This window comes from Actinomycetota bacterium (assembly GCA_019347675.1).
In the GTDB taxonomy this organism is placed as follows: Bacteria; Actinomycetota; Nitriliruptoria; order Nitriliruptorales; family JAHWKO01; genus JAHWKW01.
The window spans coordinates 1-57,671 of the sequence record JAHWKW010000009.1 but is presented as its reverse complement, the minus strand read 5'-3'; the positions used below and the strand labels follow the sequence as shown (position 1 = coordinate 57,671).

General features: G+C 71.3%; 51 protein-coding genes, 5 tRNA genes and 1 pseudogene. 38 read left to right on the top strand and 19 right to left on the bottom strand.

The window, feature by feature from the left end:
• The first annotated feature begins 10 nt into the window (after positions 1–10).
• The 3 genes from KY462_07550 to KY462_07540 are packed head-to-tail and all read left to right on the top strand — an operon-like array spanning position 11 to position 2,525.
• Positions 11–802, top strand: coding sequence for an ATP-binding cassette domain-containing protein (locus KY462_07550; protein MBW3577576.1), 792 nt, complete (start codon positions 11–13; stop codon positions 800–802).
• Positions 799–1,629 (top strand): ABC transporter permease subunit, encoded by an 831-nt coding sequence (locus KY462_07545; protein MBW3577575.1) that lies wholly within the window; start codon positions 799–801, stop codon positions 1,627–1,629. Before KY462_07550 ends, KY462_07545 begins: the two co-directional genes overlap by 4 nt.
• The gene (locus KY462_07540) at positions 1,626–2,525 is read left to right on the top strand and encodes an ABC transporter permease subunit (protein MBW3577574.1); all 900 of its coding nucleotides are present in this window, start codon (positions 1,626–1,628) and stop codon (positions 2,523–2,525) included. The genes KY462_07545 and KY462_07540 overlap by 4 nt, the downstream gene beginning before the upstream one ends.
• A 28-nt stretch (positions 2,526–2,553) precedes the next feature.
• Here the strand turns inward: KY462_07540 and KY462_07535 are convergent, their stop codons facing one another.
• On the bottom strand, positions 2,554–3,891 hold the full coding sequence (locus KY462_07535; protein ID MBW3577573.1) for an SUMF1/EgtB/PvdO family nonheme iron enzyme: 1,338 nt from the start codon (positions 3,889–3,891) through the stop codon (positions 2,554–2,556).
• A 173-nt stretch (positions 3,892–4,064) separates the two neighbouring features.
• Here KY462_07535 and nadD point away from each other — a divergent pair, with 173 nt between their 5' ends.
• The 3 genes from nadD to rsfS all read left to right on the top strand — a co-directional run bounded on the left by nadD (position 4,065) and on the right by rsfS (position 6,504).
• Positions 4,065–4,670, top strand: coding sequence for a nicotinate-nucleotide adenylyltransferase (gene nadD, locus KY462_07530; protein ID MBW3577572.1), 606 nt, complete (start codon positions 4,065–4,067; stop codon positions 4,668–4,670).
• Positions 4,667–5,989: an LCP family protein gene (locus tag KY462_07525; GenBank protein ID MBW3577571.1), complete on the top strand. Its 1,323-nt coding sequence runs from the start codon at positions 4,667–4,669 to the stop codon at positions 5,987–5,989. The genes nadD and KY462_07525 overlap by 4 nt, the downstream gene beginning before the upstream one ends.
• Positions 5,990–6,096: 107 nt before the next feature.
• Positions 6,097–6,504 carry a ribosome silencing factor gene (gene rsfS / locus KY462_07520; protein MBW3577570.1) on the top strand — a complete coding sequence of 136 codons (408 nt, stop codon included), beginning with the start codon at positions 6,097–6,099 and terminating at the stop codon, positions 6,502–6,504.
• 43 nt (positions 6,505–6,547) lie between these two features.
• On the opposite strand, the gene KY462_07515 is transcribed toward rsfS, so the two are convergent.
• Entirely contained in the window at positions 6,548–7,528 is a 981-nt protein-coding gene (locus KY462_07515; GenBank protein MBW3577569.1) for a YihY/virulence factor BrkB family protein, read from the bottom strand.
• Positions 7,529–7,596: 68 nt separating this feature from the next.
• Here KY462_07515 and KY462_07510 point away from each other — a divergent pair, with 68 nt between their 5' ends.
• From KY462_07510 to KY462_07500, 3 genes are all read left to right on the top strand, one after another.
• Positions 7,597–8,970, top strand: coding sequence for a beta-ketoacyl-[acyl-carrier-protein] synthase family protein (locus KY462_07510; protein MBW3577568.1), 1,374 nt, complete (start codon positions 7,597–7,599; stop codon positions 8,968–8,970).
• 69 nt (positions 8,971–9,039) lie between these two features.
• A complete protein-coding gene (locus KY462_07505) occupies positions 9,040–9,426 on the top strand; it encodes a holo-ACP synthase (GenBank protein MBW3577567.1) in 387 nt (128 codons plus the stop codon).
• Positions 9,427–9,537: 111 nt separating this feature from the next.
• Positions 9,538–10,230 (top strand): hypothetical protein, encoded by a 693-nt coding sequence (locus KY462_07500; protein MBW3577566.1) that lies wholly within the window; start codon positions 9,538–9,540, stop codon positions 10,228–10,230.
• A gap of 54 nt (positions 10,231–10,284) precedes the next feature.
• Here the strand turns inward: KY462_07500 and KY462_07495 are convergent, their stop codons facing one another.
• Positions 10,285–10,869, bottom strand: a complete 585-nt coding sequence (locus tag KY462_07495) for a hypothetical protein (protein ID MBW3577565.1) — start codon at positions 10,867–10,869, stop codon at positions 10,285–10,287.
• 191 nt (positions 10,870–11,060) lie between these two features.
• A complete protein-coding gene (locus KY462_07490; protein MBW3577564.1) occupies positions 11,061–11,510 on the bottom strand; it encodes a TIGR03618 family F420-dependent PPOX class oxidoreductase in 450 nt (149 codons plus the stop codon).
• Here KY462_07490 and KY462_07485 point away from each other — a divergent pair.
• A complete protein-coding gene (locus KY462_07485; protein MBW3577563.1) occupies positions 11,509–11,709 on the top strand; it encodes a hypothetical protein in 201 nt (66 codons plus the stop codon). The two genes, KY462_07490 and KY462_07485, sit on opposite strands and share 2 nt — an antisense overlap.
• A 574-nt stretch (positions 11,710–12,283) precedes the next feature.
• Here KY462_07485 and KY462_07480 read toward each other — a convergent pair.
• Complete coding sequence (locus KY462_07480) at positions 12,284–12,694, bottom strand: transcriptional repressor (protein MBW3577562.1); 411 nt, start codon at positions 12,692–12,694, stop codon at positions 12,284–12,286.
• Positions 12,695–12,878: 184 nt separating this feature from the next.
• On the opposite strand from KY462_07480, the gene katG reads away from it, so the two are divergent.
• Positions 12,879–15,062, top strand: a complete 2,184-nt coding sequence (katG, locus tag KY462_07475) for a catalase/peroxidase HPI (protein ID MBW3577561.1) — start codon at positions 12,879–12,881, stop codon at positions 15,060–15,062.
• 296 nt (positions 15,063–15,358) lie between these two features.
• Here the strand turns inward: katG and KY462_07470 are convergent.
• Positions 15,359–15,431: transfer RNA gene (locus tag KY462_07470), tRNA-Ala, on the bottom strand.
• A gap of 137 nt (positions 15,432–15,568) precedes the next feature.
• On the opposite strand from KY462_07470, the gene leuS reads away from it, so the two are divergent.
• From leuS to KY462_07450, 4 genes are all read left to right on the top strand, one after another.
• Entirely contained in the window at positions 15,569–18,064 is a 2,496-nt protein-coding gene (leuS, locus tag KY462_07465; protein ID MBW3577560.1) for a leucine--tRNA ligase, read from the top strand.
• A 50-nt stretch (positions 18,065–18,114) separates the two neighbouring features.
• On the top strand, positions 18,115–18,765 hold the full coding sequence (locus KY462_07460) for a helix-hairpin-helix domain-containing protein (protein ID MBW3577559.1): 651 nt from the start codon (positions 18,115–18,117) through the stop codon (positions 18,763–18,765).
• 70 nt (positions 18,766–18,835) lie between these two features.
• On the top strand, positions 18,836–21,778 hold the full coding sequence (locus KY462_07455) for a ComEC/Rec2 family competence protein (protein MBW3577558.1): 2,943 nt from the start codon (positions 18,836–18,838) through the stop codon (positions 21,776–21,778).
• Positions 21,735–22,112, top strand: a complete 378-nt coding sequence (locus KY462_07450) for a hypothetical protein (GenBank protein ID MBW3577557.1) — start codon at positions 21,735–21,737, stop codon at positions 22,110–22,112. The genes KY462_07455 and KY462_07450 overlap by 44 nt, the downstream gene beginning before the upstream one ends.
• Here KY462_07450 and KY462_07445 read toward each other — a convergent pair.
• Positions 22,081–23,028: a mechanosensitive ion channel family protein gene (locus KY462_07445; GenBank protein ID MBW3577556.1), complete on the bottom strand. Its 948-nt coding sequence runs from the start codon at positions 23,026–23,028 to the stop codon at positions 22,081–22,083. The genes KY462_07450 and KY462_07445 overlap by 32 nt on opposite strands.
• An 80-nt stretch (positions 23,029–23,108) precedes the next feature.
• On the opposite strand from KY462_07445, the gene KY462_07440 reads away from it, so the two are divergent.
• Complete coding sequence (locus tag KY462_07440) at positions 23,109–24,968, top strand: cation:proton antiporter (protein ID MBW3577555.1); 1,860 nt, start codon at positions 23,109–23,111, stop codon at positions 24,966–24,968.
• Between the two features lie 61 nt (positions 24,969–25,029).
• Here the strand turns inward: KY462_07440 and KY462_07435 are convergent, their stop codons facing one another.
• On the bottom strand, positions 25,030–29,826 hold the full coding sequence (locus KY462_07435) for an NAD-glutamate dehydrogenase (protein MBW3577554.1): 4,797 nt from the start codon (positions 29,824–29,826) through the stop codon (positions 25,030–25,032).
• Positions 29,827–29,978: 152 nt separating this feature from the next.
• Between KY462_07435 and fabA the strand changes: the two genes are divergently transcribed.
• The 3 genes and pseudogenes from fabA to KY462_07420 all read left to right on the top strand — a co-directional run bounded on the left by fabA (position 29,979) and on the right by KY462_07420 (position 31,826).
• Positions 29,979–30,494: a bifunctional 3-hydroxydecanoyl-ACP dehydratase/trans-2-decenoyl-ACP isomerase gene (fabA, locus tag KY462_07430; GenBank protein MBW3577553.1), complete on the top strand. Its 516-nt coding sequence runs from the start codon at positions 29,979–29,981 to the stop codon at positions 30,492–30,494.
• A gap of 29 nt (positions 30,495–30,523) precedes the next feature.
• Complete coding sequence (locus tag KY462_07425) at positions 30,524–31,393, top strand: glycosyltransferase (GenBank protein MBW3577552.1); 870 nt, start codon at positions 30,524–30,526, stop codon at positions 31,391–31,393.
• A gap of 146 nt (positions 31,394–31,539) precedes the next feature.
• Positions 31,540–31,826: pseudogene (locus tag KY462_07420) on the top strand (hypothetical protein).
• 3 nt (positions 31,827–31,829) lie between these two features.
• Here the strand turns inward: KY462_07420 and KY462_07415 are convergent.
• Positions 31,830–32,705, bottom strand: a complete 876-nt coding sequence (locus KY462_07415) for a glycosyltransferase (protein MBW3577551.1) — start codon at positions 32,703–32,705, stop codon at positions 31,830–31,832.
• 237 nt (positions 32,706–32,942) lie between these two features.
• On the opposite strand from KY462_07415, the gene KY462_07410 reads away from it, so the two are divergent.
• The 10 genes from KY462_07410 (at position 32,943) to KY462_07365 (ending at position 43,464) form a co-directional block, all read left to right on the top strand.
• A complete protein-coding gene (locus KY462_07410) occupies positions 32,943–34,613 on the top strand; it encodes a carbamoyltransferase (protein MBW3577550.1) in 1,671 nt (556 codons plus the stop codon).
• Complete coding sequence (locus KY462_07405; protein ID MBW3577549.1) at positions 34,613–36,151, top strand: HAD-IIIA family hydrolase; 1,539 nt, start codon at positions 34,613–34,615, stop codon at positions 36,149–36,151. Before KY462_07410 ends, KY462_07405 begins: the two co-directional genes overlap by 1 nt.
• On the top strand, positions 36,148–37,317 hold the full coding sequence (locus KY462_07400; GenBank protein ID MBW3577548.1) for a glycosyltransferase family 9 protein: 1,170 nt from the start codon (positions 36,148–36,150) through the stop codon (positions 37,315–37,317). Before KY462_07405 ends, KY462_07400 begins: the two co-directional genes overlap by 4 nt.
• Positions 37,314–38,285 carry a glycosyltransferase gene (locus KY462_07395; GenBank protein MBW3577547.1) on the top strand — a complete coding sequence of 324 codons (972 nt, stop codon included), beginning with the start codon at positions 37,314–37,316 and terminating at the stop codon, positions 38,283–38,285. The genes KY462_07400 and KY462_07395 overlap by 4 nt, the downstream gene beginning before the upstream one ends.
• A complete protein-coding gene (locus KY462_07390) occupies positions 38,282–39,502 on the top strand; it encodes a glycosyltransferase (protein ID MBW3577546.1) in 1,221 nt (406 codons plus the stop codon). Before KY462_07395 ends, KY462_07390 begins: the two co-directional genes overlap by 4 nt.
• 61 nt (positions 39,503–39,563) lie before the next feature.
• Positions 39,564–40,133 (top strand): SIS domain-containing protein, encoded by a 570-nt coding sequence (locus tag KY462_07385; GenBank protein ID MBW3577545.1) that lies wholly within the window; start codon positions 39,564–39,566, stop codon positions 40,131–40,133.
• Positions 40,130–41,506, top strand: coding sequence for a D-glycero-beta-D-manno-heptose 1-phosphate adenylyltransferase (gene rfaE2 / locus KY462_07380; GenBank protein MBW3577544.1), 1,377 nt, complete (start codon positions 40,130–40,132; stop codon positions 41,504–41,506). Before KY462_07385 ends, rfaE2 begins: the two co-directional genes overlap by 4 nt.
• Positions 41,499–42,200, top strand: a complete 702-nt coding sequence (locus tag KY462_07375; protein MBW3577543.1) for an SDR family oxidoreductase — start codon at positions 41,499–41,501, stop codon at positions 42,198–42,200. The genes rfaE2 and KY462_07375 overlap by 8 nt, the downstream gene beginning before the upstream one ends.
• A gap of 29 nt (positions 42,201–42,229) precedes the next feature.
• On the top strand, positions 42,230–43,177 hold the full coding sequence (locus KY462_07370) for a polysaccharide pyruvyl transferase family protein (GenBank protein ID MBW3577542.1): 948 nt from the start codon (positions 42,230–42,232) through the stop codon (positions 43,175–43,177).
• A 74-nt stretch (positions 43,178–43,251) separates the two neighbouring features.
• On the top strand, positions 43,252–43,464 hold the full coding sequence (locus KY462_07365; GenBank protein MBW3577541.1) for a Rho termination factor N-terminal domain-containing protein: 213 nt from the start codon (positions 43,252–43,254) through the stop codon (positions 43,462–43,464).
• A 4-nt stretch (positions 43,465–43,468) separates the two neighbouring features.
• Here the strand turns inward: KY462_07365 and KY462_07360 are convergent, their stop codons facing one another.
• Positions 43,469–43,858, bottom strand: a complete 390-nt coding sequence (locus KY462_07360) for a DUF4383 domain-containing protein (protein MBW3577540.1) — start codon at positions 43,856–43,858, stop codon at positions 43,469–43,471.
• 223 nt (positions 43,859–44,081) lie between these two features.
• Between KY462_07360 and KY462_07355 the strand changes: the two genes are divergently transcribed.
• Genes KY462_07355 through KY462_07345 form a run of 3 tightly spaced genes read left to right on the top strand, consistent with a single transcriptional unit; the run spans position 44,082 to position 47,112 of the window.
• A complete protein-coding gene (locus KY462_07355; GenBank protein ID MBW3577539.1) occupies positions 44,082–44,828 on the top strand; it encodes a c-type cytochrome in 747 nt (248 codons plus the stop codon).
• A complete protein-coding gene (locus KY462_07350; protein ID MBW3577538.1) occupies positions 44,825–45,724 on the top strand; it encodes a Rieske 2Fe-2S domain-containing protein in 900 nt (299 codons plus the stop codon). The genes KY462_07355 and KY462_07350 overlap by 4 nt, the downstream gene beginning before the upstream one ends.
• Entirely contained in the window at positions 45,721–47,112 is a 1,392-nt protein-coding gene (locus tag KY462_07345) for a ubiquinol-cytochrome c reductase cytochrome b subunit (protein MBW3577537.1), read from the top strand. Before KY462_07350 ends, KY462_07345 begins: the two co-directional genes overlap by 4 nt.
• Positions 47,113–47,194: 82 nt before the next feature.
• On the opposite strand, the gene KY462_07340 is transcribed toward KY462_07345, so the two are convergent.
• The 7 genes from KY462_07340 to KY462_07310 all read right to left on the bottom strand — a co-directional run bounded on the left by KY462_07340 (position 47,195) and on the right by KY462_07310 (position 53,834).
• Positions 47,195–47,575: a cytochrome c gene (locus KY462_07340; GenBank protein ID MBW3577536.1), complete on the bottom strand. Its 381-nt coding sequence runs from the start codon at positions 47,573–47,575 to the stop codon at positions 47,195–47,197.
• A 9-nt stretch (positions 47,576–47,584) separates the two neighbouring features.
• Entirely contained in the window at positions 47,585–48,448 is an 864-nt protein-coding gene (locus KY462_07335) for a cytochrome c oxidase assembly protein (protein MBW3577535.1), read from the bottom strand.
• Positions 48,448–48,783 carry a hypothetical protein gene (locus KY462_07330; protein MBW3577534.1) on the bottom strand — a complete coding sequence of 112 codons (336 nt, stop codon included), beginning with the start codon at positions 48,781–48,783 and terminating at the stop codon, positions 48,448–48,450. Before KY462_07330 ends, KY462_07335 begins: the two co-directional genes overlap by 1 nt.
• 10 nt (positions 48,784–48,793) lie before the next feature.
• Positions 48,794–49,411 carry a cytochrome c oxidase subunit 3 gene (locus KY462_07325; GenBank protein ID MBW3577533.1) on the bottom strand — a complete coding sequence of 206 codons (618 nt, stop codon included), beginning with the start codon at positions 49,409–49,411 and terminating at the stop codon, positions 48,794–48,796.
• A gap of 28 nt (positions 49,412–49,439) precedes the next feature.
• Complete coding sequence (ctaD, locus tag KY462_07320; protein MBW3577532.1) at positions 49,440–51,506, bottom strand: cytochrome c oxidase subunit I; 2,067 nt, start codon at positions 51,504–51,506, stop codon at positions 49,440–49,442.
• Positions 51,395–52,450: a cytochrome c oxidase subunit II gene (gene coxB / locus KY462_07315; protein MBW3577531.1), complete on the bottom strand. Its 1,056-nt coding sequence runs from the start codon at positions 52,448–52,450 to the stop codon at positions 51,395–51,397. Before coxB ends, ctaD begins: the two co-directional genes overlap by 112 nt.
• A 103-nt stretch (positions 52,451–52,553) precedes the next feature.
• Positions 52,554–53,834 carry a hypothetical protein gene (locus tag KY462_07310; protein ID MBW3577530.1) on the bottom strand — a complete coding sequence of 427 codons (1,281 nt, stop codon included), beginning with the start codon at positions 53,832–53,834 and terminating at the stop codon, positions 52,554–52,556.
• Positions 53,835–53,995: 161 nt separating this feature from the next.
• Between KY462_07310 and KY462_07305 the strand changes: the two genes are divergently transcribed.
• Positions 53,996–54,631, top strand: a complete 636-nt coding sequence (locus tag KY462_07305) for a DUF4191 domain-containing protein (protein MBW3577529.1) — start codon at positions 53,996–53,998, stop codon at positions 54,629–54,631.
• A gap of 16 nt (positions 54,632–54,647) precedes the next feature.
• Here KY462_07305 and KY462_07300 read toward each other — a convergent pair.
• A tRNA-Arg gene (locus tag KY462_07300) sits at positions 54,648–54,723 on the bottom strand.
• 274 nt (positions 54,724–54,997) lie between these two features.
• Here KY462_07300 and KY462_07295 point away from each other — a divergent pair.
• The 3 genes from KY462_07295 (at position 54,998) to KY462_07285 (ending at position 56,232) form a co-directional block, all read left to right on the top strand.
• Positions 54,998–55,957: a threonine/serine dehydratase gene (locus KY462_07295; protein MBW3577528.1), complete on the top strand. Its 960-nt coding sequence runs from the start codon at positions 54,998–55,000 to the stop codon at positions 55,955–55,957.
• A 91-nt stretch (positions 55,958–56,048) separates the two neighbouring features.
• Positions 56,049–56,126: transfer RNA gene (locus tag KY462_07290), tRNA-His, on the top strand.
• Positions 56,127–56,159: 33 nt separating this feature from the next.
• Positions 56,160–56,232: transfer RNA gene (locus KY462_07285), tRNA-Lys, on the top strand.
• Positions 56,233–56,269: 37 nt separating this feature from the next.
• On the opposite strand, the gene KY462_07280 is transcribed toward KY462_07285, so the two are convergent.
• Entirely contained in the window at positions 56,270–56,788 is a 519-nt protein-coding gene (locus KY462_07280) for a hypothetical protein (GenBank protein ID MBW3577527.1), read from the bottom strand.
• A gap of 76 nt (positions 56,789–56,864) precedes the next feature.
• Between KY462_07280 and KY462_07275 the strand changes: the two genes are divergently transcribed.
• Together KY462_07275 and KY462_07270 are read left to right on the top strand one after the other, a co-directional pair.
• Positions 56,865–56,948 (top strand) — tRNA-Leu (locus KY462_07275).
• 147 nt (positions 56,949–57,095) lie between these two features.
• Entirely contained in the window at positions 57,096–57,326 is a 231-nt protein-coding gene (locus tag KY462_07270) for a hypothetical protein (GenBank protein MBW3577526.1), read from the top strand.
• Positions 57,327–57,671: the final 345 nt, after the last annotated feature.

Here is a 57,671-nt window from a genome sequence, read left to right as displayed (position 1 = left end):
GGCCGTCGTCCTGGACGCCGTCACCCACCGCTACGGGGATGTCCACGCGGTGCGCGACGTCAATCTGTCGATCGCCGCCGGCGAGACCGTGGCACTGGTCGGACCCAGCGGCGCCGGCAAGACCACGGTGCTGCGCCTCGTCGCCGGGATGCTGCGACCCACGGCCGGCCGGGTGTTGCTGCACGGGCAGCACTTGGAGGGCCTGCAGCCGGGCCGGGACCTGACCGGGCTGGTCGGCATGGTCCAACAGCGTCTCGACCTCGTGCCGCAGCTGTCGGTCAAGCACAACGTCCACGCCGGCTCGCTCGGCCGGTGGAGCCTGGCCAGGGCACTGGCCGCGCTGCTGTTGCCCCTCGAGCAGCCAGCGGCCCGCGCCGCCGTGCGCCGCGTCGGGATCGACCACAAGTTCCACCAGCGCGTGTCGCGACTGTCGGGCGGGGAGCAGCAACGGGTGGCCCTGGCGCGGTTGCTGGTGCAGGAACCGCGGATCGTGCTCGCCGACGAGCCGGTCGCGTCGCTCGATCCCGCCCGCGCCGACGACCTGCTGGCCCTGTTGGCGCGGCTGGCACGCGAGTCGGGCAACACGCTCGTGGCGAGCCTTCACGCCCCCCAGCTGGCACGGCGCCACTTCGGCCGCATGGTCGGCTTGCGCGACGGGCGTGTGGTGTTCGACCGCGCAGCCGCCGCGGTGACCGCCGAGCTCCTCGATGACGTGTACCGCCTCGGGGACGCAGCCGAGGCTGGTTCTCTGCCACCACCCACGGCCATCGCAGCGGATGAGGCGACGGCCGCCGGTCGATGAGCGCGCCCATCGCCACCGACGCCAGCACGCTGGTGCTGGGCAGACCCCGCCCCGGGCGGCGGATCGTGCTCACGGCCGTGCTGGTCGCGGCGGTCGCGGCGAGCATCGCCGCCGTCGACGTGTCGGGGGGCGTGCTGCATCCCGGTGGGGCGGCAGCGCTCGGAGCGCTGCTGCAAGCGGCTGTCACCCCGGAGGTGTCTGCCGCGTTCCTGAGCCGGACGGTCCTTCCCGCGACCGCGCTGACCGTCGCCTACGCGGTCGCGGCCCTCACCGTGGCGGTCGCGGTGGGGATCCCGGGGGCGCTCGTCGCCAGCGGTGTGCTGGCCCACCGGCGGCTGTGGCGCGGGGTCACGGCGGGCCCGGTCCGGGCGGCCCTGGGGTTCCTGCGCTCGATCGACGAGCTGATCTGGGCGCTGCTGTTCGTGAACGTCTTGGGGCTGCATCCGCTTGCGGGGGTGCTGGGTATCGGGTTGCCGTACGGCGCCACCATCGGGCGGGTCCTGGCGGAGCGGTTCCAGGACGTGCCCGAAGAGCCGCTCGCGGCGCTGCGGGGCGCCGGGGCCTCCGAGGCACAGGTCCTGCTGTACGGCCGTCTGCCCTCGGCGTTGGCGGACATGACCAGCTACGTCCTGTACCGCTTCGAGTGCGCCGTCCGTGCCGCAGCGGTCCTGTCGTTCGTCGGGCTGGGGGGCGTCGGCCTCGAGCTGACCGTGCTCCTGGCCGACCTCGAGTTCCGGCGCGTCTGGACCTTGCTGTACGCGCTGGTGGTGGTGATCGTCGCGGTCGACGCCCTCGGTGGCCGCCTGCGGGCCAGGCTGCTGCGATGACGGTCGGGGCAGACACCCGACATCCCCCCACGGACACCGCGGAGGTCGAGGCGGCCCACGCCCTGCACCCGGTCCGCGCGGCCGCGTCCACCCGGATCCCGGCGTGGTGGGGGCTGGTCCTGACCGCGGCCGTCGTGGCGAGCTGGTGGGTGGTGATGTCCCGGGGCGGACCTGCCCGCCTCGACCTGCTGGGTGCCGCAGCCGGGTTCGTCCGTGACCTGTTGGGCGTCGACGGTGTCGACCCGCCGGTGTGGGCGACCGGCGGTGCGTGGCGGGCCGCGATGGGTCCTGCGGTCGACACGGTGGTGATGAGCCTGCTCGGCGCGGCGACCGCCGGTGTCGTGGCCCTGGCGACGGTGATCTTCGCCTCCCGTCCGCTCCGTGACGCTCCGCACAGCCGGGTGGGCACTGCGGGGCGGCTCGGGTTGGTCGCGAGCCGCGGGATGCACGTCCTGACGCGGGCGGTCCCCGACTACATCTGGGCGCTGCTGCTGGTGTTCGTCCTGCGGCCGGGGGTGCTGGCCGCAGCCCTCGCCCTGGCGTTGCACAACATCGGCGTGATGGGTCGTCTCGGCTCCGACGTGGTGGAGGACCTCGATCCGGGGCCGCTCGAGGCCCTGCGTTCCGCCGGCGCCGGCCGCCTGCAGGTCCTCGCCTACGGCGTGCTCCCGCAGGTCCTCCCCCAGTTCCTCACGTTCCTGCTGTACCGGTGGGAGGTGATGATGCGCGCCGCGGCCGTGGTCGGCTTCGTGGCGCTTGCGGGGGTCGGGTACCAGCTGCGGCTCGCCATGAGCTTGTTGCGCTGGTCGGAGGTCGGGCTGTGGCTCGCGGTGTACGTGGCGCTGGTCCTGCTGGCCGACCTGACGTCGTCGGCTCTGCGACGCCTGGCGCGGTAACGGGTTCGCGGCGACCGCGGATCGAGCCTCAGCCCCCCGACACGCAGGTCCGGAACCCGGCGTACACGTCCCGCCGGTCGGGCGTGAAGTAGTTGCGGTAGGTGTTGCGGACGTAGCGGCCGCGGGTGGCCCACGCCCCGCCGCGCAGCCCCTTGCGGCTCCCGAACCACGGCCACGAGTTGTCCCGGTAGGTGTCCTGCTCGAAGTTGGGGTACGGCGCGAACGTCGAGCCGGTCCACTCCCAGACGTTCCCGATCATCTGGCGGCACCCGTAGACGCTGTCCCCGGCGGGGTACGCCGCGACGTCGACGGTGTCCATGGCGCGCCAGTCGAGGTTGGCGTGCTGGGCTGCGGGGTCCTCGTCACCCCACGGGTAGCGCCGCTTGGTCGTGCCCAGCCCGCCACCGCCGTCGGTGGCGCCTGCCGCGCCGGTCGCGGCCAGCTCCCACTGGGCTTCGGTTGGCAGGCGCCGGCCGGCCCAGCCGCAGAACGCCTCGGCCTCGTACCAGCAGACGTGGACCACCGGGCGGTCCGGCTCGAGAGGTCGCCACGCATCGAACACTCGCCGCTCCCAGCCGCTGTCCGACCGTCGCCAGTACACCGGGTGATCGGCGCGCGTGCGGGTCCGCCACGACCAGCCGGGGCGGCTCCACAGCAGCGGACGCTGGTAGCCGCCATCCTCGACGAACTCGGCGAACTGCGCCTGGGTCACCGGCGCCTTCGCGATCGAGAACGGCTGTACCTCGACGCGATGGCACCACTTCTCGTTGTCGTAGACGAACGGCTCGGCTCCGGTCGCGCCCAGCAGGAAGGTCCCACCGTCGATGTCGACGTCGCCCCGGTGCGCCCCGGCGTCGACCACCGTGTCAGGAGCGGTGTCCGACAGCTGCGCGATGGTCGGGGCGGGGTACTGCAGCGTCTGGCGGGTGTAGGTCAACGCCTCGGTGTGGGTGTCCTCGTGGAACACCGTGTACAGCGCGAGACGGTGCCAGGCAGGAGGCAGACCCGCGGCGACCGCCTCGGCGACGCGGTCGCGCACCTGGCCCATGTACGCCAGCGTGTCGTCGCGGGACGGCAGGTCCAGGAACCAACGGGTGTCGTGAGGGACGGCACCCGAGTCCCACAACGCGTCGCAGTGGGCGATGATCGGTTCGCGCTGCAGCGCGTCGCGCAGGAAGAACTTCTCCTGGAACCACGTGAGGTGACCGATCTCCCAGATCAGCGGGTTGATCGTCGCGATCAGCGGGCCGACGAGCTGTTCGTCGGACAGGTCCTCCACCAGCTCCTCGACCCGGCGGCGACTGTCGTGTACCCACTGCGTCAGCCGATCCGCATCTACCCACGTCGACAGGGCGTCGCCGGTCATGCGCTGCGCTCCTCGAAGACGACCGTCGCGCCACCCTACAGCCGCGGTCGCCGCTGTTCCTTGCCGGCTGCTGCCGGACGCGACCGCTGCGCAAGCCACTGCGATCGGTTCACCGGCCCGCGTGGTTCACCAGCTCCGGGGCCCCCATCCACCCGACGGATACGCTGCCGCGCATGGCGCCCAACCCGGACGGTCCCCGCCGCATCGGCCTTCTGGGCGGCACCTTCGATCCACCGCATCTGGGCCACCTGGTGATCGCCGAGGTGGCCCGTGTCGAGCTGGACCTGGATCAGGTGCAGTTCGTGGTGGCGGGACAGCCGTGGATGAAGCAGCGATGCTCTCCTTCCGAGGACCGGGTCCGGATGGTGGAGCTCGCGGTCGCCGACGACCCGGCGTTCCAGGTCAACCGCAGCGAGATCGACCGCGGACGCCTGACGTACACGGTCGACACGCTGCAGGAGCTGCAGGCCGCCATCAGCGACGCGGAGCTGTTCTTCCTGGTGGGCGAGGACGCGGCGGCGAACATGCCGGAGTGGCGCGAGGTGGACAAAGCGTTGGAGCTCGCGACGTTCGTGATGCTCACCCGCCCCGGGTACGACGTCGAGCTTGACGGCCCGATCCTGGGACGGTTGGAGCGGCTGACGACTCCGGAGATCGGGATCTCGTCCACCGATCTCCGTGCCCGTTTCCGCCAGCGCCGCGCGGTCCGCCACCAGCTCCCCGACGCGGTGGTCGAGCACATCCGCGCACAGCGCCTGTACCGGGAGGACGAGGGATGAGCGACACGCTCGACGAGCTCTCGGATCGCAGGTTGACCTTCGACCGGCTCATCCCGCCGGGACGGTCGCGTCCACCCCGACCGCGACGCAGCGCCGGGGAGCGGCAACGGCGTCGCCGCGCCGAACGACGCCGGCGGATCCTCCGCCTGGGTGCAGCCGTCGTCGCGCTCGCTGCCCTGGCGGCCGCCACGGTGTGGGCCACGACGCTGATCCCGGCGCTCGACCGCAGCCGATCCGGGCTGACCAGCGGCGGCGAGGGCGCTGCGGCGTCCGGCGGGCAACGCGCGGTCCTGTTCGTGACGTTCGACGAGCGCGATCCGACCCGTGGCGCCACACTGGCGTTCGTGCTCGCGCACGACCCGCGGACTGACGAGTCGACGCTGCTGTTCGTCCCCACCGCGACGGTGGCGGACATCCCCGGGCACGGTCTGGACCGGGTCGAGCGGGCGTACGCCTTCGGACAGGGAGCGTTGGTGGGCTCCACGGTCGAGAACCTCCTGGGCCTGGACCTCGACGGGGTGGTGGATGTGAGCCAACAGGGGTGGGCCTCGCTGTTCGGCCGGGCGGGTCGTTTGACGGTCGAGGTCTCCGAACGCCTGGTGGCCACCGAGCCCGACGGCGAACGCCGGGTGCGGTTCGAGCCGGGACCGCAGCCGCTCGACGGGCCCAGGCTGGCGGAGCTGTTGACCTTCGACAGCGAGGGCGGGAGCGACCTGGATCGCCTGCCCAGGGTGCGGCGTGTCCTGAACGCGCTCCTCGAGGCACTCGCGGCCCAACCGGGGATCCTCGAGGCGGTGTTCGCCGACGGGGCGCCGATGCTGGACACGACCGTTCCCGCCGAGGAGCTCCAGTCGCTGTTGCAGGCAGCGGCGACCGCGCACGTCGCGGATCGACTCGCCGTCTTCACCCTCCCGGTGTCCCCGATCGGATCGGGCGGCGAGGGTTCGCTGCGGATCGACCGCGAACGGGCCGCTCAGCTCGTCGCCGACCGGTTCGCGGACTCGATCCCGGTCGCGCACGGCAGCGGCGGCCGACGCGTGCAGATCCTCAACGGCAACGGTGAGCCCGGCATCGGCCAGCAGGTGGCTGAGCGGCTGCTCCCGGCCGGGTTCCGCATCGTGCTGACCAAGAACGCCGACCGTTTCGACCACGACGAGACCCGGATCCTCGTGTACGACGACCGCCCCGAGCAGCTGCAGCTCGCCGATCAGATCCGCGACCTGCTCGGCGTCGGCCGCGTCGAGGTCAGTCGCACGCCGCAGTCGGTCGTGGACATCACGATCGTCGTCGGTCGCGATTTCACGGGGGCGTCCGGGTGACCCCCGGCGGGGACGGGACCCGCCGAACAGCTGACCGATGTGCGCCCGGCACAACGGTGTGGTTGCCTTCACCTCGTCGACCGACGACCACGAGCGGATAGGAGACCGTGCCCGCCACGCCAGAAGCGATCGCGACCGCGGTCAGTGCATGCCGCGCCGCGGACGACAAGCAGGCTGGGGATCTGGTGGTGCTCGACGTCGCCGACCTGCTCACGCTCGTGGACGTGTTCGTGATCGCGACGGCCCGCACGGACCGTCAACTGAAAGCCGTCGCCGAAGGCGTCGAGGAGCGGCTCCGGGGCGACCACGGCGTCCGGCCCCTGCGCCGGGAGGGCCCGGTCGAGTCCGGCTGGGTGCTGCTGGACTTCGGTGACGTGGTGTGCCACCTGTTCGACCAGGAGCGACGGGAGTTCTACGCCCTCGAACGGCTGTGGGCGGACGTCCCCCACCTCGACCCGTTCACCGGCGAGCCACTGATGGCCGGTCATCTTCACGCCGTGCGCTCGAGCCCCTAACGGCCCTCCCCCGCCACGCGGCAACCGCTGGCTGGCGTCGGCCTCAACGACGGAGTCGTTGCGGCATCGCCTGTGAAGGGCCGCTGTCATCCGCCGGGTCGCCGCTGTCGTCGCGGAACTCGTCTGGCGTTCCGGCGTGCGGCCACATCTTCTCGATCTCCGCGTTCAACTCCGCCCCGAGGAGGACCGCGAACGCGGTGACGAACAGCCACAGCATCACGGCCAGCGGCGCGGCGAAGGAGCTGTAGAGGTTGTCGCCGCCGAACGAGAAGGCGATGTAGGTCCGCAGGGCCCCGGCCCCCAGCAGCCACAGCACCATCCCCACCACTGCGCCGGGGAGGTCACGCAGCCAGGGAGTGCGCCACGGGACGGCGATGTGGTAGAAGGTCGCGATCAGCGCCACGGTCACCACCGCCAGCGCGAGGTAGAAGCCGACGGTCGCCACCCACCCCGGGACGACGACCACCACTGGGCCGGGGATCAGCCACCGCAACAGCCGGGGTCCGAGCACCAGCGCCGGAACGACGAGCGCCCCCAGAACGGCCCCGGCCACGGTGATGCTCAGCGCGAGGAGGCGGCGTCGCCACGCCGAGCGCGGGCGCTCCAGGTCGTAGGCGATGTTGATCGCTTCCAGGAAGGCGTTCACCGCCCGCGAGCCGCCCCACAGCGCGACCAGGAAGCCCACCGAGACGACGCTGCCGCGCCCGCCCCCCAGGATCTCGTTGGCGATCTGGCGGTAGGCATCGAACGTGCGGTCGGACAGGAACGTCCGCGGCAAACCGTAGACCAACCGGTTGATCTCGGCCGTCGTCTCGGTGCCGAGCAGTTCGAGCACCCACCCCACCGCACCGAGTAGGGCCAGCAGCAGCGGCACGAACGACAGGAGGGCGAAGAACGCCGCCTCGGCCGCCAAGCCGGTCACCCGGTCGTCGACGGTCTCACCCGCGGTGCGGACGGCCAGGCGCCACACCGGACGCAACCCGACCGGCAGGCGGTGCTCGAGCCTCTCCGTGATCGTCGGCATCCGCTGCACCTTACGAGCGGGGCGGCGAGATCAACGGGAGCGTCCCCGGCCAACCCGACGCGACCCCGATGGTCGCACGTGCGGGTGAGCCGCGCTGGCTGCGCCGTACAGTCTGTCGCGACGTCTGCGCGAGGAGGCGACGTGTCAGCGTCCACGGCGCAGTGCTGCATGCCCTTGGGGACCTGCCCGCCGTGACCCCGCCCGGCGCGACCAGCACGTCGCAGGCCGTGACGGGCCTGGGGTTGGTCACACCCGCTGGACGCGGAACCCAGGCATCGTGGGAAGCTGTCCTCGCCGGCACGCCAACCGCGGAGCCCGACCCGGACCTCGCCGACGCCGCGGGGATCCCCATGATCGTCACGTGCCGCGTCCGCGACCCGGACCTCGATCAGGACCGCGACGGCGACGTCGAGGCCGCGGGACCCGAGCCTCCACACCGGGCCGCCAGGCTGGCGTTGATGGCCGCGCGTGAGGCCGTGGCCGGTCTCGACGGCGCGCTGGACAACGCCCGTGACCGCACCGCGGTCGTCCTCGGCAGCTGTTTCGCCGACATTGCGGACCGCGAACGCCAGCACCGGCGGCTCGTCGAGGACGGCGACGTCGACCCGCACGTGGCCGGGATCGTGTCCCGATCGCCGGCGAGCAGGCTGGCAGCCGCTCTCGGACTGAGCGGCCCGGCGATCACCGTCAACACCTCGTTCGCCTCTGGAGCCAGCGCCGTGTACGTCGCGCGCCAACTGCTGCGTGCCGGGGCGGTCGACGTGGTGCTGGCCGGGGGAACCGACGTGGCCATCACACCCTGCTGCGTCGCGGCGTTCGGGGAGATGGGTGCCCTGTCCAGCCGCTGCGACGCCACCGCGTCGCGGCCGTTCGACGCCGATCGCGATGGTTTCGTGATCGGCGAGGGCGCCGGGATCCTCTTACTGGAGCGGCTCGAGGACGTCGCTGCACGCGGCGGGACGCCGCTGGCCGTCCTGGCCGGGGCGGGCGCCTCTGCCGACGCCCACCACGCCACAGCACCGCCCGACGACGGCGCCGGGGCCGTCCTGGCGATGCGGCGGGCGCTGCACGACGCCGGTGTGGCGCCCAGCGAGGTCGACCTCGTCAACGCGCATGGCACATCCACGCCGCTCAACGACCGTGTCGAGGCGGCAGCGATCCGCACGGTCCTCGGCGACGGGGGCGGCGGGGCTGCGGTCACCTCGACCAAGGGTGTCACCGGCCATCTCCTGGGGGCCGCGGGCGCCGTGGAGGCGGCGTTCGCGGTGCTCGCCATCCGCGATGGCGTCGTCCCGCCCACGGCGAACCTCGAGCAGGTCGACGCCGAGATCGACCTCGACGTGGTCAAGGGGACGCCCCGCCACGGACCTGTCCGTGTGGCACTCACGAACTCGTTCGGGTTCGGCGGCCAGAACGTCGCGCTGCTGTTCGTGTCGCCGTGACGATGTGGTTCCCACCCTGCCGGCCGGGTGAACGCTGTTAGCGTCGCCTCGTACGAGCAGGAGGAGCCGGTGAGGCCGGGTGTGGACGTCGTCGAGATCGACCGCATCGCCACGGTCGTCGCCCGCTGTCCCCGGTTCGTCACACGCGTCTACACCCATGGGGAGCTCGAAGAGTGCACCCGCGACGGAGTGGACCTGACCTCGCCCGCCGGCGCGGCGCGACTCGCGGGGCGGTGGGCGGCCAAGGAGGCCGCGCGCAAGGCTCTCGGCGTGCGCCTGTCCTGGCGGGACATCGAGGTCCGCAACGGCCCCCACGGCGTCCCCGCACTGTGGGTTGCCGGGGCGCCAGCGCCGGCCACCTTGTCGTTCGCGCACGATGGCGGGGTGGCGGTCGCGTTCGTGATCGCTGACGAGGCGATCGCCACCCACTCAGCGGTCGAAGGGCTGACCCCATGACCCTGGCTCCCCGATCGTCGGTGTCGCAGGTTGTTCCCGTGGGCGGGAAGCAGTGGCGACGTCAACCCGTCGGTGGGGCACCCTGGACGCAGACCACGGACAGGAGCGCCGATGACCGCCGACCTGGAGTTCTTCTTCGACCCGGTTTGTCCCTTCTGCTGGGCCACATCACGCTGGGTGCGGGAAGTGCAGCGCTTGCGACCGTTGCAGGTCGAGTGGCGGTTCATCTCGTTGAGGCTGCTCAACGAGGACGGCTACGAGGACAAGCCGCCGCAGTACCCCGACGTCCACCAACGCGGCCTGGAGATGCTGCGGGTGTGCGCCGCCGTCCGCGAGGACGAAGGCCCCGGCGTGATCGGCGAGCTGTACCGAGCGATGGGCGAAGCGGTGTGGGAGTCTGAACCGGCCGGTCCCCAGTTCGAAGACGTCCTCGAAGACGTCGCCCACGGCCCGGACGTGGGTGCGATCCTCGCCAGCGTCGGGCTCCCGCCCGCCTACGCCGATGCGGCCGACGACGACCGCTGGGACTCCCTGCTGCGGGCGGAACGCGACGAAGCACTCGACCGCGCCGGCGGCGACGTGGGCACGCCGATCCTGTCGTTCGACCCACCCGACGGGCCGGCGTTCTTCGGGCCGGTGATCAGCGAGCCCCCAACCGGAGACGAGGCCGCCGAGCTGTGGGAAGCGATCGAGACGCTGGCCCACTGGGACGGGTTCGCGGAGCTCAAGCGGTCGCTCCGCGACTTCCCGAAGACGGGGACCGCCGCGCTCCTACGCGATCCCGCAGCACGCACGGCCAGCTGACTCGCGTGAACGCCGGATCTGGCGACTGCGAGCACACCCATACACGCCGTTGTCTCAGCCGGTCTCGTCTTCGTCGCTGGGGACGAACAGGCCGACCCGCAACGAATGGTGGCAGCCTCGCGTCGACAAGCGCTCATCCAGACGTCTGATGCGCCCGCTCGTTGGTGCGAGCGCAGCGAAACCGGCGAGGGCAACCAGCATGCCCACCAGGTAGGGCCACAGCGCCTCCGCGAGGAACGTCGCGACGAATGCGAACAGGGCGGCGGACTCAACATAGGCGATGCTGAGGAACACGCTCGTCGCGTCGGCCCCGGCGAGCTCCGATGGCGTTCCACAGAAGTCCAACAGCCGGCGACGCGCCCACGGGATCGCCGTGAGGGTCAGTGGTCCGACCGCGACCAGCGCGTACACCACCGCATCGACCGGCCCGGTCGAGGTCAGTGGGAACATCACCAACAGGACCATGAGGAACCCGAACAGCGCTGCGACGAAGGCGAGGAAAATGGCCCGCAGCACAAGGATCCGTGGCTCGTCCGACGACGACTTCTTCGTGACGACAACCGGCATCAGCATCAACGGCACCAAGTGGCGTACCGCCTGACGCCAGCCCGGATCCTCCGCAGCCGCCCCGTCAGCCACCCTGGCCCCCGCTCCACGCCACCACGGTAGCCAGCCGCCAGACCCGCGCCGTCGATCGCGACCGGCCAGGCTTGCTGTTGCGCGATCCACGACGACAGCCTGGCCGCTGGCGGCTGCGTCCGGCGAGCGCACCACGGCCACCGGCCGCCGTCGATCGACCGGGGCGTTGGTCGGATCCAGCCCTGGGTGCACTATCCGCCGTGGGAGGAGTACACGCGCCGCGGGCTGACCAGGACCGCCAGGCGACGCTCTGCAGCCATCACCCGGTCGTACTCCTGCCAGTCGTCGTGCGTGCCACCGGCAGCACGGAAGATGTCACGCAGCAGCAGGCGCAACCGGTCGGGGTCGACGTCGTCGGCGGGATCGTCGGGTCCGATCAGTTCCGCGTCTCCTTCGACCGTGGCCCATCGCCACCCGCGCCGGAACGTGACCGTGCAGAACGACCGGGCCCGCAGATGGTGGTGCTTCCGGGTCCCCCCGCGGGTGACGAACCCCACGACCTGCTCGGCCGAGATCGGATGCGCGAGGATGCCGGCGTTGACGACGGTGGCCTGGATCGTGCCGTTGGCGCGGGTGGTCGATACGACTGCCAGACCCGTCTCCTGATCGACGAGCGGCTGGACGGCACGCAGGTCGGACATGACCGCGAGCCTACGCGACCGAGGTCGCCCGCACGGCAGCGGCTGGGCCGAGGCGGCTCAGTTCCTGGCACCCGAGTCGCGGCGGATGCAACGCCAAGCCCGAAACCTCGTCGACGTGGTCGCTGGCATCCCCGGCAGCGAAGCGCTGCTGGTCTGGGCGGCGGCAGTCACGGTTCCAAAGTCCCCATCGGGCATGTGACCCCGATGGGAGTGGTGTTCATCGAGCTCACCGGGACCAGTGTTTTTCATCGACCAGACCGTCACGATCCAACCGCGGGCGTCCACGGACCACAACCAGACTCGCGGAACGCCTGCGGCCCGCTCTGCGCTCGCGGGGTGGCACGGCCGGTTCACTCCGGGAACACGCCGGACCCCTAGCCGGCGTCGTGACGCTGATGCGTTCATCTTCTCGCTCGACAACGACCTCGAATAGACCACCGCTTCAAGAGTGCGAACCGACGGAGTCGCTCGCCGCAGCCTGTGCAGCAATGAACCAGACCGCGCCCGTCCGGGGTCGGCGTTGAACGGTGCGTTCCCCTCGGGTAGGCCATGCGGCTTGCGGGAAACCCCATGAGCGACTCCGAAGCCGAATCGCAGTGGTTCTGCGTGGGGCTCTGTCCTCCCGAACCGCTCCTCAGGCCTGTGGGGTCCTTAGGTCGCTTGACGCCGCCGTCACGCCAACCGTGATCGCTCCACGAAGGAGCGCTCCGGCCAGGACCGTGTCCGCGTGGCAGCGCGGTCGGCGCTCGTCTCGGTCTCCAGCGCGGCCCCGCTCAGGCGGCGCTGGTGCACTCCGGGCAGCGCGCACGGAAGGTGACCTCGACACCGAGGACCTCGAACCCGTGTTCCTGGTCGGCTGGCAGGTTCGGGGCGTCGGCCTGGACGTCGAGCATCCGCCCGCATGCCACGCACACGAGGTGGTGATGGCGCTCGGTGACGTTGGGGTCGTAGCGCTTGCGGCCGTCTGCGTGAGTGATCTCGAGCAGCTCGCCGATGCTGACCAGTTCGTTGAGGGTGTTGTAGACGGTGGCCAAGCTGACCTCGGGCAGGGCCTCGCGGGCACGTTCGAGCACCTCGTCGGCGGCCAGGTGCACGTGCTCGCCCGCCATCGCCTCTGCGATGACGCGTCGCTGCGCCGTCATCCGCCACCCACGGTGGCGCAGACGGTCGATCAGCGGTGTCACCTGCTCGTTGCCTCCTGTGCGCCGTGCGGAGAATACCAAGGAGCGGTTTGCTCCAAGTTTTGAACTCTTCTAGCCTGCCGCCGCGCAGTGTCCGACCCCCGTTGGAGCGACGGGTCCACCCGCGACAGACCTCGCCCTGACACCAGGCGGCACCGCCCCCAGCCTGCAACATGAGGAGCATGATTTGTCACAGCGCGCGAGCCAGTGCCCGTACTCGGGAGCCCACACGTCCAGCACCGCAGGGCCCTCGAACGAGACCTGGTGGCCGAACCAGCTGAGCCTGCGGATCCTCCACCCGGACTACCCCAAGGCCGATCCCATGGGGGAGGAATTCGACTACGCCGAGGAGTTCGCCAGGCTGGACCTCGATGTGCTCACGAGGGACCTCGACGCCCTCATGACGGAGTCGCAGGACTGGTGGCCGGCCGACTACGGCCACTACGGGCCGCTGTTCATCCGGATGTCGTGGCACGCCGCGGGCACCTACCGGGTCGGCGACGGTCGCGGCGGCGGTGCGTCCGGCTCGCAGCGGTTCGCCCCGCTCAACAGCTGGCCCGACAACGCGAACCTCGACAAGGCGCGTCGGCTGCTGTGGCCGATCAAGAAGAAGTACGGTCGGCAGATCTCGTGGGCCGACCTGCTGATCTTCGCGGGCAACCGCGCCCTGGAGACGATGGGCTTCAAGACGTTCGGCTTCGGCTTCGGTCGCAAGGACATCTGGGCACCCGAGGAGGACGTCTTCTGGGGGCCGGAGGCCGAGTGGCTCGGCGACGAGCGCTACAGCGGCGACCGTGAGCTCTTCGGAACGCTCGCGGCGACGCAGATGGGTCTGATCTACGTCAACCCGGAGGGGCCGAACGGCGAGCCGGACCCACTCAAGGCGGCCCACGACATCCGTGTCACGTTCGGTCGCATGGCCATGAACGACGACGAGACCGTCGCGCTGATCGCCGGTGGTCACACGTTCGGCAAGACCCACGGTGCGACGCCCGCCACCGTCGGTGCCGCGCCCGAGGCCGCCGGCCTGGAGGAGCAGGGTCTCGGCTGGAAGGGCGGCAAGGGCGCCGAGGCGGTCACCAGCGGGCTCGAAGGTGCCTGGACGCCGCAGCCGACCAGGTGGGACAACGGCTTCTTCGACATCCTGTTCAAGTACGAGGACGAGTTCGAGCTGACCGAGAGCCCCGCCGGCGCGAAGCAGTGGACGCCCAGGAACGTCGAGGAGCAGGACCTCGTCCCGGACGCTCACGACCCGTCGAAGAAGCACGGGCCCGTCATGCTGACGACGGACCTCTCGCTCATCAAGGATCCGGCGTACCGGCCGATCTCCGAGCGGTTCCACGAGAACCCCGACGAGCTCGCCGACGCCTTCGCCCGGGCCTGGTACAAGCTGATCCACCGTGACATGGGTCCGAGCATCCGCTACCTCGGCCCGCTCGTCCCCGACGAGGAGCTGCTCTGGCAGGACCCGGTCCCGGCGGTCGACCACGAGCTGATCGACGACGCCGACATCGCGTCGCTCAAGACCGAGGTCCTCGACTCGGGCCTGACGATCCAGCAGCTGGTCAACACGGCCTGGTCGGCGGCGTCGACCTACCGCGACACCGACAAGCGCGGTGGCGCCAACGGTGCGCGCATCCGCCTGTCGCCGCAGGCGGAGTGGGACGTCAACGTGCGGTCCGGCGTGTCGACGGTGATCTCGAAGCTGGGGGAGATCCAGCAGGAGTTCAACGACGCGCAGACCGGCGGGAAGGAGGTCTCGCTCGCGGACCTGATCGTCCTGGGTGGTTGCGCTGCCGTCGAGGCAGCCGCCGAGGACGGCGGCTACGACGTGGCGGTGCCGTTCACGCCGGGGCGGACCGACGCCACGCAGGAGCAGACCGACGTCGAGTCGTTCGGCTACCTCGAGCCGATGGCCGACGGGTTCCGGAACTACCTCCAGAAGGGCGGCCCCATCCCGACGGAGCATCTGCTGCTCGACAAGGCGTTCATGCTGACGCTGTCGGGACCGGAGATGACGGCGCTCCTCGGCGGGATGCGCGTCCTGGACGCCAACGTCGGGGACTCCACGCACGGGGTCTTCACCGACCGGCCCGGGACCCTGTCCAACGACTTCTTCGTCAACCTGCTCGACATGGGCACGGAGTGGCAGCCCGTCGGTGAGGGGGAGGAGCTGTTCGAGGGGCGCGACCGCGAGACCGGTGAGGTCAAGTGGACCGCCACCCGCGTCGACCTCGTCTTCGGCGCGAACTCCCAGCTCCGCGCGATCGCGGAGGTCTACGGCAGCGACGACGCGAAGGAGCGGTTCGTCCAGAACTTCGTCGCCGCATGGGACAAGGTCATGAACCTCGACCGGTTCGAGCTCGCCTGATCCAACGGTCCGACGCCCGGGAGGTCGATCGACCTCCCGCGTGTCGTACGTCCGGGGGTCGGTCCGTCGCGGGGCGACCGTGCACGATCCCCCGCCTGCTCGGGCGGACCGTGCCGAGCCCAGCGGCATGACGGCCGACCAAACCACGCGAAGACGCTCGCGATCGAGCGGGTGTGGCTCGGCGGCGGCACGGTGCGGCGCTACGGCAAGAACCGGCACGCTCTTCGCAACGTGCCTTGCCCAGAGCAGCGACGGCCGAGCCTGGACTGACGCCGATGGGGCTCTACGGCGCGGGGTGGACCCGATCGGGATCGAACCGACGACCTCTGCCATGCCATGGCAGCGCTCTTCCAACTGAGCTACGGGCCCGGGAGCGGCGACCAACGGCCGCCGCGCCGAAGCGTACCGCCCCGCAGTTGCCCCCGCACGCCTGCCTGGGCTCTTTGGGACTGCGCACGGTCGAGCGGCACCATACGGTCGCATCCACCGTCAGGAGACCGTCCCGGATGGCACAGCACGCCGCGAACGCCCCGGCCGGGGAGCCGGAGCGCTACGAGCCGCTGACGCTCGAGCCCCCGATCGCGCAGCGCTGGTACGAGGAACGCACCTACTCGCTGACGGAAGACCCCACGGGCGAGCGTTTCTACGCGCTGACGATGTTCCCGTACCCGTCGGGTGATCTACACATGGGCCATGCCGAGATCTTCTCGATCCACGACGCGCTGGTCCGCCACGCGCGCATGACCGGGAAGGCGGTCCTGAACCCGATCGGCTGGGACTCCTTCGGCCTCCCGGCGGAGAACGCGGCGATGAAGCGGGGGCTGCACCCCCGGGGCTGGACGTACACCAACATCGACCAGCAGAAGCAGTCGATCATCCGGCTGGGGTACTCGTTCGACTGGCACCGCGTCGTCCACACCTCCGACCCCGAGTACTACCGCTGGACGCAGTGGATCTTCCTCCGCCTGTACGAAGCCGACCTGGCCTACCGCGCCGAGGCACCCGTCAACTGGTGTCCGAAAGACGCCACGGTCCTGGCCAACGAACAGGTGATCGACGGCCGCTGCGAGCGCTGCGGCGCGCAGGTGGTCCGGCGCCCGCTCACCCAGTGGTTCTTCCGCATCACCCGGTACGCGCAAGAACTGCTGGACGACCTCGACCGTCTCGAAGGCCACTGGCCCGAGCGGGTCCGCGTGATGCAGCGCAACTGGATCGGCCGCTCTGAGGGGGCCGACGTGACCTTCACGGTCGCAGACAGCGGGGAGGAGGTGGTGGTCTTCACCACCCGACCCGACACGCTGTACGGCGCCACATACTTCGTGTTCGCTCCGGAGCACCCGCTGGTCGCCGAGAAGATGGGCGACGATCCCGACTACCGGGCGTTCGTGGACGAGGTCGCGACACGCTCGGAGCTCGAGCGCCTGTCGACCGAGACGCGCGGCAAGCGGGGAATCCGCCTGTCGTTCGACATGGTCAACCCGGTCAACGGCGAACGCATCCCGGCGTTCGCCGCGGACTACGTCCTGATGGAGTACGGAACCGGCGCGATCATGGCGGTACCCGCCCACGACCAACGCGACCTGGACTTCGCGCGCGAACACGGTCTGCCCGTGCGGGTGGTGGTCGCCGAGGACGGCGCGAGGGACGGTGATCCCGACTTCTCGACGATCACCGAGGCGCACGTCGGCGAGGGTGTCACGGTGAACTCCGGACCCTACGACGGGTTGCCGTGGCCGGAGACGAAACGGCGGATCACGGCCGATCTGGACGAACGTGGACTGGGACGGCCGCAGGTCAACTACCGGCTCCGCGACTGGCTGGTGTCGCGCCAGCGGTACTGGGGTGCCCCGATCCCGATCATCCACTGCGCCTCGTGCGGCCAGGTCCCCGTCGCCGACGACGACCTGCCGGTGCTGCTCCCCGACGACGTCGAGTTCTCCCCCGAGGGAGGATCGCCGCTCCCGCGTCACGACGGGTTCGTGAACACCCACTGCCCGCGCTGTGGGGAACCCGCCGAGCGCGAGACCGACACGATGGACACGTTCGTCGACTCGTCGTGGTACTTCCTGCGCTACCTGTCACCCGACGACACCGAGCGGCCCTGGGCCCCTGAACCGGTCGACCGCTGGCTGCCGGTGGACCAGTACACCGGCGGCGTCGAGCACGCCATCCTCCACCTGCTGTACAGCCGGTTCCTGGTCAAGGCTCTGCGCGACCTGGGCCACCTGTCGTTCGACGAACCCTTCGTGAGGCTGCTCAACCAGGGCCAGGTGATCATGGAGGGCGCCGCGATGAGCAAGTCCCGCGGCAACCTGGTGGTCCCCGGCGAGGTGTACGAGCAGTACGGCGCCGACACGCTGCGGGCCACCATGCTGTTCTCGGGCCCGCCCGAGGCGGACATCGACTGGGCGGACGTCTCACCGGAGGGCGTGTACCGGTGGCTGTCGCGGGTCTGGCGCCTCACGCGGGACCATCTCGACGACCACGCCGACGCTGGCAGCGCCGAACGGGTCGAGGCGCTGCGCAAAGCCACGCACCGCACCATCGCCGGTGTGTCCGACGACTACGACGCGTTCAAGTACAACACGGCGATCGCCAAGCTGATGGAGTTGTCCAACACCATCATCGCCGCACGTCGTGATGGGGTCCGCGGGACCCCCGTCCGGGAGGCAATCGAAGCGCTGCTGACGCTCCTGGCCCCGGTAGCCTGCTTCGTCACCGACGCGCTGTGGGAACGGCTCGGCCATGACCGGTCGGTCCACGACACGCCGTGGCCGCAGGCGGATCCAGCACTGCTGGTCGAGGAGGAGATCCCGATCGTCGTGCAGGTCGACGGCAGGGTCCGCGACAAGTTCACGGTCGGGGTCGGCACCGACCAGGCCAGCCTCGAAGCCGCCGCGCTCGCGTCCGACAACGTCGCCCGCCACGTCGAGGGGCGTGAGATCGTCAAGATCATCGTGGTCCCCGACCGCCTCGTGAACGTGGTGACCCGCCCAGGGTGAGGTGAGGTCGGTCGCCGCCGTCCACAGCGCACACGACGGCGACCCCCACCATCGGGCTCCGGGCGGCCCACGCTTGCGGTGTGGACCCCCACCACTCACCTGGACGTCTGCGTACCGTGGCGGCGTGGCTGGACGCCAGCCCGGCTGAGGCCGCTGGCCTGGCGGTGCTCCTGGCAGGGGCGGCGCTGGCCACCGCTCTGGTGTGGTGGTCGGGCGGTGCCCGCCCGTCCACGCCACCGACGGCGCCGGTGTCGCTAGAGGACCCCGCGCCGGGCCCGGTCACCGTCCACGTCGCTGGTGGGGTCTTGGACCCCGGCGTGGTGCGCCTACAGGGCGGGGCGCGGGTCGCCGATGCGATCGCCGCCGCCGGCGGGCCACGGTTCGACGCGGCCCTCGACGCGCTCAACCTGGCTCGGGTCCTCACCGACGGCGAGCAGGTCGTCGTGCCGCTCGCCACCGGGCCCGGACCACCGGCGCCGACGGCTGTGGGGCCACGCGACGCCGATGGGCGGGTGGATCTCAACGTCGCCACCGCTGACGACCTCGAGGAACTGCCCGGGATCGGTCCGGTGCTCGCCGAGCGGATCGTCGCGTGGCGGGATGCCCACGGCCGCTTCGCCGATGTCGGTCAGCTCCGCGACGTCCCGGGCATCGGCGAGCGCACCTTCCAGCAACTGGCCGAGCGGATCTTCGTCCGGTGAGCGGCGCCGCGCAGGAGCGACGCGGCAGCAGCTGTCTTCGGACTCGCAAGACAGCTGCTCAGGGATACCAGTGACCCGCGCCCCCGCGCGGCACGCGGTGGGTCCCGTCGCGGTGTGGGCGGTCGTGGCACTGATCGCAGCCGGATGGGGCTCCCAGCCGCTGGCCCGCGCCGGTCCGGTCCTGGCTGCGCTGGTGACCGCCGCGGGAGCCGTGACCGCAGCAGCCGCCGCGCACGCCGGTCCCCGCGCCCGTCGGGGTCTGGCGTGCCTGGCCGTGGCCGCGGTCGCGGCCGGGGCCGGCGCTGTCCGCGCCGCCCGGATCGAGCGGGGACCCCTGGCCGACCTCGCCCGCCGCGGAGGGACGGCGACCGTCGAGGCGATCGTCGTGACCGAGCCGCGAACCCATCTGCACGGCTGGTGGACACTGGTCCGCGTCGACCGGGTCGGCTCCGAGCCGACCCGGGCGCGCGCCCTGCTCCGAGGGCGGGGAGGTGCCCCGCCGGTCCTGGGCAGCCGCTGGGCCGGGACCGCGTCGGCGCGTCCCCTCGAGCATGACGGCTTCGGGGCGGTCCTTCGCCGCCAGTACGTCGCCGTGCAGCTGGACCCATCCCGGTGGGAACCACGACAGGCGCCGGGCTGGTTGGCCGCCACCAGCGAGGCCGTCCGCGCCCGGATCCGCGCAGCCGCCCGCGACGCGCTCCCGCCCGCTGCGGCCGGCCTGGCGGTCGGACTGGCGACCGGCGACACGCGCCTGCTCCCCGATCACCACGAACAGGCGATGCGCGACACGGGACTGACCCACCTGGTGGCGGTCAGCGGTTCGAACGTGGCGCTGGTCGTGGTCGGAACGCTGGCGGGGCTCCGGCTGCTCGGGGTCGGGGCGCGCGCACAGCCGGTCATCATCCTGGGGTCCATCGCCTGGTTCACCTACCTGACCCGCTGGGAACCGAGCGTCCTCCGTGCCGCCGCGATGGCCACGCTGGTGGTGCTGGCGGGGTTGCGAGGACGGCCGGTCGATCCCCGTCACGGCCTCGCGGCAGCAGTGCTGGTCGTCGTCCTGATCGACCCGGGCATGGCAGCGGCGCTGGGGATGCTGCTGTCCGCCGCCGCCACCGCCGGTGTCGTCGTCGCCGGGCCGCTGCTGCGGCGCCGCTGGGCTGGCCTACCGCGTCCGGTCGGGGAGCTGCTGGCCGCAAGCGTCGCCGCGCAGCTCGCGGTCGCTCCTGTGCTGCTGGCCAGCGCCGGGGAGGTGCCGGTCGCCGCCGTCCCTGCGAACCTGCTGGCGGTCCCGCCCGCCGCGGTCGCGTCCGCGATCGCCATGGCCGGGAGCCTGATCGCGGCCGCCGATCCGGGGCTGGCCGTACCGGTGTTCACGGCGGCGCGCCCGGCCCTGGCGATGGTGCTGGCGGTCGCCGACGGGTTGCGGTGGCGGGGCGGGGTGGTGTCGTGGCAGCGCCCCGCCGGGGTCGTCGCCACCGTCGCGGTGGCGGTATGGGTGTTGCTGCCCGGCCGTGGCCGGCGCCTGGCGGCCGTCGTCGCTGCCGTGGCGGTCGTGACTCTCGTCCCGGTGGTCGGGCTGCGCGCCCCGCCCCGCACCCTGCTCGTGACCGCGATCGATGTCGGGCAGGGTGACGCGCTCCTGGTCGAGGCACCCGGCGCGCGGATCCTGGTGGACGGCGGCCCCGACGTGCGGGCCGCCCGCTGGCTGCGGGGCGCGGGCACGCGCGACCTGGACCTGGTGGTCCTCACCCACCCCCACGCCGACCACGCCGACGGCCTGCCCGCGGTGCTGGATCAGGGGCGGGTCGGGGCGGTGTGGGTCCCCGCGCTCGACAGCGACCTGCCGTCGGTGGCCGGCCTGCTCCGCCGCGCCGCCCGCGCAGCCGTACCGGTCGTGACACCCGTCGCCGGCCAGCGCACGACGATCGGACCCGTCCGGGTCGAGGTTCTCGGGCCCCCGCAGGGACGGCCCTACCGCGCGGCGGACAGCGAGCCCAACGAGACGTCGTTGGTGCTGCGGATCACCTACGGCGCACGCGTTGCGCTGCTGACCGGCGACGTGGAACGTGCGGCGCAGGCGGACCTGCTCCGCGCCCCGCACCTGCTGCGTGCCGGGCTCCTGAAGGTCCCGCACCACGGCGGCGCGACCAGCGAGCCGGCGTTCCTGGCTGCGGCCCGCGCCCCGCTGGCGGTCATCTCCGTCGGTCGGCGCAACCGCTACGGCCACCCCCGCGACGAGGTCCTGCAGGTCCTCGCGGATGCCGGCGCGGTGGTGCGCCGCACCGACCGCGACGGGACCCTCCGCGTCGAGGTCCCAGCGGTCGGTGCGGAGTCGGCTGCGGCGGTGCCGCCGCAGCCGCCGCGGCCCGGCCTGACGCCGTCACGCCGATACGCTGCCGCCCATGCCGCCACCGGTCCCCGTGCACGTCCTCGCCGGCGACGACGAGCTGCTGCTGCAACGGGCGCTGGAGCGGCTGTTGGCCCAGCTCCGCGCAGACCGCCCCGACACCGCCGTCGAGCAGGTCGACGGATCACAGCTCGCGGGCCTCCCGGAGCTGCGGACGGCGTCGCTGTTCGGCGGCACCCGCGCAGTGGTGGTCCGCGACGCGGACCGGCTGTCGGGCGGAGCCCTCGACGAGGTCGTGGCCTACCTCGAGGCGCCCGACACCGGTTCGGTGCTGGTCCTGGTCGCGCGGAGCACCGACCGCCGGCAGAAGCTGCTCAAGCGCGCAGAGGCGGCCGGGGCGCGGATCGAGATGGTCCGCGCTCCCCGCCCGTGGGACGAGCGCGCGTGGGGACAGTTGGTCGAGACGGAACTCCGCCGCCTGGATCGCGATCCAGACCCGGCAGCGGTCGCGGCGATCCTCGCGCACGCCGGGACCGATGCAGCAACGATCGCGTCGAAGTGCGCGCAGGTGGCCGCGGCCACGTCCCCGAACGGTCGTATCTCGCCCGCGCAGGTCGAGGCGGTGGTGGAGGGGCACGGCAACCGGGGCGCGTTCCCCGTCGCTGACGCGGTCGCCGACCGCGATCCCGCGGCCGCGATCCTGGCGCTGCGGGGCGCGTTGGACGGCGGCGAACAACCCTTGGCGGTGCTCGGCGCGATCGCGTTCCGGCTGCGTCAGCTCCTGCAGGTCCGGGGCGGAGCCTCGCCCGACGATGTCGGCGTGTCGCCGGCCCACCACCGCCATCTGCTCCGCGCGGCGCGCCGCTTCTCGCCGGGCGAGTTGCCCTGGTGCCACGACCGGCTCTGCCGCGCCGACCTGGACCTGAAAGGTTCCGATCTTCCGGGCGATCTCACGCTGGAGATCGCCGTCATCGAGCTGGCGACCCCCCGTCTTGGATGATCACCTTGCGGTGGGGGACGGGGATCTCGACGCCGCGGGCGTCGAACTCGCCTTTGACGTCACGACGGAAGCGGCGGCTGACGGTCCACTGCTCCAGCGGGAGCGTCTTGATGAACGTCCGGATCGTCACACCCGACTCCCCCAGCATCTCCACGCCGAGGATCTCGGCGTCCTCGAGGATCTTGGCGCCGATCTCGGGGTCGCGGCGCAGACGGGCGGCGACCTCCTCGATGGCCTGCATCGCGTTGTCGAGGTCAGCGCCGTAGGCCACCTGGAAGTCGACCAACGCACGCGCCCACTCCTTGGACCGGTTGGCCAGGAGGCGGATCTCGCCGTTGGGCACGAACCACACCGTCCCGTCCAGGGACCGCAGCCGTGTCACGCGCATGCTGATGTCCTCCACCAACCCGGCCACGTCGGGGTCGACCTGGATCACGTCACCGACGCCGTACTGGTCCTCGAGCAGGATGAAGAACCCCGAGAAGAAGTCCTTGACCAGGCTCTGGGTCCCGAACCCGATCGCCACACCGGCGATCCCCGCCCCAGCCAGCAGCGGTCCCAGGCTGATGCCGACCGTCCCCACGGCGGTCATGATCCCCGCGGCCCACACGACCGCTGTCAGGACGTCGCCCAGGACGCTGCCGAGCGTGGTGGCGCGGAGCTCAGCGCGCCTGTGGCGGCCGGGATCCTTGGACCTGGCCAGCCCACGGGCGGTGGCCCGGCTCACCCAGCGGCGAACCAACCGACGCCCCACGAGCGCGACGACCGCCGTCGCCGCCAGCACGCCGATCACGACCGCTGCCTCGCCCGCCGCGGCGACGCCGGCAGCGGTCCAGTCGCTGTCGCGGACCGCGTGCCAGAAGTCCTTCAGCTGGTCGCCGGGTGTCTGGTGTGCGAGGATCGAGACGGCATCCAAGGGGGCGCTCCTCGCGTGGTCGCTGAAGACAGCATGGCGGCGCGAACACGCCGCCGCCACCGTCAGCCCGACGCGAGTTGATGGTCCAATCCGCCATGGTCGTGGCTGCCCAGGGGGGCGGCCAGCCGCCGATCAACCTCGCCCAGCTGCTGCTGGTCCTGGTCGTGGCGTGGACCGCCGGCCGGCTCGCGTCGCGGGTCGGGTATCCCTCCATCCTGGGGGAACTGCTCGCCGGGATCCTGCTGGGACCGGCGGTCATCGGTCTCCTGCGCCCAGCCGCGGGCCTGGAGGCGATCGGCGAGCTGGGCATCATCCTGATGATGCTCTACATCGGGATGGAGATCGATCCGCGTGATCTCCGCCGGGCGTCGGTCCCGGGCCTCCTCGCCGCGGCTGGGGGCTTCTTGGTTCCCTTCGGGCTTGGCTACGTCACCGTGTTGCTGTTCGGCGGCACCGTCTTGGAAGGGCTGTTCGTCGGTATCTCGGTCGGGGTGACGTCGCTCGCAACGAAGTCCCGGATTCTCGTGGATCTCCGCCTGCTGGACACCCGGATCGCCTACGTGCTGATGGCCGCTGCGTTGTTGTCCGACACCGCGACGCTGGTGATCTTCGCGGCCATCATCGGCTTCGTGGAGGTCGGAGCGTTCGACATCGGCGGGACCGTCCTGGTTGCCGCCGAGGTCGTGGGTTTCTTCGCGGTGACCGCGGTTCTCGGCCTCCTGGTGGTGCCGTGGATCACTCGTCGGCTCCGCGCCGCCGCGATGTCGGATCGGGCCCTGGACGTGGCGATCGTTCTCTCCGTCGGGCTCGGGTTCGCCGAGCTCGCCGAGCTGGCGGGTCTGCACGCCATCCTCGGCGCCTTCGTCGCCGGGATGTACCTCCGCGAGGGCGTCCTGAGCCATCGGGCGACGCACGCGGTCAGCCAGTACGTGCGCGACATCTCGATCGGGTTCCTCGCACCGGTGTTCTTCGTCACCGTGGGCTTCGAGATCACGCTGGACGTTTTCGACACCGATCTCGCGCTGCTCGTCTCCATCATCGCGGTGGCGACCCTGGGGAAGGTCGTCGGTACGGCCCTGTTCTACCTGCCAACTGGCCACGGTCTGCGCGAGGGCCTGACCGTCGGTGCAGCGATGAACGGGCGGGGTGCGGTGGAGATCATCGTCGCCGGCATCGGCTTGGAGCTGGGCCTGATCTCCACCGAGGTCTTCACCATCCTGGTGTTCATGGCGATCGCCACGACAGCCAGCGTCCCCGTCCTGCTGAAACTCGGGGTCGAGTGGCTGCGTCGCCACGGAGAGCTGGCACGCTCGGAGGAGCGGCGCCGTGGCGTCGTGATCGTCGGCGCCGGGCCGGTCGCGCGCGCACTCGCGCACAGCCTGATGCCGTCGCGGCCGGTGACCCTGATCGACACGAACCCGACGGTGACTGGCATCGCCCGACGCGAGGGCTTGAGAGCGATCACCGCGGACGCTCTGCACGAGGAGGAGCTCCGCCGCAGCGGGATGGACGATGCTGGGACGCTCCTGGCTCTGACCACGAACTTCGAGGTGAACGTCCTGGCGGCACAGCGGGCGCGGGAGGACTTCCTGGTTCCCAACGTCCGTGTCGCACTCGGGGCCACGATGAGTGAGGCCCTCGGTGCGATCGTGGACGAGGTGGGCGCGGAGCCGATGCTCGACGCCCCGGTCGACGTGGGCCAGTGGGATCAGCTGCTCCGCGGGAACCGTGCGAGAATCGACACCCTCCACGTCGACGACGACACGGACGCGGAAGCGCTCCTGGAGCGGCTCCGCGCCGGCCGCAGCGTGTTCCCGCTGACGGTGGTCCGCGACCATGACCGCATCCCCTTCGTCCTGGTCGACGAACTGCTCCCTGGTGACCGGGTCGTGGTGGTCCACCGCGTCGACCAGGACGAGCGGCAACAGGTGCTCGAGTGATCCGCTCGTCGCGTGGCGGTCGCTGCGCCGCGGATGTCACGCGGTCCCTCGGCGGCCACGATCAGGCGGGGCGGTAGGGGAACTGCAGTGCCTCTCGCAGCGCTCTGACCGCCACCGCGACAGCGTCCAGCCGGACCGGGTCCTCTTCCGCGACCGCCTGATCGATCAGCCGGGCGGTGCGTGCGACCGCGTCGTGCCGGTCGGCGATGAACGCCCGGACCGCATCTTCCGCAGGGCCTCCGCGATGCTCGCGCAGCGCACGGTGCGCGGCCGTCCGATGGAGACCACGCAGGTCGTCGCGGAGACCGCGGACGTGCCAGCGCCCCCAGCGTTCACGTGGAACAGCGCGGTCGAGGAGCCGCCCCAGTCGGTCGAGGCCCAGGTCCTCACGGAGCGCGAGGAACACCGCCGCGACATCAGCCGGCGGCTCCCCCAACGCCCTGGCCACGCCCGCCACGTCGGGTGCGATCTCGAGGTCGGTGACGGCCAGCAACCACCTTGCGGTCTCGGACTGCAGCCCCCGGTCGACGAGCTGTGCGACGTGCGGGGGATCCGGGCGCTGTTCCCACGTGCGGGTCACCGTGACCTCCAGGTCCTCGAACGCTGGCCGGTCCCTGGCGATCACCGCCTCGACGTCGGTCAGCTCCGCCGACCGCAGGTACTCGCGGGTGAGCGTCTCGAGCGTGGCGTCCAGACCCGCTTTCAACTCGATCGCGAGCGTCGGGTCGATCCGGCGGTCGACGTCTTCGAGCGTGTCCCAGTAGCGCTCCGCGTCTGCGACCGTCCGCGCGGTCCAGTACGCCGCCACAACCGTCGCCTGGTCGGTGCCGAGCTCCCGCGCCAGCCGATGCACGAACGTCGTTCCCATGCGGTTGACGACCTCGTTGGACATGACCGTGGCCACCAGCTCCCGGCGCAGCCGGTGACGGTCCAGGAGGCCACCGAACCGGGCCGCGATCAGTGGTGGGAAGTACACAGCCAGGACCTCGTTCACCGCCGGCTGGTCGGGCACCTCGGACCCGACGAGCTCGGCGGACAGGTCGCGCTTGGTGGCGGCGAGGATGACCGCGAGCTCCGGTCGCGTCAGCCCCGCCCCCGCCGCTCGACGTTCGTCCATCGCTTCGGTGGTCGGTAGGGCTTCCACCTCGCGGTCGAGCGTGCCGGTCGCTTCCAGGTGGGCGATGAGGGCCTCGTACGCCTCGATCCGTGACGGGCTGGCCGCCGCTTCGTGGGACAGCAGCCAAGTCTGCAGCTCGACGTCGCGCAGACAGGCGGCGACGACCTCCTCGACGACCGCCTCGAGGACGGCGTCGCGGTCCGCCGAGCTGATGTCGCCGCCCTGCGATGCCAGGCGCAGCAGGATCTTGAGGTTGACCTCGTGGTCGGACAGCTCCACGCCGGCCGAGTTGTCGATGAAGTCGGTGTTGAGCCGCCCACCGCGGCGCGCATACTCGATGCGCGCCGGTTGTGTGACGGCGAGATTGGCGCCTTCTGCGACCACACGGGCCCCGAGCCGGCGGGCGTCGACGCGGATCTCGTCGTTCGCCCGGTCACCGATGTCGCTGTTCGACTCGTGCGAGGCTTTGACGAACGTGCCGATCCCGCCAGCGAACAGCAGGTCGACGGGCGCTTCGAGGATCGCACGGATCACCGCGGGCGGTGCGAGCCGACCGGCGTCGACGTGAAGCAGCTCCTGCAGAGGCGGCGACAGCGGGATCCACTTCTCGTCGCGCGACCACACGCCCCCGCCGACGCTGATGGCGTCCCGGTCGTAGTCCTGCCAGCTCAGCTGCGGGTCACCGAAGAGCCGCTGGCGTTCGGTGAACGCGCGTTGCGGGTGGGGGGCGGGATCGAGGAAGACGTCGCGGTGGTCGAAGGCGGCGATCAGCCGGATCGCGGACGACTGGAGCATCCCGTTGCCGAACACGTCGCCCGACATGTCGCCGATCCCGACCACCGTGATCGGCTCGTGTTCGACGTCGATGCCCAGTTCGTGGAAGTGACGCCCAATCGCGACCCAGACTCCCCGCGCCGTGATGCCCAGCCGTTTGTGGTCGTAGCCCCGCGATCCTCCCGACGCGAAGGCGTCACCCAGCCAGAAGCCGTACTCCTCGGCGAGGGCGTTGGCGATGTCGGAGAAGGTGGCGGTGCCCCGGTCGGGCGCGACGACGAGGTAGGCGTCGTCACCGTCGCGGCGGCGGACCCGGTCTGGCGTGACGACCTCGTCGCCGACCACGTTGTCGGTCACGTCCAGCAGCGCTCGGACGAAGGTGCGGTACTGCCGTTCGACCTCCGCCGCCAACGCTTGGCGGTCGGCGGGTGGCTGCTTCAGCACGAAACCGCCCTTCGCCCCCGTCGGGACGATCACGGCGTTCTTGAGGATCTGCGCCCGCATCAGCCCAACGACCTCGGTGCGGACGTCGTCGCGGCGATCGCTCCAGCGGAGCCCGCCGCGTGCGACCGGCCCGCCGCGCAGGTGGATGCCCTCCACAGATGGCGCGTAGACGAAAATCTCGCAGTGCGGGACGGGCTTCGGTGCCTGCGGGACCGCGCCGCTGTCGAACTTCAACGCGAGCCGTCCGCCGGCGTCGTGGCGGTAGCGGTTCGTGCGGAGCGTGGCGTCGATGAGCGCGAGGAAGCCCCGCAGGATCCGGTCATGGTCGAGGCGCTCGACCTGATCCAACTCTGCGACGACGCGATCACGGGCCGCGTCGACGTCGTCGGGCGAGGCGAGACGGTCAGGATCGAAGCGCGCGTCGAAGAACGCGACCAGCGCCCGCGCGACGGCCGGATGGTCGACCAGCGCATCATTCATGTAGTCGGGGGTGTACACGGTGCCCACGTGCCGCCGGTAACGGCGGTACGCACGCAGCACGCCCAGGTCCGGCCACGCGATCCCGGCACGCAGGACGAGCCGGTTCAGCGAATCCACCTCCAGACGACCATCCCAGGCAGCCAGCACGGCCGAAGCCAGGCGTGGACCGTCGACGTCGACGTCGACCAACGCGCCGGCGTCGTGCACCCCGTAGTCGTGGATGTGCAACTCGATGCCGTCCCCCGTCAGGCGGAACGGCAGCTCCTCGGTGACCGTGAGGCCGAGGCTCTCGAGGATCGGCAGGATCCGCGACAGCTCGATGCCGTCGCGGCGCTTGATCGCCTTCAGTCGGGTGAGCCGACTGGAGGCCAGTGGGTCGCTGTGGAGACGGACGTCCAGCTCCTCGCCAGACCGCAGCAGTCGATCCAGGGCTGCGACGTCGTCAGCGGCGATCGGGTCGGGGGCGTTGTGCTCCTGGTACGTGGCCGGCAACCGCCGGCCGTACTCGCGCAGCAGCCGGCGCCCCTCCGGCTCGCCGTTCCGAGCGATCAGCACCTCGCGTAGTTCGTCGAGCCAGCTCCGAGCCAGTGATCGGATCTGCGCCTCGAGCTCGCGCAGCGGCACGTCCGGGATGTCACGCCGCGACGTCCGCAGCGAGAACCGTGCGACCGCTTGTGGTCGCTCACCGAGCGACAGATCGACCTCCACGCCACTGCCGCCATAGCGGTCGAGCAGCAGTCGTTCGACCTGTTGGCGGAAGCGAGCGTCGTAGCGATCACGGGGGATGCCGATGATCAGCGACACCTCCCCGGTGGCGGGATCCACGTGCCGACGCACCGCGATCTCGTGGCGCTCCTCCGCCCGCAGGAGCTCCAGCAGCGTGTCGTGCAGCTCGTCGGAGGTGAGCTCGAACAGCTCGTCCTTGGGGACGGCCTGGAACAGCGCGGTCAGGGCCCGCTCGTCGTGGGAGTTCTCCGGGATGCCCTCCGCCTCGATGATCTGGGCGAGCTTCCGGCGAAGCACCGGGATGGTGGCCGACGGCACCCGGTGGGCGCTCCGCGCGAACAGACCAAGCGCCCGGAACTGGCCGACCCGGCGCCCCGAGTCGTCGACGCGTTGCACCCAGATGTTGAGCATGCGGGCGCGTTCCCGCACCGTGCTGGTGCGGTGGCTGCGGGCGACGGTCAGGATGCGATCGCTCGAGTGCCGCTTGTAGAAGCGCTCGTCCGTCTCCGTCAGCGGCACGGTGCGCGCGTACCGGGAGGCGTCGTCGTCGGCGAGGATCCCGAGCCCGGACCCGGCCACCACCCGAACCCCTTCGGCGCCGTCGTCGGCGTGGACGATCTCGTACTCGCGGCTGCCGAGCAGCAGGAAGTTGTCGTCGAGGAGCCAGTCGAGGAAGGCGGCGACCTCGGCCGCTTCGTCGGGAAGCACGCCGTTGGCCATGTGGCCGCGGAGCTCGGTCGCGACGCGTTCGACCCGTTGACGCATCCGCGGGAAGTCTGTGGTGGCGTCGATGGCGTCGTGCAGCACGCGGCGGAGGGCGTCTTGCAGCTTCCGCTGCTGGTGGGCGGTGAGGCGCTCGTCGACCTCGACGTGGATCAGCGCCTCACGCGACGGTGTGCCGCGAGCGGGGGAGACGGCGGTCAGCGCTCCGGACCGGTCGCGCTCCACGCCGAGGACCGGGTGGAGGGCCCGCACGACGTCGTGACCGAGGCGGTCAAGCTCCTCGGTGATGGTCGTGAGGAGGAAGGGCCGGTCCTCGCTGCAGACCTCGACCACGGTGCCCGGCGCGCTGGGCCCGTTGAACCAGACCTGCGGGATGGTCGTCCGGATCGCGAGTTCGCCGGGCCGTCGGTCCGCCACGAACCGGAAGGTCTCGGCGATCTCCGAAGCCAGCGACGCAGGGTCGATCGTGTCGAGCGTCAGGTCAGTCGCGCGACGCAGCAGGAGCCGGGTGAAGTTCCGGGCGAGTTCGACGCGGTCCGGGTCGACGTGCTCCTGGAGGTGTCGCAGCAACGCCTCCGGCGCATCGTCGCTCATCACCGACCCCCGTGCTGACGGTCACCTTCGACGCTACTGGACGACGCGTACGATCCGACCGGTGCCCGGCACGGCGACGGCCGCCGATCCGACGACGGCTACAGTCGACACCGACCGCGGCAGCGCACGTGCTCCGAGTGGCTAGGTGTCCGATGACCAGAACGGAAAGCTTCGACCGCGACCAGCTGATCGCCTGCGGCCACGGTGAGCTCTTCGGGCCGGACGGCCCTCAGCTGCCGATCCAGGGCATGCTGATGTTCGATCGTATCACGCACATCTCCGATGCGGGCGGCAAGTACGAGAACGGCGCGGTGGCAGCGGAGCTGGACGTGCAGCCGGACCTGTGGTTCTTCGACGCCCACTTCGCCGGCGACCCGGTGATGCCGGGCAGCCTCGGTCTCGACGCGCTGTGGCAGCTCGTCGGTTTCTTCCTCGGCTGGACCGGGGAGAAGGGCAAGGGACGAGCGTTGGGTTGCGCGCAAGCGAAGTTCTTCGGCCAGGTGCTGCCCGAAGCGAGCCTGGTCACCTACCGTCTCGACATCAAGCGGGTGGTCCGCCGCGCGCTGACCATGGGGATCGCCGACGGCTCGCTGCAGGTCGACGGCGACGAGATCTACACGGCCACCGATCTCAAGGTCGGCCTGTTCGAAGACCCCCAGGAGTTCTGATCGCGCCGGGGCCGCGCGTCGGCGTCGTGATGATCACCCACGGACGGGTCCACGAGCTGCTCGAGACACTCGCTCGTCTGGTCTCGCTGCCGGAGTCGCCACCGGTCGTCGTGGTCGACAACGGCTCGAGGGACGGGACCGCCGCCACGGTCCGGCGCCGCTTCCCCGAGGTGACGCTGGTGGCCCTGGCCGAGAACCACGGCGCCGTCGGGCGGAACATCGGTGTGCGACACCTGACGACACCGTACGTGGCGTTCGCCGACGACGATTCGTGGTGGGCCCCCGGCTCGCTCGAACGTGCCATCGGCCTGATGGACGCCCACCCCCGGCTCGCGGTGGTCAACGGCCGCATCATCGTCGAACCCCGAGGAGAGGTCGACGCGATCTCCGAGGAGATGGCGGCCAGCCCCCTGCCAGCGGACGAGGACGTGCCCGGAGCTCCGCTGCTGAGCTTCCTCGCCGGGGCGTCGGTGATCCGCCGCCGCGCCTTCATGGAGGCGGGCGGGTTCGCGCCGCGCCTGTTCCTCGGCGGTGAAGAGGAGCTGCTGGGCGCGGACCTGGTGACGCGTGGCTGGCGGATGCGGTACGTGGCGGACGTGACCGTCCACCACCGCGCATCGACCAGTCGTGACGCGCACCAACGACGCCGGCGCGGCATCCGCAACACCCTGTGGTTCACGTGGCTGCGCCGCCCCGCCCCGGCGGCGATGCGACGCACGCTGGCGCTGGCTCGGCAGGTCCCCAAGGACCAGGTGTCGCTGGCGGCGTTCACCGACGCGCTCCGCGGATTGCCGTGGATTCTCCGTGAGCGGGAGCCGGTCCCTCCCCACGTCGAACGTGGCCTGCGCGCGCTCGAGGCGCAGCAGGACGCCTCCGAGGCCCGCCGCTACGTCTCGTGAGGCAAGGGGGCAGGACCGTGGAGGATCGCCACAGCACGGACGCGGCTGACGCGGCGAGCTCACCGGGCGACCGTTCGGCCAGTGCGGCGGTCCGGGGCGTCGCTTGAAGGCTCCACTGTGGGCACGGACGCAACGAGGAGGACCCGATGGCTGGTGAGTCGAAGACCACGAGCGATCACGACACGATCCGCCGCTGGGCGGAGGAGCGGGACGGGCGCCCGCCCAGGTGCGCGGAACCGCGGCCGACAGCACCGGCATCCTGCGGATCTGGTTCCCCGACGTCGGCGCCGGGTCCGAGGAACTCGACGAGATCTCGTGGGACCGCTTCTTCGAGAAGTTCGAGACGGAGAGCCTGACGTTCCTCTACCAGGACGAGACCGCCGACGGTGACGTCAGCCGCTTCTTCAAGTTCATCGATCGAGACGGCGACTGATCATCACGACGACGGCCGGTCCTCCACCCGGCGCCGGGCAGACTCCACCGGCCAGGGCACCGGCCGCCGCTCACGCAAAACCCACGGCAGGCCCCACAGCGCGGCCAACAGCCCCCGGCGCGCCATCGGATCGCGTGCCGCGTCGCCGAGCGCAGCGCCGGTCGCACGGACGAGCGTGATCCCGCGTCGCCGTAACCAGACCGTCCACAGGTCGTTGCGGGCAGTCAGCCACAAGCGGCGGCGACGGGAGCTGTCGTCCGGGTCGTGGTGGGCGACGACGTCATCGAGGTACGCCAGCTCCCAGCCGGCCGCGGCCAGGTCCAACGCCAACAGCTGTTCCTCCCCGCCGATGACGTAACGGGCCGGGAAACCACCGACCGACAAGAACGCGGTGCGACGGACCACCGCCCCGCAGGCCACGAACCCCAGCACGCCAGGAGCCGCCAACCCGTCGCCGGTCCCCAGCGGGCTCGTCGCCATCTCCACGCTCGTGGGATCGAGCCGGTCACCGCGCCCCACCAGGATCCGCGCCGCGACCAGGCCCAACCGCGGGTGGGCGTCCAGATGCTCCGCGGCACGCGCCAACGCACCGGGCGCCCACCACGAATCGTCGTCGGCGAACGCCACGTACGGTGTGGTGGCGCCCGACACGCCGATGTTACGGGCAGCCGCCCCGTGGTTCTCGGCGAGCGCCACCACCGTGACGTCGGGGAAGCGGCTGCGGACCGCCGCGGCCGTCCCGTCCGACGAGCCGTTGTCGACCACGATGATCGCGGCCGCGTCCGGAAGCTGGACCAAGCGGGTGAGCGTGGTCAGGACCTGGCCGGCCCGGTCACGCGTGGCGACGACGATGCTGGTGGCGGGCCCCCGACCGCTCACGCTGCCTGGACCACCCGACGACGCCGCGATGTCACCCTCCGCACGGAAAACGCACTCTGTGTGACCTAAAGACCCGATCCGTTCCCTGCATCGAGTATGACGATGCCGCCCGAACGGCCGGTTCGGGCCGATCTTGACCGTTCGTTCGGACGAATGGCAACAGTCAGGTAGTTACGCACATCGTGTTCGTTGGGAAGAACGAAAGGTATGGTCATCGAGCCGTCAGAGGGAGAACCGGTGCGCATCCTCGGCATCAACGCGGTCTTCCACGATCCCGCCGCGGCGCTCGTGGTCGATGGTGAGGTGGTCGCCGCAGCCGAGGAGGAACGCTTCACGCGCCGCAAGCACGGCAAGCGGCCGGTCCCGTTCTCCACCTGGGAACTGCCCGAGCAGTCCGCCGCGTGGTGCCTGGCGCACGCCGGCCTCACCCCCGAGGACCTCGATGCGGTGTCCTACTCGTACGACCCTGCGCTGGCGCCCACACCGCGCGACGAGGTGACGGCCAACGCGTGGGAGGGGCTGCGGACCTTGTACGTCGAGCGCGCGCCGTCGTTCCTCAGCACCGCCCTGCCCGGCTTCGATCCGGCGATGCTGCGCTACGTCCCGCACCACGTGGCCCATGCGGCGTCCGCCTACCACGCCGCCCCCTACCGCGACGCCAGCGTGCTCAGCCTCGACGGCCGCGGCGAGACCGCGACCCACCTCGCCGGCCGCTCGCGCCGCGGTGACCTGGAGGTGATGGCCTCCACCGAGCTCCCGCACTCGTTGGGCCTGCTGTACGAGGAGCTGACCGAACACCTTGGCTTCCTGCGCTCCTCCGACGAGTACAAGGTCATGGCACTGGCGTCGTACGGCACGCCGACCCACCTGGATGCCTTCCGCGATCTCGTGCGGGTCCGCGAGGACGGGACCTTCACGGTCGACAACGTCGACTGGGCCGCGTTCGCCAAGCCGGTGCAGCGCGCAGAGGCCCGTCACCGCCCGACCGAGGAGGTGTGGAAGGAAGAGCACGCGGATCTGGCGGCCAGCGTCCAGGTCCGTCTGGAGGAGGTCGTCCTCGATCTGGCCCGGTGGCTGCACGCAAGGACGGGTGACCGGGTGCTGACCATGGCCGGCGGGGTGGCCCTGAACTGCGTGGCGAACTCCCGGCTCGCCCGTGAAGGACCGTTCGAGACCGTGTGGGTGCAGCCGGCCGCGGGGGACGCGGGGACAGCGTTGGGCGGGGCGCTGTACCTCTCGCACCAGGCAGGGGACCGCACCCAGCCGCTGTCCACCATCGCCCTCGGTCGCAGCTGGAGCGACGAGGAGCTCGCCGCGTGCCTACACACCGCCGGCGTCCCCTACGAGCGCCCCGCCGACATCGCCGAGGCCACGGCCGCCGTTCTGGCCGACGACGGCATCGTCGCCTGGTACCAGGGTCGGAGCGAGTGGGGACCGCGGGCGTTGGGGCACCGCAGTCTCCTGGCACATCCGGGCCACGCCGCGAACGTCGAGCGCCTCAACGACGTCAAGGGTCGCGAGGAGTTCCGGCCGGTCGCCCCCATGGTGCTGCTGGAGCGGGCGAGCGACATCTTCGACGGTCCGCTCCCGAGCCCCTACATGCTGTTCGTGCACCAGGTTCGCCGCCCGTGGCGCGACCGCATCCCGGCGGTGGTGCACGTCGACGGCACGGCCCGCATCCAGACGGTCGACCACGACGACGAACCGCAGGTGCACCGGCTCCTCGACCGGTTCGCGCGGCGGACCGGCCTGCCCGTCGTGGCCAACACCAGCCTGAACACGGCCGGGCGGCCGATCGTCGACGATCCCCGGGACGCCCTGGAGTGCCTCGGATCAGCCCCGATCGACGCGCTGGCGATCGGGCCGTACCTGGTCCGTCGACGGGCGCTGTTCGGTGGCGGCGCCTGATGCAGGCGGTCGCGTTCGACATCGTCGTCCCGACGGTCGGACGGCCGTCGTTGCATCGACTGCTGCAGGCCCTGGACCACGGCGACGGTCCGCGACCCCAGCGGATCGTGCTGGTCGACGATCGTGACGACCGCAGCGACCCGCTGCTGGCGACCCGGCCGCCGCCCGGCATCGCGGACCTGGTCCGGGTGCTGCCGTGTCCCGCGTCCGGTCCGGCGACGGCCCGCAACCTCGGGTGGCGGGCGTCCAGCGCACCGTGGGTGGCTTTCCTCGACGATGACGTCCGGCCGACCGCCGCGTGGCTGGAACGCCTGGCGGCTGATCTGACCGGCGCAGGCCGCGACGTCGCAGGAGTCCAGGGCCGTATCCGTGTGCCGCTCGCACCGGATGGGGCTCCCACCGACTGGGAGCGCAACGTCGCGGGGCTGGCGGAGGCGCGGTGGGTGACGGCGGACATGGCCTACCGCCGCGACGTCCTCGAGCGGGTCGGCGGGTTCGACGAGCGCTTCCCGCGCGCCTACCGCGAGGACGTGGAGCTCGGTTTGCGTGTGACCGCTGCCGGCTACCGGATCGTCCAGGGGCAGCGGGTGGTGGACCACCCGGTCCCGCCGGCGGACGCGTGGGTCAGCGTGCGCAAGCAAGCCGGGAACGCCGACGACGCGCTGATGCGCGCGCTGCACGGCCACCGCTGGCGCCACCGGGCGGGAGTGGCGTCGGGGCGACGCCCGCTGCACCTCGCCACGACCGCGGCCGGCGGTGGTGCGGTGCTGGCGGCGATGTCGCACCGCCCGCGGGCCGCGGCGATCGCCGCGGCCGCGTGGCTGGGGCTGACGGCCGAGTTCGCCTGGCGGCGGATCCGCCCCGGTCCACGCGACCGGGACGAGCTCGCCACCATGCTGGCGACGAGCGTCGTGCTCCCCGTGGTCGCGACGTACCACTGGCTGCGGGGACTGATCCGCGCCCGCAGGCTCGCCGCCGCCGGGCTGTGGCGGCCCGGCGGCCCATTGGCGACCGAGCGTCGGGTCGAGGCGGTGCTGCTCGACCGCGACGGGACCCTCGTGGAGGACGTGCCCTACAACCGCGACCCGTCACGGGTCCGGCCGCTGCCGGGCGTGCGTGACGCACTGGACCGGTTCCGCGGCGCTGGGCTGGCGATCGCGGTCGTCACGAACCAGAGCGGGATCGCCCGCGGCCGGCTCGCCCGCGCGCAGGTCGACGCCGTCAACGAGCGGGTCGAGGAGCTGCTGGGGCCGCTCGACGGATGGTTCGTCTGCCCGCACGGCCCCGAGGACGGCTGCGAGTGCCGCAAGCCTGCCCCGGGGCTGGTCACCAAGGCCGCCGCCGACCTCGGCGTCGATCCGACGTCCTGCGCCGTGGTCGGTGACATCCAAAGCGACGTCGACGCGGCGTTGGCCGCCGGTGCACGCGGCATCTTGGTGCCGCGCCCGTCGACCCGCCCCGAGGAGGTGCTCGCGTCCCCCGAGGTCGCCGCCGACCTGGCTGTCGTGGCCGACCGGATCGTCACGGAGGACCGATGACCGTGGCGCGCGTTGCACGGTCCCGGGCGGGCGCCCACGTGCTGCTCGCCCGGCTCGACAACGCCGGCGACGTCCTGTTGACCGGGCCGGCAGTCCGCGCGGTCGCCGCCACCGCCGGGCGGGTGACGTTTCTGTGCGGGCCCCGCGGTCGAGCCGCGGCCGAGCTCCTCCCCGGCGTCGACGACGTCGTCGTCCACCGCGCGCCGTGGATCGACCACGACCGGCCGCCCGTGGAGCGCGACGCCGAGCTCGGCCTCGCCGATCGCGTGGCGGCGCTGGGCGTCGAACAGGCGGCGATCTTCACCTCCTTCCACCAGTCGGCGCTCCCGCTGGCGCTGCTCCTGCGCTTCGCGGGGGTCGCCACGATCGCAGCGATCAGCGAGGACTTCCCCGGTTCGCTCATCGACGTCCGTCACCGCGTCGACGACGACATCCACGAGGTCGAACGCAACCTGTCGCTCGTCGCCACGCTCGGGTACCGGTTGACTGCAGGCGACGACGGCCGGCTGGCGGTCCGCCGTCGCCACCCTCGGCGGGCGAACCCCGCAGGCCAACCCGGGTACGTGGTGGTGCACCCGGGAGCATCGGTTCCGGCTCGGGCGTGGGCGCCGCAACGGCACGAGGGCCTGGTCGACGCGCTCCTCGACGAAGGCTGGCGGGTGGTGGTCACGGGCGGTCCGGCGGAACGGGAGCTGACCCGCCGGATCGCCGGCGGGCGGGCGGGCGGTGACCGGGGCGCCGGCGCAGCCGGCGGGCGGGCGGGCGCTGACCGGGTCGCCGGCGCAGCCGGCGGGCGATCGCGGCTTGGCGTCACCGACCTCGGCGCCAGGACCGACCTGGCGGCCTTCGCCGAGGTCCTCGCCGAGGCTGCGGCCGTCGTGACCGGCAACACCGGACCAGCGCACCTCGCCGCCGCGGTCGGCACACCGGTGGTCGAGGTGTTCGCTCCCACGGTCCCGGCGGTGCGCTGGCGGCCGTGGGGGGTCCGCCACGAGATCCTCGGCGATCAGACCATCGCCTGCGCGGGCTGCCGGGCCACGGTCTGCCCGCAGCCAGGCCACCCGTGCATCGGCACTGTCACGATCGACGACGTGATCGACGCGCTGCGTCGCGTCCTCGCCGACCCCGATGCCACCGCGCACCCGGTCGTGACGGGACGGCCATGAACGTCCTGTGCTGGCACATCCACGGCTCGTACACCACGTCGCTGGTCCAGGGCGACCACCGTTACCTCATCCCCGTCCTGCCCGACCGTGGACCCGACGGGCTCGGCCGGGCGCGCACGTGGCAGTGGCCGCCCAACGCCGTCGAGGTGACCCCGGCCGACGCCGCCGGCGCCGAGGTCGACGTGGTCATCCTCCAACGCCCCCGGGAGCTGCACGGCCTGGCGGAGCGCTGGCTCGGCGGTCGCCGCCCCGGCCGTGACGTCCCGGCGGTGTACCTCGAGCACAGCGCCCCGCAGGGACGGATCAACCGGATGCGCCACCCTGCTGCGGATCGCGACGACCTCGTGGTCGTGCACGTCACCCACTTCAACGACCTGTTCTGGGATTGCGGCTCGGCGTCGACGACGGTCGTCGAGCACGGCATCGTCGACCCGGGAGAGCGCTACATCGGCGACGTCGCGCACGCGGGAGTGGCGATCAACGAGCCGGTCCGCCGCGCCCGGGTCACCGGCACCGATCTCCTCGACCGTCTGCGCACGGCCGCCCCGGTCGACCTGTTCGGGATCGGCGTCGCCGGACTCGACGCGCCCGCCCGCGACGGGCTGCATGCGCTGCGTTCGTTCGAGGACGTCCCACAGGAACGCCTCCACGAGGAGCTCCGGCGCCGCCGCGTCTACGTCCACCCGGTGCGGTGGACCTCGCTCGGGTTGACGTTGCTGGAGGCGATGCACCTGGGGATGCCCGTGGCGGCGCTGGCCACCACGGAAGTCGTCGAGGCGGTGCCCCCCGAAGCCGGTGTGGTCACGACACGGGTCGACACGCTGATCGACGGGGTCATACGCCTGATCGCGGATCCCGAGGAAGCCCGCCGACGCGGCAAAGCCGCCCGCGACGCAGCCCTCGAGCGCTACGGGTTGCGACGCTTCCTGGCGGGGTGGGACCGGGTCCTGGAGGAGGTGACGCGGTGAGGATCGCGTTGGTGTCCAACCACGCCAGCCCGATGGTCGTCTTGGGCGGCGTTGATGCGGGCGGCCAGAACGTGCACGTCGCGGCGTTGTCCAAGGCGCTGTCCGCCCGCGGGACGGAGGTCACCGTCTACACCCGCCGGCAGGATCCCGGCGTCCCCCGACGGGTGCCCTTCCACAACGGCGTGACCGTCGAGCACGTCGACGCCGGCCCCGCACGCCCGATCTCCAAGGACGAGCAGTTCCCGTTCATGGAGCAGTTCGCCGCGGAGCTGGAACGGGCGTGGACGCGGTGGCGCCCCGACGTGGTCCACGCCAACTTCTGGCTGTCCGGGTACGCCTCGGTGCTCGGCGCCACCCCGATCGGCGCTCCGGTCGTGCAGACGTTCCACGCCCTCGGCCTGGTCAAGCGCCGGCACCAGGGCGAGATGGACACCAGCCCTGCCGACCGCTTCCCGGTCGAGCGGTGCCTCGTCGCCAGCGTCGACCATGTGATCGCCACCTGCACCGACGAGGTCTTCGAGCTGCGGCGCCTGGGCGGCGAGATCGAGCGGATCACGATCGTGCCGTGCGGCGTCAACCTGCGCCTGTTCCGTCCCGACGGTCGCGTCAGGCCACGGCGCGATGGTTGGCACCGGCTGGTCATCGTCAGCCGCCTGGTCCCACGCAAGGGCATCGACGACGTGATCCGCGCGCTGGCCACCCTGCCGCACACCGAGCTGCTGGTGGCCGGAGGGCCGCGCCGTGAGGATCTCGACCGCGATCCGGAGATCGCCCGCCTCCGCGCCGTCGCCGCCGACGCCAGCGTCCGCGACCGGGTCGCCTTCCTCGGCCGGCTCGAACGGCACGATGTCCCGCCACTGATGCGTTCCGCCGACGCGGTGGTCAGCACACCGTGGTACGAGCCGTTCGGGATCGTCCCGGTCGAGGCGATGGCCTGCGGGGTCCCCGTCGTCGCGACCGCGGTCGGCGGCATGATCGACACCATCCGCGACGGCGTGACCGGACTGCACGTGCCGCCGAAGGACCCCGACGCGATCGCGGACGCGGTGCGCGCACTGCTCGACGACCCCGGCCGGCGCCACACGATGGGCCAGGCGGGGGTGGTCCGGGCCCGTGTTCACTACAGCTGGGATCGCATCGCCGACGCCACGCTGAGCGTGTACCGAGCGGTCGCTGACCGTGACCGTCGCCTCGCCGAGGAGGTGTCCCATGGCTGACCGACCGCTGCCGCACGGACGGGCGCACGTCGACGCCCTCATCGATGCGCTCACCGACGTCATGCCCGACCTGTCGACGATCCAGCGCTGGGGACACGAACTCGCCCGGGTCCTGACCCAGGGAGGGCGCGTGCTGGTGTGCGGGAACGGGGGCAGCGCAGCCCAAGCCCAGCACCTCACCTCCGAACTGGTCGGCCGCTACCGCGACGAACGACGTCCCTTCAGCGCGCTGGCGCTGCACGCGGAAACCTCCAGCGTCACGGCGGTCACCAACGACTACGGCTACGACCATGTCTTCGCACGGCAGGTCGGCGCCCACGGCCGTCCCGGCGACGTCCTGATGGCGTTGAGCACGTCCGGGCGCAGCCCCAACGTCATCCGCGCGGTCGAAGCGGCACGGCGTCAGGGTTTGGTCACCTGGGGACTGACCGGCATGCTCCCCAACCCTGTGGCCCAGTTGTGTCACGAGACGATCGCGGTCCCGACGGCAGCCGTCGCCACCGTGCAAGAGGTTCACCTGGTGATGCTGCACCTGATCTGCGCTGAGGTGGACATCGCGGTGGGAGCGTCGCAACCGGCCGAGGACCACCTGGATCTGCCAGAGGCCGCGCCGACCGGAGCCCTGTCGTGACGGCACCGTTGGTGATCATCGGTGACAGCCTCCTCGACCGCGACGTCGACGGGTCGGTGGAGCGGGTGGCCCCCGACGCTCCGGTCCCGGTCGTCGACCAGGACGCGGTGATCAGCCGTCCGGGCGGAGCCGGTCTCGCGGCGGTGCTGGCCGCTCGTGACGGCCGCGACGTGATCCTGATCACGGCGTTCGCCGACGACGATGCCGCCCGGGAACTCGACGATCTCCTGCAACGGGCCGGCGTCCACACGGTCGACCTCGGCACCGATGCCCCGACCCCGGAGAAGGTCCGGATCGCGCCAGGCGGGCGGCCGCTGATCCGTCTCGACCGCGGCGGTCGCCGGCCGGGGAGGGTCGGGGACCTGACGCCGGCCGCCGCCGATGCCCTCGCCGGCGCCGCAGCCATCCTCGTCTCCGACTACGGCCGTGGCGTCACTGCCGTCGACAGCGTCCGCGACGCGGTCCTCCAGGGCGCCCGTGCCATCCCGGTGGTGTGGGATCCACACCCTCGCGGGGGCGTCCCGGTCGCGGGCGTCCGCGTCGCCACCCCCAACCGCGACGAGGTCGGCCGGTTCTGCGGCGGCCTCGGCGGTGATGACCTGCACAGCATCACCACGGCGGCGCGGACGCTGATCGCCCGCTGGCAGGTCGCTGGGTTGGCGGTCACGCTCGGCCGGCGCGGCGCACTGTTCGTCGACGGAGAGGCCCACCCGCTGACCGTGCCGGTGCCGGCGGTGGACGGGGGAGATCCGTGTGGGGCAGGCGACCGGTTCGCGGTGACCGTGGCCAGTCGCCTCGCGGACGGAGCGGTGCCATCCGAGGCGGTGGTGGACGCGGCGAACGCATCGACCGTCTTCGTCGCCGCCGGCGGGGCAGCCACCGTCCACACCGAGCCGCGGCTGCCCGGCCGGCGCCGTCCGCGCGACGCCCGAGCGCTCGTCGACGAGGTCCGCGCCTCCGGCGGGAGCGTGGTGGCGACCGGCGGCTGCTTCGACCTGCTGCACGCCGGTCACGTGGCCACCCTGGAAGGTGCCCGCTCGCTGGGCGACTGCCTGGTCGTGTGCATCAACTCGGATGCGTCGGTCAGGCGGCTCAAAGGGCCGGGGCGGCCGGTGATGCCTGCCGACGACCGCGAGGCGTTGCTGCTGGCGCTGGGCTGCGTGGACGCCGTCGCGGTCTTCGACGAGGACACGCCTGAGGCCGTCCTCGAGCGGCTCCGGCCCGACATCTGGGCCAAAGGCGCGGATTACGCCACCACCGACCTCCCCGAGGCTCGCGTCGTCGAGCGGTGGGGCGGCCAAGCGGTCGTGCTCCCGTATCTGCGCGGCCGATCCACCAGCCGCCTGGTCGAGGAGGTCCGCAACGGTGAGTGACCGCACTGGCGCACCTGTCGGGACGGTCCTGGTCACGGGCGGGGCGTCGGGACTCGGCGCTGCGGTCGCCGACGCGGTCGCTGAGGCCGGTGGGACGCCGATCGTGGTGGACATCAACGAGCCCGCAACGGCGCATCCCTTCCAACGGATCGACCTGGCCGACACCCGGCGCGCCGAACAGGCGGTGCGTGACCTCGCCGGACGCCACGGCGGCCTGGACGGGGTCGTGACGTGTGCGGCGGTCGACGTGCCACGCGACTTCGCCGACGTCGACCGCGACACGTGGGAACGCATCGTGACGGTCAACCTGCTGGGGACCGCCGCGGTGATCCGCGGGGCGCTCCCGTCGCTGCGTGAGCGCGGCGGCCGGATCGTCACGGTCGCATCGACGCTGGGGCTGCGTGCCCTGCCGGCGGCGTCGGCCTACTGCGCCAGCAAGTTCGGGATCGTGGGGATGACCCGGGCGTTGATGCTCGAGCTCGCCGGGCAGGTCGGCGTGACGCTGCTGGTTCCCGGTGGGATGGACACCGCCTTCTTCGACGGCCGCCCCGATCAGTTCCGCCCCGCGCCCGAGCAGATGCTCAACCACCCGGCCGACGTGGCCGCCACGGTGCTGTTCGCGCTCCGCCAGCCCGCAGGGTGTGAACTGCGCGAGCTGGTGGTGACGCCGTCGGTCGAGCCGTCCTGGCCATGACCGACCGTGGAGCTCCACCCCGAGGCGGTGTGACCCTGCATGAACCGCTGGTGGCCTCGTCGCGGCCGGTGGACGGCGAGCCGCGCGCCCTCGTGGCGGGCTGGTTCAGCTTCGTCGCCGGTGAGGCCACCGCAGGCGACCTCCTCGCCGGCGAGGAGGCCCGCCGGTGGCTGGAGGAGGCCGGCTACCGCTGCGACGTCGCCCTGAGTCCGGCTTTCGCCGGCGGCGTGACCTGGGACGAGCAGGATCCGGCTCGGTACGCGGTGGTCGCGTTCGTGTGCGGTCCGGCCGGCGGGACGCAGCTCGACCGGCTCCTGGACCGGTTCGAGCGGTGCACGCTCGTGGGGTTGAACCTGTCGCTGGTCGACCCGGACGTCGCAGCGAGGTTCGATCTGCTGTGGGAACGCGACAGCGACACCACCTGCCGCCCCGACCTCAGCCTCGGCCCGGAGGTGGCTGAGGTCCCCGCGGTCGCCGTCGTCCGCGCCCACGCCCAGCCAGAGTACGGCCACGACCGCCTCGACGAGGTCCACGATCGGATCCTCGCGGTCCTCGGCGACCGGGGCTGCGCCGCGATCGCGCTGGACACGCGCGTCGATCCCGCACTGAGTCCGATCGCACCGGATGTGCGCAGCTCAGCGGAGCTCGCCTCGCTGCTGCGGCGGATGGACGCCGTCGTCTCGACCCGCTTGCACGGTCTGGTGCTGGCGCTCAAGCACGGTGTCCCGGCGGTCGCGATCGACCCGGTGGTGGGCGGAGCGAAGGTCCGTCGACAGGCCCAGGCGCTGGGCTGGCCGCTGGTGCTGACCGCGGACGAAGCGGACGAGGACAGGCTGCACGCGGCGCTGGATCGCTGCTTGGAGCCGCAGGCGCGTGAGCAGGCCGCCGAGTGTCGCGACACGGCGCGTGCGGAGCTGCGGCGTCTGCGCCGAGAGGTCGTCGCAGAACTCGCACGTCGGGCCAGCCGGCGAGGGTAGGCACCGACCCCTGGCGCGATAGCGTGGTTCCGTCTGCCCGGTGCCCGCGAGGGCGGGGAGAGAAGGCTGTCGACATGGCGAACGACGAGGGCGGCCGCTACCGCGAGCTGCGGGACCGCGGCCTGTCCCCACGTGCGGCGGCGATCGTCACAGGGACGAACCCTGGTCCCGACTACACCAAGGAGGAGCTGTACGAGATGGCCCGGGCGGCCGACATCCCCGGCCGGTCCCGGATGAACAAGTCACAGCTCGTCGACGCGCTGCGGCGAGCGGGTGAACTGCCCTAGCCGTCTACGTCGCCGGTGCCGTGCGCGCGTCTCGGGCAGCTGCCAACGCGGCCACACCCGTCGCGAGGTACAGGACCCCGTCCGCCCGGTTCAGCGCGAGCACGTTCCACTCCGCATTCCCCGTCAGTGCGAACCCGGCGACCCCGAACACGAGGAACACCAGCCCCACGGTGGTGACGACCGGGCGCACGGCCCCCGGTGGCTCGGTGCCGGCCCACAGCAGCACGGTCCCCAGCGCCGCGTGAACCAGGTTGAGGGTCGAGTTGAGCCGGAACCACGCGATGTAGGTGTCGGTGTCGGCCTCGACCCAGTGCTCGAACCCGGTGACGGCGAACCCGACCACGCCGAGTACCACGTAGACGAACCCGGCGACGTAGGCAAACCCTCGGGCCACCACTGCCTCCTCACGACGGACCTGTGTGACGCTACTCGCCGAGCGACCCAGTCAGGGCGGCGACGGCGACGGCGGACGACCGCCGCGATCGTCAGGCCGCCTCGGGTTGACCGAACGGGGCGTGGCGTCGACCACGACTTGGCGCGTCTCTGTGCTAAGAAGTGTCTCTCGTGGCGGAGGGATCGACGAGGTCGTGATCGGCCGCGGCCGGAGAGGGCGAGGCGTGGCGGCTGTGTCGGCCGCTGCGTTCGCTCTGCTCGCCGTCGTCGTCGCCGGACGGGGGCCCGACGCGTCAGCGCAGGTCCAGCCCCAGCCACAGAAGCCTCGTCCCGAGGCGCCCTCCGCGGAGCATCTGTTCCAGCGCGACTGCGCGTACTGCCACGGTCCGCAAGGCGAGGGCACGAGCCGCGGTCCGTCGCTGGAGGAGTCGGGGACCGCGGCGGTGCACTTCTACCTGACCACCGGGTACATGCCGATCAGCGAACCCGACGAGCCGACCCGCCGACGCGAACCCGCCTACGCCGAGGAGGAGATCGACGCGCTGGTGCGCTACACGGCTCGTTTCACGCGCGGGCCGTCGATCCCCCGGGTGGAGGTCGACCCGGAAGACGTCGCTCACGGCGGCGAGCTGTACCGGCTCCACTGCGCGGCGTGTCACCAGTTCGCGGGCACCGGCGGAGCGCTGATAGGGGTGGAACAGTCTCCGCCGCTGTTCCGAGCCACGCCCGTGGAGGTCGTCGAGGCGCTCCGGATCGGTCCGGGGCCCATGCCGGCCTTCTCCGAGGAGCAGATCAGCGAGGAGGACGCCAACGCGATCGCGTCCTTCGTGGCACTGGAGCTACAGCAGCCCACCGACGCGGGCGGCATCTCGCTCGGCCACTTCGGGCCGTACAGCGAGGGCGCCATCGCGTGGTTGTTCGGGCTGGGAGCGCTGTTGGTCGCGGCTGCGTGGATCGGGAGGCGAACGTGAGCGCCGAATCGAAGGACGGACGCGACCAGCGCGTGGCGACGGTCGCCGCGACCATCGCCTTCGTGGTCGGCATCGGCGGCGGGATCGCGTTCGCGATCGTGTACTCCGTCGGTGCGGAGACCGGGTGGTACACCCAGGCGCTCGGCGGGTCACTGGCGGTCGCGACCGCCGCGATCGGGATCGGATCGGTGATCTGGGCGCACAAGCTGATGCCGCACGGCCCCGAGGAGGAGGAGCGCCCGTTCCCCGGGGGCAACCCCGACGAGCGGGCGAAAATGCTCGCAACGTACGACGACAGCCTCGAGGAGATCGGTCGCCGCCGGCTCCTGGGGCGGCTGCTGTTCGCCGCCGTCGGCGTGACCGGACTGGCGTCACTGTTCCCGATCCGCTCGCTGGGCCCCTCCCCGTTCCCCGAGCGCGCTCGCACTGCCTGGAACCGCGGAGTGCGGCTCGTGACCGAGGAAGGCCACCCGGTCCCGGTCGATGAGCTCGACGTCAACGGCATCCTGACCGTCTTCCCGGAGGGCCACATCCACGACGCGGACGCCCAGACGGTCCTGCTCCGGGTTCCTTCCGACATCTTCGAGCCGCTCGACGGGCGCGAGGACTGGTCGGTCGACGGGTACGTGGCCTACTCCAAGGTCTGCACCCACAACGGCTGTCCCGTGGGCCTGTACCAGGTCGAGACCCAGCAGCTGTTCTGTCCGTGCCATCAGAGCGCCTTCGACGTCCTGCAGGGGGCTAAGCCGACGTTCGGTCCCGCGACCCGCCCGCTCCCCCAGCTCCCCCTCGCTGTCGACGGTCAGGGCTACCTGATCGCACGCGGCGACTACGACGTGCCGGTGGGGCCCGGCTTTTGGACCTGGCCGTCGGCTGCGCGCCAGGAGACAGGGTGATCGAGCGCCTCGCCCGGTGGGTCGACCGCCGCGTCGGCGGGTCGGAGTTCGCCGAGAAGAAGCTGACCAAGATCTTCCCGGAGAGCTGGACGTTCCTGTTCGGTGAGGTGGCGCTGTACTGCTTCGTGATCCTGGTCATGACCGGGACGTTCCTCGCGGTGTTCTACGAGTCGTCCCTGGTCGACACCACCTACGAGGGCAGCTACGCCCCGCTGCGTGGCGTCGAGATGACGGCCGCGTACCACTCGGTGATCCAGCTCAGCTTCGACGTGCGGGCCGGCCTGTTCTTCCGCCAGATGCACCACTGGGCGGCCCTGGTGTTCGTCGCGGCGATCGTCGTGCACCTGTCGCGGGTGTTCTTCACCGGGGCGTTCCGCCGTCCCCGCGAGCTGAACTGGGCGATCGGCGTGACGCTCCTGCTGATCTCGCTGATCGAGGGCTTCGCCGGCTACTCGCTGTTGGACGATCTGCTGTCGGGGACGGGCCTGCGGATCGCTCATGCGGTGATGGAGTCGATCCCCCTGATCGGGACCTGGACCACGTCGCTGATCTTCGGCGGCCCGTTCCCGGGCGAGTACATCATGTCGCGGTTGTTCACCGGCCACGTGTTCCTGCTTCCCGCGTTGCTCGCCGGGCTGATCGGCGTGCACCTCGCGCTGGTCTTCCGCCAGACCCACACGCAGTTCCCGGGCCCGGGCCGTACCCAGCGCAACGTGGTGGGGGCGCGGCTGTGGCCGACGTACACCGCGATGTCGTTCGGGATGTTCGCGCTGACCACCGCGGTGCTGGCGGCGCTCGGCGGCCTGGTCCAGATCAACCCGGTGTGGTACTACGGCCCGTACGAACCGTTCATCGTGAGCACCGGCGCGCAGCCCGACTGGTACATGGGCTGGCTCGAGGGTGCGCTGCGGATCTTCCCGGCGTGGGAGTTCACCGGCTGGGGGTTCATGCTCGCCAACCCGTTCTTCCCCGCGGTGCTCCTACCGACCCTGACGTTCGTCGTCCTGTACTTCTACCCCGCCCTGGAGCGCACCCTCACACGGGACTGGGGCTACCACCACATCCTTGACCGGCCGCGCGACCGCCCGATCCGCACCGCGTTCGGCGCCGCAGGCCTGTCGTTCTACGTGGTCCTCCACATCGCTGGTGCTCAGGACATCATCGCCACCCAGTTGAACGTCAGCATCGTGTCGACGATGTACACCCTGCGGGCCGCCGCGCTGGTGGTCCCGATCCTGGTGGCGTTGATCACCTACCGGTGGTGCCGTGACCTGGCGGGATCATCGCAGCGGCCGGCACGGGCTGGGGCCGAGGCCGAGGCCGCACAGCCTGCGCCCCGCCCGGCTCCGGCCTACGGCCATGGCGCGTCGCCGGCGGAAGAGGAGTAGCGTCAAGGTCAGCCGGGTGTGTCGCACTGTCAGGGGTCGGGAGCCGCCCCGAACGGCGCGGATCTGTCGCTACTTGACCCGGCTACTTGATGCTGTGCAGGTAGGCGGCGATGTTGCCCGCCTCTTCCTCGGTGACGCCCAGGACCGGCATGGCGGTCCCCGGTTCGATGCTGGGCGGGTCCTGAACCCAGCGTGCGACGTTCTCCGGCGTGTTGGGCAGGGCCCCGGCCACGTACGCCCGCTGGCTGAAGTTCGTCAGCGGCGGAGCGACCAGCCCGTTGGCCCCGCGGATCCCGGGGATGGTGTGGCAGCTGCCACAGCCGTACCGCTGGATCAGTTCCCGGCCGAGCTCCACCTGGGTCTCGGTGCCCGCTTCGGGGGCGCGGCCGGGGACCACGTCACATGCCGCCACCACCGCAGCCACCGCCAGGCTGCAAGCCAGCCACCAGCTTCTGGGTGCCATCGCTTCTCCTCAGATCCGGCCGTGCAGCAGCGCGGCACGCTCGTCAGCGCGTAACCAGCGTAGGAACAGCAGCACCCCGCCGATCAGGTACGCGAGTCCACCGGGGAAGAGCATCAGGCCCCCGGCGAGCTGCTGGTCCTCCAACGGTGTCAGGCCCCACCGCAGTGCCCCCACGATGTGGTGCGGGTACCACGCCTCACCGGCGAACGTGACCAGCCGGACCAGGACGCCTGACAGGAACACGCCGGCGAACAGAGCCGCGACCCCAACCGCGTTCGCGTACCGACCGCGCGGCTCGGCCGCGACCCACCACAACGGCAGCGCCCCGGCGATCAGCGTGGTGTGCTCCACCACGTGGACGATCGCGTGATCGAGCGCCGCCTCGTACAGCGCCGGTACGTGCCACACCCACAGGGTCGTGACGTGCACGACCACGGCCGCAACCGCGAAGCCGACCGGGCGGGTCCCCGGCTGCGGCAGGCGTACCCGCGCCACGGACAGGGTCCGGCGGGCGCGCAGCGGCAGCCCCATGGACCCGACCAGCACCGGACGGGCGAGCACCAGCAGCGGTGGCACCACCAGTGTCAGCAGCACGTGCTGCAGCATGTGCGCCCCGAACAGCTCGTGCGCGAGCGCCTCGAGGGGCGACAGCAGCGCCACCGCGGCGAGCGTCACCGCGGCGGCGAAGCACCGCGTGCGCCACGGCGGGAGCGCACGTCGGCCGGCCTCCGTGGAGCGCACTCGCCGCAGCCCGGCGCCGTAGACCGCCACCCCAGCGACGAGCACCGCCACGATCAGCGGTTCGAAGCTCCACGCCGCCGCAAAGCGTTCGGGGCTGAGCGGCTGACCAGCGTGGGCGACGATGCGGCCCATCAGGCCGCACACGGGTCGAAGATGAACACCGGGACGTACTCAGCCATGATCGCCAGACCGAAGATGGCGGTGAGCAGGAGGCCCATCCCCCCGAGGAAGCGCACCCCCGACGAGGCGTCCTCGTCCCGCCACGCCGCCCAGGTCGGGATCAGCGCCGCCGCGGTCGGCGCCAGCGTTGCGAACGTGAGCACGTGGTACCAGACCATCTGGCCGCTGTGGCACACGTAGGGGGTGATCGCGGCCATCCCGGCTATGTGGGCACCCCAGAACGCGATCCCGGCAACCAGGCCGTACCACAGCCCCATCCCGCCGGCGTGTTCCGCCTTCTCCGCCATCATCATCGGTTCAGCCGGACAGCACGCGTGGCGAGAGGTACAGCGCCCCGTACACGAACACCCAGATCACGTCCACGAAGTGCCAGTACATCCCGCCGATCTCCAGCATCGTGTGGCGCTCCGCGGTGATCCGGCGGCGGAGCACGTGGGTCAGCACGAACGTCAAGGCGATCATGCCGATGATCAGGTGGACCGCGTGGAAGTTCAGGATCGTCACCACCGCGGAGCCGTACGCGGTCTCGGTCGGGGAGAGCTCCGCGAACAGAAGGAGTTGTTCCTGGATGTGGCCGATCAGGAACATCGCGGCCATCGCGAGGGCGACGACGAGCCACATGGCGCACTTGGCGGTGTCTCCGCGTTCCATGAGGCTGCGCTCGGCCAGGATCACCGGTGCCGTGCTGCCGAGCAGGAGGGCCGAACGGATCCCCGACCCGACCAGCTCCGGCACCGGCACGCCGGGCGGGGGCCAGTCGCCCAGTCCGGCCCAGAAGTAGAAGTAGACGAACAGGAGCAGGCCGAACAGCACACCCTCGGTCACGATCAGGCTGATCATCCCCCACCAGGCGGTCGACCGGCCAGGGCGGATCTCGACGACCGGCCCGTGTGCGGTGGTCCCGACGCCGCTCATGGCCGGTCTCCCGCCGCCTGCGCGGTCGTCATCGCAGGGCCTCCTCGACCTCGGTGCCCTCCAGCTCGACCTCCTCCTCGATCCACTCCGGCCAGTACCAAAGGAACAGCGACACAGCGATCACGCCCACCCCGAGCAACCCGATCCAGAAGCCGCGGGTCAGCACCCCGAAGCAGAAGATCATGGTCCCCACCGCGACCCCGAGGGGCCACGGTGACGGGCTCGGCATCGGCATGACCTGCTCAGGCACGGCGTCCACCCCGCCGGTGGCCAGCGTGTAGTGCTCCTCCTCTTCCTCGCCTGGTAGGAGCACCGGACGTTCGGGTGGCGGGCCCTCCTCCTCGTCGCTGACCGCCTCGAGCGGCTGTTCCCACAGCGGGTACCGGCTGGTGATCCGGGGGAACTCCAGGAAGTTGTACTCGGGCACCGGCGACGGGGTGGACCACTCCAGCTCGCCGGCCCCCCACGGGTTCGCCCCGGCCAGAGGGCCACGCTTGCGGCTCCACAGGAAGTTGACGAACGACACCCCGAAGCCCACCGCCAGCACGTACGCCCCGATGGTCGCAGCCAGGTTGATGCCGTCCCAGCCGAGTCCGGACAGGTAGGTGTAGTAACGCCGGGGCATGCCCCACAGGCCGAGCAGGTGCAGCGGGAGGAAGGTCACGTTGAAACCGATGAAGACCAACCAGAAGCTCCACTTGCCGAGCCGTTCGTTCATCAACCGCCCGGTGATCTTCGGCAGCCAGTAGTACAGGCCGCCGAAGACCGGGAACACCGAGCCCCCGACGAGCGTGTAGTGGAAGTGGGCCACGACGAAGTAGCTGTCCTGGGCCTGGAAGTCGAAGGGGATCATGGCGACCATCACGCCGGTGATCCCGCCCGCCAGGAAGACGAACAAGGCCCCGATGACGAACAGCATCGCCGTGTTGAAGATCGGTTTGCCCTTCCACAGGGTCGCGATCCAGGCGAAGAACTGCACCCCGCTGGGGATGCTGACCATGAAGCTCGCAGCCGAGAAGAAGCTCAGCGCCATGAAGCCCAGCCCGACCGTGAACATGTGGTGTGCCCATACCCCGAAGCTCAGGAAGCCGAGCGCCACCAGGGCGGCAGCCACCAGCAGGTAGCCCGCCAGGGGTGTCCGCGACAGGGATGCCACGATCATGGACACCACACCGGTGGCGGGCACGAACACGATGTAGACCTCCGGGTGGCCCCACAGCCAGAACAGGTGCTGGTAGAGCACCGGGTCGCCGCCCGCGGTCGCGTCGAAGAAGCGGAAGCCGAAGGCACGATCGAGCTCGAGCAGCACCTGCGCGAGCGTGATCGCCGGCAGGGCGAACACGATCATGAACGACATCACCAGGATCGACCACACGAAGATCGGCAGCCGGCTCGCGCTCATCCCGGGGGCGCGCATCTTGAACGTGGTGACGATGAAGTTGATGCCACCGACGGTGGTCGACACCCCGAGGAAGGCGAGCCCGATGGCCCAGTAGTCCATCGTGAGGTTCGGCAGGAACTCGTTCTCGGTCAGCGGCGGGTAGGCGAACCAGCCGCCGTCGGGCATCAACCCGATGAACAGGCTGGTGTACAGGAAGATCCCGGACAGCAGGAAGAACCAGTACGACATCGCGTTCAGGCGCGGGAACGCCATGTCGCGGGTCCCGATCTGGAGCGGGAGGAAGTAGTTGCCGAACCCACCCCAGATCGTGGTGTTGAACAGGAAGATCATCGTCACGCCGTGCATCGTCATCAGCTGGTTGTACAGCTGAGGACCGATGAACGTGTTCTCGGGCACCGCCAGCTGCGTGCGCATCAGCAGCGCCTGGATCCCGCCGATCACGAAGAAGGTCAGGGCCGTGACGAAGTAGCGGATCCCGATCCGCTTGTGATCGACGGTGGTCAGGAACCCCACGATCCCCGGCTGGTCGGACCAGATCTCGTCGAGACGTTCCGCCACGGCCGACCGGGGCAGCGTCGTGGTCACTGGAGGTTCTCCAGGTAGTCGAGCAGCGCGTGCAGCTCGTCGGGTTCGAGCGTGGTGATCGGCGGCATCTCGTTGCCGGGCTTGATCGTCTGGGAGTTGACGATCCATCCGGACAGGTGGCCGCGGTCGTTGGGGACGGTCCCGGCTCCGAGCATGGCTCGGCTGGCCAGGTGGGTCAGGTCGGGCCCGATCTGCCCGTCGGCGTCCGTGCCGCGGATCGCATGGCACCCGGCGCACGCGTGGCGGATGAACAGCTCCTCGCCGCGGGGGTCGTCGACAACCGCCGGGCGAGCCTGCGCCTCGGCCCAGTTATCGAACTCCTCCGGGGACACGGCGACCACCTCGAAGGCCATGTTGGCGTGCTGCAGGCCGCAGTACTCGGCGCACTGGCCGCGGTAGCGGCCCGGCTCGTCAGCATGGATCACCAGTCGGGTACTGCGTCCGGGCACCATGTCGGACTTGCCGTGCAGTTCCGGCACCCAGAACGCATGGATCACGTCGACCGTCTCGAACCGGAACTCGACGTCGGTCCCGGTCGGGATGTATATCTCGTTGGCGGTGACCACGTCGTGCTCGGGGTAGTGCACCTCCCACCAGTACTGGTGGCCGATCACGGTCACGTCGAGCTCACCGCTGTGGGGTTCCTGCGCCAGATACACGAACGTGGCTCCCATCATGCCCATCAGGATCACGGTGGGCACGAGCAGTCCGCCGATGAACACGAAGCGGTTGGCCGGGAAGCGCGCCTCGTCCTCGTCGGCGCGGCGACGGCGGAACATGGCGATCAGCATCAGGCCGCCGACGATGACGTACACGGCCAGCCCGGTCCAGAAGGAGATCAGGAACACCTCGTACTGGCGCTGAGCGCCCGGGCCCTTGGGCTGTAGCGCGCCCGCCTGCCAGGTACACCCGCCGGCGAACACGACCAGCAGGCCGGCGGCCACCGCAGCGGCACGGGAGGGCCACCGCCGCGCGCGTCCCACCCCCGACCGAGCCCAACCGATCATGCGGCGACTGTAGCCGAGGCCCTCGGGGGTCACGTCGACAGGCAAACACCGCCCCCTGGCCGTCCGGCCGGTCGAGGGAGGCCATGTGGGGCCATGCGCGGTGGCCGGACGGGCGACACGCGGTGGTGGCGGCCGTGTTCGAGAGCGTCTAGAAGCGACGTGCCTGCGCGTCGATCGTCGCGGTCATCGTCCGGACGTGTTCGGCGGCGTCTCGCTCCATGATCGTCACCTCCAGCGCCCCGCCCGTGGCCTCCTCCAGCAGCGTGGCGAGCTCCTGGGAGAACTCGTCCAGCCGCTCCAGGGCGTCCTCCTCGGCGGCCTCCTCGGCCTCGCCGATCTCCTCGCCGGCCTCCTCGGCCTCGATGCGCTCGGCCACCGCCTCGGCGTAGGCCACCAGGGCGTCGGTCCGCTCGTGCCAGAGCTCCTCGAGATGCGAGCTGAACTCGTCTCCGAGCGCCTCGCCCAGGGTCGCGGCGAGAGACCGGGTGACAGCGTCGACCACGTCTTCGACGGGCGCCGCCTCCTCGTCGGGCGCGAGCGTGGCCCGCGTCAGCATGGCGGTGAACACCACGTCATCGACCATGCGGCCGGTCAACTCAGCACGCAGGCGAGCCACCTCGGAGTCGATGTCGCCCTCCAGGCGCTGGGCTTCGGCGATCACTCCGGCCAGCCCCGCGGCGACCTCTCCCATGCGCTCGACAGCGTCCCGTAGCGCGCCGTACCACTGGTCGGGCTGCTCGTGGACGTCGACGGCCGACGTGATCGTGTCGACGTGCGAGGTGATGTCCTCGGCGACCATGGCCCGGTCGGCGGTGCCACCGGTCAGCGACACCACCGTGTCCGCGAGCTCGTCGGCGTTGCGTCGCAGGTCCTGCATCGCCACACGAGCACCGGCGGCGTCGCCCGACACGATCGCCTCGACGTAGCGTTGCTCGTGGTCGACGTGGGCCGTCCAGGCCTCCTCGAAGCGTTCGGCCAAGGGACTGTCGAACAGCTCACGGATCTCGTTCGCCAGCTCTTCGGTGTTGTCGGTGAGCGCAACCTGCACCGCAGCACGAGGGCTGTAGGCGCCATCGACGGCGGCGTGGGTGGCGTGGCCGACCAGAGCAGCATGCTCGCGGAGCAGGAAGTCGAAGTGGGAACGCAGCTGCACGGCGTTGGCGTGAACCTCCCCGTCAAGTTCGGTGACCTCGTGGACGCCGACCACGATCGAGGTCGCCCACACCGTCATGTGCTCGGCCGCGCCGTGTTCCTCCTCGACAGGATCGCCTTGGGTGGCAGCGGTGGCGGTGACCTCACCCGGGCTGGGTGTCACCTCCTCGGTGGGGGTGGTGGCGGGTCCGGGCTGCTCTGCGGGCCCGCAGGCGGCGGTCGCGATCAGCACGGCCACCGTGCCCGCGAGGCGACGTGTGTGGGACAGCCTCCGCACGAGCATCTCCGTCGCGTTCTTCGTTGGAGCAGGTGCCCCCGCAGCATGGCGCGTCGCGGCCGGCGCGGTGCCGGACGTTCGGGCAAGCCGACCGCCACCCACCGGAAACCGTCCAGCCGGTGCCGTCTACGCTCGCGGCGGACCCGATCGGTGTGGCGCGCATGGACCGACTGCGGCAGATATGGCTGGTGATCCAGACCACCCGCGAGGCCGACCCGCGGGCGGTCCCGCTGATCGCCGCCGTGGGCGTGGGCGTCTTCGCGATCGTGTTCGCGATCGGGCTGCTGACCGCCAACGCGATCGTGGGGGCCGCGGTCGGGGTCACGCTGGGGCTGCTGGCGGCGGTTGTGGTCCTCGGTCGGCGGGCCACCTCCGTCCAGCTCGGATCGATCGAAGGTCGACCCGGTGCTGCGCTGGCGGTGATCCAGACGATGCGCGGGCCGTGGCGGGTCACAGCCGCCGTGGCCGTCACTCGCAAGCAGGATCTCGTCCACCGCGTCGTGGGACGGCCTGGCGTGGTGCTCGTCGGAGAGGGGGCACGTCCGCGCGTGCAGTCGATGTTGAAGAAGGAACACCGACGCATGCAGCGCGTGGTCGGCGACACACCGGTCCACGAGGTGATCATCGGGGACGGCGAGGACGAGGTCGGCCTGGGGGAACTGCGGATGCACCTGATGCGTCTGCCGCGCCGGATCAAGAAGCAGGACATAGGGTCGCTCGACACGAAGCTACGGGCGCTTTCAGACAGCGAACTGCCGATGCCCAAGGGGTACATCCCCCGCGGTCGCCCCCGCTGACGCAGTGGGCTGGAAGCGCGCCCGGCAGGACTCGAACCTGCAACGAACACCGGGTAGAAGCCGGCTGCTCTGTCCAATTGAGCTACGGGCGCGAGGAGTCGGCGGCCACGGTCGCCGCCACGGCAGAGTACCGCCAGGCAGGCCTCGAGGCTCGCGGCCACTTCGAGGCAAGCTCGCGTTCGCGGTCGCGGTCAGCCTAGAGTGATCCCGGCCACAGATGCGGGGCCCTCTCGGGGTGCCCATGGGCGTCTGTGCCCCGAAGGCCCCGCCCCCCGTCGGGGCCTTCGGTCATCGGGGCGCTGCCGGCCGCGCGATCGGGGCGCTGCCGGCGCGTGGCGACCTGGACTGGCCGGAGGCTGATGTGCCGTGATCGATCTCGACGACGTCCGCGCCGCGGGGCGCCGGCTCGCGGACGTCGTCCACCGCACTCCGCTGGTCACCGCACGGTCCCTCGACGAACGCAGCGGCGCGCGTGTGGTCTGCAAGGCGGAGAACCTGCAGCGGGCGGGGTCGTTCAAGCTGCGGGGCGCCTACAACGCGATGGCGTCGCTGGGTGAGGCGGAACGCGCACGGGGCGTTGTGGCCTACTCCTCGGGGAACCACGCTCAGGCGGTGGCGCTGGCGGCACGCCTGCTGGACACCACCGCGACCATCGTCATGCCGGCCGACGCGCCACCCGCCAAGCGCGCCGCCACGATCGCCTACGGCGGGATGATCGTGACCTACGACCGCGGTCGCGAGGATCGCGAGGACATCGCCCACCAGCTCGCCGATGAGCGCGGTTCGACGATCATCCCCCCCTACGACGATCCGCGGGTCATGGCAGGTCAGGGCACCGCCGCGCTCGAACTGATCGAGGACGCGGGAGCGTTCGACGCGCTGGTCGTCCCCGTCGGCGGCGGCGGACTGATCGCCGGGTGCGCCACCGCCGCCCGGGGGACGCTCGCCGACGTGGAGATCGTGGGGGTGGAGCCCGCGGATGGTGACGACACCGCCCGTTCGTTCGCCGCCGGCCAGCGGGTGTCGATCCCGACTCCACGGACGGTGGCGGACGGGCTGCGGGCCACCACCCCCGGTGAGCTGACCTTCGCCGTCAACCGCGAACGGGTGGACCGGATCGTCACGGTGTCTGACGCGGCGATCCTGGCCGCGTTGACGTTCGTCTTGAACCGGTTGAAGCTCCTCGTCGAACCCAGCGGTGTGGTGGCGCTCGCCGCGGTGCTCAGCGACGCGGCCGGTGTCCGCGACCGACGGGTCGGCGTGATCCTGTCCGGCGGGAACGTCGGAAGCGACGACCTCAGCCAGCTGTTACGCCGGTGGGAGTGAGGCCACGGACCTTTGCACGTCCCACGTGTGGGAGTGAGGCCACGGACCTTTGCACGTCCCACCCCCCACACGTACGCTTCACGCGCACCTGGTGGGTGTAGCTCAGTCTGGTGAGAGCGCCTGGTTGTGGTCCAGGAGGTCGGGGGTTCGAATCCCCTCACTCACCCCACGTCCGTCCTGTCACGGACCGTGTGGACGGTTCGCCCCGCTAGCTCAACTGGCAGAGCATCCGACTCTTAATCGGCAGGTTCGGGGTTCGAGTCCCTGGCGGGGCACAGCAGCGGCCGTCGAGACCCACGTCGACGAGCGCGATCATGCGGCCACCGTGAAGTCGGCGCTGGCCAGTGGCTGGTCGTTGGCGTAGACGGTCACCTGGTAGCGACCCGGCTGCTGGGTGTACGCGGCGCTGAGACCAGCGGCCGCGGTGCCCAACGGCTGCGGCATGCGGACCGTGGACGTGAACAGCTCGTCGACGTCCGCGTCCGTCCGCGTGAACACGAACCGGAGGACGTCGCGCCCCGGACGGCTGCGGTCGTAATCCACGTCGACCCACACCACGACCCGTTCGCCGATCTCGAAGCGGTCGCGGGGCGCGGCCGGTTGACCCGTCCGGGGATCCAGCGCGTCGGTGACGACGAGGCGGCGGAGCACGATCCCGTCGGCCGACGCGATGGGTTCCGGGGACGCTGCTGGGCGGCCGGGCGGACCGTCGCCGGACAGCACCACCCCGACCAGCGCCAGGATGGCGACCAGCGCCGCGGTCATCAGCGCCACCGCAGCGGTGCGCCGCAGTCGCAGGCGGCGCCCCGCCGCCCCACGATCGTCGCCCACGACGGCAGCCTCCTCACCGATCGGCGCAGCGTACGGCGGCGCCGACGGAACCCGCCCGGTCGTACCCTGTCGCCGCGCGAGCGTGGCGGAACCGGCAGACGCGCCAGGTTTAGGTCCTGGTGCCCTTCGGGGCTTGGGGGTTCGACTCCCCCCGCTCGCACACCGCTGCCCTGGAAGAACGCTTGCGTGCCCCCGGTCGCGTCACCAGTGGCCGCTGGCAGCCTCGTGAACGAACGACCAACCGAGAGGCCCGCGGGCTCGGCCCGCCTCCGTACCGTCGGTCGTAGTCCACGACCGAGGAGCAACGATGGCGAGGTTGAAAGAGACCGCGAGTCAACTCGTGCAGGCGCCGTTCCGGTTCGCCCAGCAGGCGACCATCGGCCCGTTGCGTGAGGAGATCGTCCCGTTGCGCGAGGAGATCACCGACCTGAGACGCGAGCTACGGCAGATCCGCGACGAGATCGACGAGATCCACGACGACACGCAACACATCCGCAGCCAGCAGGCCACCGAGCGAGCGGAGGAAGTGGCGAGCTGACCCACACGGACGCGCGGAAGGCAGCAACGTGAGCGAACAACGCAACGACACCGATCCAGACACCGATCCCGACACCCCCCGCTACACCCCACAGGAACGCACCGGCCAGGACGAGGAAGAGACCGCCCCCGCAGCCGGGCCCGCGTCACACCCCCGAGCAGCGCACCGACGAGGACGATTCCGGCGACGGGAGCTAGTGTGCCGTCCGCTAAATACGCTAAATAATGGCTGGGCGGGTGTAGATTCCCTGTGACGGGCTGATGGTGGCGACCAGGAGCTGGCATGGGGCGTGCGGGGCGACCGACGGTGGCGATCGAGCTGAACGACGACGAGCGGCAGACCTTG

Bases quoted from the DNA above. Each gene is read 5' to 3' on its own strand.
- KY462_07545 (MBW3577575.1), top strand. From the start codon at position 799: ATGAGCGCGCCCATCGCCACCGACGCCAGCACGCTGGTGCTGGGCAGA.
- KY462_07540 (MBW3577574.1), top strand. From the start codon at position 1,626: ATGACGGTCGGGGCAGACACCCGACATCCCCCCACGGACACCGCGGAG.
- KY462_07535 (MBW3577573.1), bottom strand. From the start codon at position 3,891: ATGACCGGCGACGCCCTGTCGACGTGGGTAGATGCGGATCGGCTGACG.
- nadD (MBW3577572.1), top strand. From the start codon at position 4,065: ATGGCGCCCAACCCGGACGGTCCCCGCCGCATCGGCCTTCTGGGCGGC.
- KY462_07525 (MBW3577571.1), top strand. From the start codon at position 4,667: ATGAGCGACACGCTCGACGAGCTCTCGGATCGCAGGTTGACCTTCGAC.
- KY462_07515 (MBW3577569.1), bottom strand. From the start codon at position 7,528: ATGCCGACGATCACGGAGAGGCTCGAGCACCGCCTGCCGGTCGGGTTG.
- KY462_07510 (MBW3577568.1), top strand. From the start codon at position 7,597: ATGGTCGCACGTGCGGGTGAGCCGCGCTGGCTGCGCCGTACAGTCTGT.
- KY462_07500 (MBW3577566.1), top strand. From the start codon at position 9,538: ATGACCGCCGACCTGGAGTTCTTCTTCGACCCGGTTTGTCCCTTCTGC.
- KY462_07485 (MBW3577563.1), top strand. From the start codon at position 11,509: ATGACCGCGAGCCTACGCGACCGAGGTCGCCCGCACGGCAGCGGCTGG.
- KY462_07490 (MBW3577564.1), bottom strand. From the start codon at position 11,510: ATGTCCGACCTGCGTGCCGTCCAGCCGCTCGTCGATCAGGAGACGGGT.
- leuS (MBW3577560.1), top strand. From the start codon at position 15,569: ATGGCACAGCACGCCGCGAACGCCCCGGCCGGGGAGCCGGAGCGCTAC.
- KY462_07440 (MBW3577555.1), top strand. From the start codon at position 23,109: ATGGTCCAATCCGCCATGGTCGTGGCTGCCCAGGGGGGCGGCCAGCCG.
- KY462_07435 (MBW3577554.1), bottom strand. From the start codon at position 29,826: ATGAGCGACGATGCGCCGGAGGCGTTGCTGCGACACCTCCAGGAGCAC.
- fabA (MBW3577553.1), top strand. From the start codon at position 29,979: ATGACCAGAACGGAAAGCTTCGACCGCGACCAGCTGATCGCCTGCGGC.
- KY462_07425 (MBW3577552.1), top strand. From the start codon at position 30,524: ATGATCACCCACGGACGGGTCCACGAGCTGCTCGAGACACTCGCTCGT.
- KY462_07405 (MBW3577549.1), top strand. From the start codon at position 34,613: ATGCAGGCGGTCGCGTTCGACATCGTCGTCCCGACGGTCGGACGGCCG.
- KY462_07400 (MBW3577548.1), top strand. From the start codon at position 36,148: ATGACCGTGGCGCGCGTTGCACGGTCCCGGGCGGGCGCCCACGTGCTG.
- KY462_07395 (MBW3577547.1), top strand. From the start codon at position 37,314: ATGAACGTCCTGTGCTGGCACATCCACGGCTCGTACACCACGTCGCTG.
- KY462_07385 (MBW3577545.1), top strand. From the start codon at position 39,564: ATGCCCGACCTGTCGACGATCCAGCGCTGGGGACACGAACTCGCCCGG.
- KY462_07365 (MBW3577541.1), top strand. From the start codon at position 43,252: ATGGCGAACGACGAGGGCGGCCGCTACCGCGAGCTGCGGGACCGCGGC.
- KY462_07340 (MBW3577536.1), bottom strand. From the start codon at position 47,575: ATGGCACCCAGAAGCTGGTGGCTGGCTTGCAGCCTGGCGGTGGCTGCG.
- KY462_07335 (MBW3577535.1), bottom strand. From the start codon at position 48,448: ATGGGCCGCATCGTCGCCCACGCTGGTCAGCCGCTCAGCCCCGAACGC.
- KY462_07330 (MBW3577534.1), bottom strand. From the start codon at position 48,783: ATGGCGGAGAAGGCGGAACACGCCGGCGGGATGGGGCTGTGGTACGGC.
- KY462_07325 (MBW3577533.1), bottom strand. From the start codon at position 49,411: ATGAGCGGCGTCGGGACCACCGCACACGGGCCGGTCGTCGAGATCCGC.
- ctaD (MBW3577532.1), bottom strand. From the start codon at position 51,506: ATGGATCGTCAACTCCCAGACGATCAAGCCCGGCAACGAGATGCCGCC.
- KY462_07305 (MBW3577529.1), top strand. From the start codon at position 53,996: ATGGACCGACTGCGGCAGATATGGCTGGTGATCCAGACCACCCGCGAG.
- KY462_07270 (MBW3577526.1), top strand. From the start codon at position 57,096: ATGGCGAGGTTGAAAGAGACCGCGAGTCAACTCGTGCAGGCGCCGTTC.